General features: G+C 37.1%; 48 protein-coding genes, 1 tRNA gene, 2 pseudogenes and 1 riboswitch. Of the genes and pseudogenes, 30 read left to right on the top strand and 21 right to left on the bottom strand.

The window, feature by feature from the left end:
• Nucleotides 1–65: 65 nt before the first annotated feature.
• Nucleotides 66–494, top strand: coding sequence for a hypothetical protein (locus tag WIW52_RS01060; protein WP_337699916.1), 429 nt, complete (start codon nt 66–68; stop codon nt 492–494).
• Nucleotides 495–500: 6 nt separating this feature from the next.
• Here the strand turns inward: WIW52_RS01060 and WIW52_RS01055 are convergent, their stop codons facing one another.
• Entirely contained in the window at nt 501–848 is a 348-nt protein-coding gene (locus tag WIW52_RS01055; RefSeq protein WP_337699914.1) for a hypothetical protein, read from the bottom strand.
• Nucleotides 849–888: 40 nt separating this feature from the next.
• Between WIW52_RS01055 and WIW52_RS01050 the strand changes: the two genes are divergently transcribed.
• Nucleotides 889–1,602 (top strand): sugar nucleotide-binding protein, encoded by a 714-nt coding sequence (locus tag WIW52_RS01050; protein ID WP_337708043.1) that lies wholly within the window; start codon nt 889–891, stop codon nt 1,600–1,602.
• On the opposite strand, the gene WIW52_RS01045 is transcribed toward WIW52_RS01050, so the two are convergent.
• Nucleotides 1,570–1,947 (bottom strand): hypothetical protein, encoded by a 378-nt coding sequence (locus tag WIW52_RS01045; protein ID WP_337708042.1) that lies wholly within the window; start codon nt 1,945–1,947, stop codon nt 1,570–1,572. The genes WIW52_RS01050 and WIW52_RS01045 overlap by 33 nt on opposite strands.
• Before the next feature lie 50 nt (nt 1,948–1,997).
• Here WIW52_RS01045 and WIW52_RS01040 point away from each other — a divergent pair, with 50 nt between their 5' ends.
• On the top strand, nt 1,998–3,020 hold the full coding sequence (locus tag WIW52_RS01040; RefSeq protein ID WP_337708041.1) for an RsmB/NOP family class I SAM-dependent RNA methyltransferase: 1,023 nt from the start codon (nt 1,998–2,000) through the stop codon (nt 3,018–3,020).
• A gap of 394 nt (nt 3,021–3,414) precedes the next feature.
• Here WIW52_RS01040 and WIW52_RS01035 read toward each other — a convergent pair whose 3' ends face one another.
• Complete coding sequence (locus tag WIW52_RS01035) at nt 3,415–3,555, bottom strand: hypothetical protein (RefSeq protein ID WP_337708040.1); 141 nt, start codon at nt 3,553–3,555, stop codon at nt 3,415–3,417.
• Between the two features lie 103 nt (nt 3,556–3,658).
• Nucleotides 3,659–4,696, bottom strand: a complete 1,038-nt coding sequence (locus tag WIW52_RS01030) for an MFS transporter (protein WP_337708039.1) — start codon at nt 4,694–4,696, stop codon at nt 3,659–3,661.
• 320 nt (nt 4,697–5,016) lie between these two features.
• Here WIW52_RS01030 and WIW52_RS01025 point away from each other — a divergent pair, with 320 nt between their 5' ends.
• Nucleotides 5,017–5,880: an NAD(P)-dependent oxidoreductase gene (locus WIW52_RS01025; protein ID WP_337708037.1), complete on the top strand. Its 864-nt coding sequence runs from the start codon at nt 5,017–5,019 to the stop codon at nt 5,878–5,880.
• A 102-nt stretch (nt 5,881–5,982) separates the two neighbouring features.
• On the opposite strand, the gene WIW52_RS01020 is transcribed toward WIW52_RS01025, so the two are convergent.
• Complete coding sequence (locus WIW52_RS01020) at nt 5,983–6,948, bottom strand: hypothetical protein (RefSeq protein WP_337708035.1); 966 nt, start codon at nt 6,946–6,948, stop codon at nt 5,983–5,985.
• A gap of 55 nt (nt 6,949–7,003) precedes the next feature.
• Here WIW52_RS01020 and WIW52_RS01015 point away from each other — a divergent pair, with 55 nt between their 5' ends.
• Entirely contained in the window at nt 7,004–8,200 is a 1,197-nt protein-coding gene (locus WIW52_RS01015) for a cation:proton antiporter (protein WP_337708033.1), read from the top strand.
• Between the two features lie 48 nt (nt 8,201–8,248).
• Nucleotides 8,249–8,578 (top strand): sulredoxin, encoded by a 330-nt coding sequence (gene sdx, locus WIW52_RS01010; RefSeq protein ID WP_337699897.1) that lies wholly within the window; start codon nt 8,249–8,251, stop codon nt 8,576–8,578.
• 475 nt (nt 8,579–9,053) lie between these two features.
• Here the strand turns inward: sdx and WIW52_RS01005 are convergent, their stop codons facing one another.
• Nucleotides 9,054–9,914, bottom strand: a complete 861-nt coding sequence (locus WIW52_RS01005) for a zinc-ribbon domain-containing protein (protein WP_337708032.1) — start codon at nt 9,912–9,914, stop codon at nt 9,054–9,056.
• A gap of 530 nt (nt 9,915–10,444) precedes the next feature.
• Here WIW52_RS01005 and WIW52_RS01000 point away from each other — a divergent pair.
• Complete coding sequence (locus WIW52_RS01000; protein ID WP_337708030.1) at nt 10,445–11,521, top strand: HoxN/HupN/NixA family nickel/cobalt transporter; 1,077 nt, start codon at nt 10,445–10,447, stop codon at nt 11,519–11,521.
• 213 nt (nt 11,522–11,734) lie between these two features.
• Here the strand turns inward: WIW52_RS01000 and WIW52_RS00995 are convergent, their stop codons facing one another.
• Entirely contained in the window at nt 11,735–12,178 is a 444-nt protein-coding gene (locus WIW52_RS00995) for an ArsR family transcriptional regulator (protein ID WP_337699891.1), read from the bottom strand.
• Between the two features lie 88 nt (nt 12,179–12,266).
• Here WIW52_RS00995 and WIW52_RS00990 point away from each other — a divergent pair, with 88 nt between their 5' ends.
• Nucleotides 12,267–12,920 (top strand): hypothetical protein, encoded by a 654-nt coding sequence (locus tag WIW52_RS00990; protein WP_337708028.1) that lies wholly within the window; start codon nt 12,267–12,269, stop codon nt 12,918–12,920.
• A gap of 119 nt (nt 12,921–13,039) precedes the next feature.
• Here the strand turns inward: WIW52_RS00990 and WIW52_RS00985 are convergent, their stop codons facing one another.
• Nucleotides 13,040–13,360: a hypothetical protein gene (locus WIW52_RS00985; RefSeq protein WP_337699889.1), complete on the bottom strand. Its 321-nt coding sequence runs from the start codon at nt 13,358–13,360 to the stop codon at nt 13,040–13,042.
• Nucleotides 13,361–13,392: 32 nt separating this feature from the next.
• Between WIW52_RS00985 and WIW52_RS00980 the strand changes: the two genes are divergently transcribed.
• The 4 genes from WIW52_RS00980 to WIW52_RS00965 are packed head-to-tail and all read left to right on the top strand — an operon-like array spanning nt 13,393 to nt 19,286.
• Entirely contained in the window at nt 13,393–14,664 is a 1,272-nt protein-coding gene (locus tag WIW52_RS00980; protein WP_337708026.1) for a M20/M25/M40 family metallo-hydrolase, read from the top strand.
• Nucleotides 14,665–15,717, top strand: a complete 1,053-nt coding sequence (locus tag WIW52_RS00975) for a radical SAM/SPASM domain-containing protein (protein WP_337708024.1) — start codon at nt 14,665–14,667, stop codon at nt 15,715–15,717.
• Between the two features lie 26 nt (nt 15,718–15,743).
• Nucleotides 15,744–18,566, top strand: a complete 2,823-nt coding sequence (gene leuS, locus WIW52_RS00970; RefSeq protein ID WP_337708022.1) for a leucine--tRNA ligase — start codon at nt 15,744–15,746, stop codon at nt 18,564–18,566.
• Nucleotides 18,567–18,578: 12 nt separating this feature from the next.
• Complete coding sequence (locus tag WIW52_RS00965; protein WP_337708020.1) at nt 18,579–19,286, top strand: hypothetical protein; 708 nt, start codon at nt 18,579–18,581, stop codon at nt 19,284–19,286.
• Here the strand turns inward: WIW52_RS00965 and WIW52_RS00960 are convergent.
• Complete coding sequence (locus WIW52_RS00960) at nt 19,269–21,617, bottom strand: M1 family metallopeptidase (protein ID WP_337708018.1); 2,349 nt, start codon at nt 21,615–21,617, stop codon at nt 19,269–19,271. The genes WIW52_RS00965 and WIW52_RS00960 overlap by 18 nt on opposite strands.
• Before the next feature lie 43 nt (nt 21,618–21,660).
• Between WIW52_RS00960 and WIW52_RS00955 the strand changes: the two genes are divergently transcribed.
• The 6 genes from WIW52_RS00955 to WIW52_RS00930 all read left to right on the top strand — a co-directional run bounded on the left by WIW52_RS00955 (nt 21,661) and on the right by WIW52_RS00930 (nt 26,283).
• Nucleotides 21,661–22,500, top strand: a complete 840-nt coding sequence (locus WIW52_RS00955; RefSeq protein ID WP_337708016.1) for a hypothetical protein — start codon at nt 21,661–21,663, stop codon at nt 22,498–22,500.
• A 152-nt stretch (nt 22,501–22,652) separates the two neighbouring features.
• The gene (locus tag WIW52_RS00950; RefSeq protein WP_337708015.1) at nt 22,653–22,955 is read left to right on the top strand and encodes a hypothetical protein; all 303 of its coding nucleotides are present in this window, start codon (nt 22,653–22,655) and stop codon (nt 22,953–22,955) included.
• Nucleotides 22,956–22,992: 37 nt separating this feature from the next.
• Entirely contained in the window at nt 22,993–23,664 is a 672-nt protein-coding gene (gene udg / locus WIW52_RS00945) for a type-4 uracil-DNA glycosylase (RefSeq protein WP_337708013.1), read from the top strand.
• The gene (locus tag WIW52_RS00940) at nt 23,615–24,394 is read left to right on the top strand and encodes an SDR family oxidoreductase (protein ID WP_337708045.1); all 780 of its coding nucleotides are present in this window, start codon (nt 23,615–23,617) and stop codon (nt 24,392–24,394) included. Before udg ends, WIW52_RS00940 begins: the two co-directional genes overlap by 50 nt.
• 112 nt (nt 24,395–24,506) lie before the next feature.
• Nucleotides 24,507–25,988 (top strand): ATP-dependent nuclease, encoded by a 1,482-nt coding sequence (locus WIW52_RS00935; protein WP_337708011.1) that lies wholly within the window; start codon nt 24,507–24,509, stop codon nt 25,986–25,988.
• 10 nt (nt 25,989–25,998) lie between these two features.
• Complete coding sequence (locus WIW52_RS00930) at nt 25,999–26,283, top strand: TIGR00304 family membrane protein (protein WP_337708009.1); 285 nt, start codon at nt 25,999–26,001, stop codon at nt 26,281–26,283.
• Here the strand turns inward: WIW52_RS00930 and WIW52_RS00925 are convergent.
• The gene (locus WIW52_RS00925; protein ID WP_337699870.1) at nt 26,276–26,641 is read right to left on the bottom strand and encodes a DUF2203 domain-containing protein; all 366 of its coding nucleotides are present in this window, start codon (nt 26,639–26,641) and stop codon (nt 26,276–26,278) included. The two genes, WIW52_RS00930 and WIW52_RS00925, sit on opposite strands and share 8 nt — an antisense overlap.
• A gap of 282 nt (nt 26,642–26,923) precedes the next feature.
• On the opposite strand from WIW52_RS00925, the gene WIW52_RS00920 reads away from it, so the two are divergent.
• The 3 genes from WIW52_RS00920 to WIW52_RS00910 all read left to right on the top strand — a co-directional run bounded on the left by WIW52_RS00920 (nt 26,924) and on the right by WIW52_RS00910 (nt 28,854).
• On the top strand, nt 26,924–27,244 hold the full coding sequence (locus WIW52_RS00920) for a hypothetical protein (protein ID WP_337708008.1): 321 nt from the start codon (nt 26,924–26,926) through the stop codon (nt 27,242–27,244).
• Between the two features lie 478 nt (nt 27,245–27,722).
• Nucleotides 27,723–28,115 (top strand): hypothetical protein, encoded by a 393-nt coding sequence (locus WIW52_RS00915; RefSeq protein WP_337708007.1) that lies wholly within the window; start codon nt 27,723–27,725, stop codon nt 28,113–28,115.
• Nucleotides 28,116–28,335: 220 nt separating this feature from the next.
• Entirely contained in the window at nt 28,336–28,854 is a 519-nt protein-coding gene (locus tag WIW52_RS00910; protein ID WP_337708006.1) for a nitroreductase family protein, read from the top strand.
• Here WIW52_RS00910 and WIW52_RS00905 read toward each other — a convergent pair.
• Together WIW52_RS00905 and WIW52_RS00900 are read right to left on the bottom strand one after the other, a co-directional pair.
• A complete protein-coding gene (locus WIW52_RS00905; protein WP_337708004.1) occupies nt 28,840–29,760 on the bottom strand; it encodes a tetratricopeptide repeat protein in 921 nt (306 codons plus the stop codon). The genes WIW52_RS00910 and WIW52_RS00905 overlap by 15 nt on opposite strands.
• Complete coding sequence (locus WIW52_RS00900; RefSeq protein WP_337708002.1) at nt 29,739–30,794, bottom strand: glycosyltransferase family 4 protein; 1,056 nt, start codon at nt 30,792–30,794, stop codon at nt 29,739–29,741. Before WIW52_RS00900 ends, WIW52_RS00905 begins: the two co-directional genes overlap by 22 nt.
• Nucleotides 30,795–30,977: 183 nt before the next feature.
• On the opposite strand from WIW52_RS00900, the gene WIW52_RS00895 reads away from it, so the two are divergent.
• Nucleotides 30,978–32,645 carry an MFS transporter gene (locus WIW52_RS00895; protein ID WP_337708000.1) on the top strand — a complete coding sequence of 556 codons (1,668 nt, stop codon included), beginning with the start codon at nt 30,978–30,980 and terminating at the stop codon, nt 32,643–32,645.
• The gene (locus tag WIW52_RS00890; RefSeq protein WP_337707999.1) at nt 32,584–33,021 is read left to right on the top strand and encodes a MarR family winged helix-turn-helix transcriptional regulator; all 438 of its coding nucleotides are present in this window, start codon (nt 32,584–32,586) and stop codon (nt 33,019–33,021) included. The genes WIW52_RS00895 and WIW52_RS00890 overlap by 62 nt, the downstream gene beginning before the upstream one ends.
• A gap of 55 nt (nt 33,022–33,076) precedes the next feature.
• On the opposite strand, the gene WIW52_RS00885 is transcribed toward WIW52_RS00890, so the two are convergent.
• Nucleotides 33,077–33,490, bottom strand: a complete 414-nt coding sequence (locus tag WIW52_RS00885) for a hypothetical protein (protein ID WP_337707996.1) — start codon at nt 33,488–33,490, stop codon at nt 33,077–33,079.
• Nucleotides 33,491–33,615: 125 nt separating this feature from the next.
• Here WIW52_RS00885 and WIW52_RS00880 point away from each other — a divergent pair.
• Nucleotides 33,616–34,185: pseudogene (locus tag WIW52_RS00880) on the top strand (IS6 family transposase); the annotation flags it as partial.
• A 109-nt stretch (nt 34,186–34,294) separates the two neighbouring features.
• Here the strand turns inward: WIW52_RS00880 and WIW52_RS00875 are convergent.
• The 8 genes from WIW52_RS00875 to WIW52_RS00840 form a co-directional block, all read right to left on the bottom strand.
• A complete protein-coding gene (locus WIW52_RS00875) occupies nt 34,295–34,654 on the bottom strand; it encodes a hypothetical protein (protein WP_337707995.1) in 360 nt (119 codons plus the stop codon).
• A 19-nt stretch (nt 34,655–34,673) separates the two neighbouring features.
• The gene (locus WIW52_RS00870; protein WP_337707994.1) at nt 34,674–36,434 is read right to left on the bottom strand and encodes a proton-conducting transporter transmembrane domain-containing protein; all 1,761 of its coding nucleotides are present in this window, start codon (nt 36,432–36,434) and stop codon (nt 34,674–34,676) included.
• Complete coding sequence (locus tag WIW52_RS00865) at nt 36,431–37,042, bottom strand: NADH-quinone oxidoreductase subunit B family protein (protein WP_337707993.1); 612 nt, start codon at nt 37,040–37,042, stop codon at nt 36,431–36,433. The genes WIW52_RS00870 and WIW52_RS00865 overlap by 4 nt, the downstream gene beginning before the upstream one ends.
• Nucleotides 37,039–38,217, bottom strand: a complete 1,179-nt coding sequence (locus WIW52_RS00860) for a formate hydrogenlyase (protein ID WP_337707992.1) — start codon at nt 38,215–38,217, stop codon at nt 37,039–37,041. Before WIW52_RS00860 ends, WIW52_RS00865 begins: the two co-directional genes overlap by 4 nt.
• Nucleotides 38,214–39,548, bottom strand: coding sequence for a proton-conducting transporter transmembrane domain-containing protein (locus WIW52_RS00855; protein ID WP_337707990.1), 1,335 nt, complete (start codon nt 39,546–39,548; stop codon nt 38,214–38,216). The genes WIW52_RS00860 and WIW52_RS00855 overlap by 4 nt, the downstream gene beginning before the upstream one ends.
• Nucleotides 39,549–39,553: 5 nt before the next feature.
• The gene (locus WIW52_RS00850; protein WP_337707988.1) at nt 39,554–40,192 is read right to left on the bottom strand and encodes a hydrogenase; all 639 of its coding nucleotides are present in this window, start codon (nt 40,190–40,192) and stop codon (nt 39,554–39,556) included.
• 6 nt (nt 40,193–40,198) lie between these two features.
• On the bottom strand, nt 40,199–41,149 hold the full coding sequence (locus WIW52_RS00845) for a respiratory chain complex I subunit 1 family protein (protein WP_337707987.1): 951 nt from the start codon (nt 41,147–41,149) through the stop codon (nt 40,199–40,201).
• 14 nt (nt 41,150–41,163) lie between these two features.
• Nucleotides 41,164–41,246, bottom strand: a riboswitch (Fluoride riboswitch).
• A gap of 186 nt (nt 41,247–41,432) precedes the next feature.
• Complete coding sequence (locus WIW52_RS00840; protein ID WP_337707985.1) at nt 41,433–42,290, bottom strand: DMT family transporter; 858 nt, start codon at nt 42,288–42,290, stop codon at nt 41,433–41,435.
• A 243-nt stretch (nt 42,291–42,533) separates the two neighbouring features.
• Between WIW52_RS00840 and WIW52_RS00835 the strand changes: the two genes are divergently transcribed.
• The 6 genes and pseudogenes from WIW52_RS00835 to WIW52_RS00810 all read left to right on the top strand — a co-directional run.
• Nucleotides 42,534–42,606, top strand: a tRNA-Asp gene (locus WIW52_RS00835).
• Nucleotides 42,607–42,635: 29 nt separating this feature from the next.
• Nucleotides 42,636–42,920: a hypothetical protein gene (locus tag WIW52_RS00830; protein ID WP_337707983.1), complete on the top strand. Its 285-nt coding sequence runs from the start codon at nt 42,636–42,638 to the stop codon at nt 42,918–42,920.
• Between the two features lie 200 nt (nt 42,921–43,120).
• On the top strand, nt 43,121–43,285 hold the full coding sequence (locus WIW52_RS00825) for a hypothetical protein (protein ID WP_337707981.1): 165 nt from the start codon (nt 43,121–43,123) through the stop codon (nt 43,283–43,285).
• Nucleotides 43,275–43,538: pseudogene (locus tag WIW52_RS00820) on the top strand (hypothetical protein); the annotation flags it as partial. The gene WIW52_RS00825 and the pseudogene WIW52_RS00820, both read left to right, overlap by 11 nt.
• Nucleotides 43,539–43,842: 304 nt before the next feature.
• The gene (locus tag WIW52_RS00815) at nt 43,843–44,898 is read left to right on the top strand and encodes an AAA family ATPase (RefSeq protein ID WP_337707979.1); all 1,056 of its coding nucleotides are present in this window, start codon (nt 43,843–43,845) and stop codon (nt 44,896–44,898) included.
• A gap of 107 nt (nt 44,899–45,005) precedes the next feature.
• On the top strand, nt 45,006–46,199 hold a 1,194-nt coding region (locus tag WIW52_RS00810), incomplete at its 3' end, for an MFS transporter (protein WP_337707977.1).

Genomic DNA, 46,199 nt, shown 5'->3' with positions numbered 1-46,199 from the left:
GCCTATATAGTTATTTATAACTTATCGGGAAAAACTATATATTACCGCCTATTGATCTACTCTCAATGGAATACAAGCTAAGGGACATAGTGAACGATAACGGAGAAGTAGTTAATGTACCTAAAGGATTTTCAGCGATAATGCTCGATAAAAGACTAATGCTTATAAGAGGAAGAAACTCTATAATACTCGTTAAGGTTTTCAAAAACCTCTATGCAATGAGGGCTGTAATAAACGGAAAGACGTATTATCGATTTGTGACATATGACAGTAAAATAATAGAGAACGGAAGTATAGTTTTACCGAGAAGGTATAAGGACAATAATATCATGAAAGCTCTGGATTTAGTAATAAGAAAATTGGAAGAAGTAGAAGACATTGACAAGATAAAGGACGCAATATTTTACCTTTACTTAGCAAAAAACTGCCTTAAAGGAGACAAACAGTCGTGTACCGAGCTTGAAGAACAGTTGTTCTTTGAAGCAGAACCTTGAATACATTCAGATCTTACCCAAACGTCCTTTTTCTTTAACATTCAAATATTCGTAAACTAGTGAGATAAATTGATGATCTTGTTCCTTTTCTTTAGTTACAATGTATCTGAGTGTTTCTAGCTCTAAAGAATTTACATTGTAGATTAGAATGAAAAGACCTGTAGGTTTGTGAATTACGGCCACAATACCGTTCCTGAAAACCAGTAGTTTTAGCGTATCTCCTTCTACGGTTTCAATGGGCTTCAGTTCTAACGGGTTCAGCCTAGTTATCTTATTTTCCCATAATACTCTAAGCATTCTCTCTTCAGCTTCTCCTATCCCTTCAAGCTTTGAAAACTCTTTAATTATATCCATTCACAAATTTTTAAGGACACAAGGTTATTAACTATTTACTTTGTTAGTCGGAGTAACTGATGAAGGTGAACTTGCTAGAAGCATTGCCAAGTATCTCAAGCAAGTGATTATCATCGACTCACCACAGAGGGTAATAAAGGAAAGGCCTAACGTTGTAATCCACACATTTGAGGTGCCTTACGATGAGGCTAATAGAAACCCCTCGGTTGCGTGGAATATTAACACATGGTATTCCATTAACGTGGCTAGGAGCGCTCACAAAGTCAACTCCACTAACGTTTTTCTCTCGACTTTCATGGTATTTGATGGCAAGAAAGGTTATTACACCGAGACTTCCACACCCAACCCACTCAACTATTACGGGCTTAGCAAGCTTGCAGGAGAATCTGGAATTATGGCTCTCGGTAATTACTTAGTGGTGAGATTTGGGGCATTATATTCCACAACTTATAGAGGAATACTTCACCCTTTTGTTAAGGGTATCTTGAGAGGAAGGAGAGTAATAAAATGTAATTCTAACTTTTACGTATCACCGATAACAGTTGAGGAGGCTTCAGAGATAGTCTCCAGCTTGATAAAGAGAGGGATTAAGGGAGTCGTCAATGTAGGAGGGAAAAGGAAGAGTGCAGTTGAGGTTTGTGAACAACTAGGCGATATGTTTAACGCTAAAGTAGTTCCATTTGAAGGAAAATATTACGATTTTTCCTTAGATGATTGGCTCCTAAGAAGTCTTGGATTCACCGTTAGAAGTTAAGAAGAAGTTATATCCCTTCTTAATCATCAATCTGTCCATCTCGCTTACGAAGTTCTGCATGTAAAAGTCAATATAAGGAAACTTAGTCGTTATCGCTTCTTCCCTTAATAAACTAACTATTTTACCGAGCCTCTCAAGTTTCTTTTCACCGCTCTCCTCTAAGTATAGAAACCTCATTATCTCCCTACCCGTAGTCCTCGATAGATCTCCATGACGCAGGTATACTAATTTTAACAGTAAATAGAGTGAACGTGAAACCCTGCGTAAGAGTTCATCAATATTTTCCGCATTTTCTATCGAGTAAACATTTTCAAAGTATAATTTTTCAACTGTCTCGATCTTCATAAGAGAAATATCTCATTACACATTTAAATTTTTATGCCAGATACAGTCTTATGTCACTGGAACTTCTACTCAGTAGATTTCTTTATTACGTCGAGAAAGGAGATCCGTTACCTGTAGCCTTCAAAAAAGCTCGTGAAATGGGGAGATATAAGATCGATAGTAATGATGCTTACGAAAAAGCAAAATTGTTGGTACTCCGATACCTTTCTTTGAAAGGGAGAAGTAGGAGGAAAAAAGTCAAGGAATTCTTGCAAGGAAAAGGAGCGATAGTTTTCCCTGATTGGATGGAAAAAAGGTTGTCAACACTTTACGACATAGGAGAGCTAAAAAAGTCGTTGATAAGAAAAACCACGTGGTTTTGGGTTAACACTCTCAAAGCCGACGAAGACAAAGTGATTAAGAGTTTAGAGAATAAAGGTGTAGTATTGGAGAGAGATAAAGATTATCCTTTTTTGTATAAATTAATAAATGGTAATCTCTCTAAAACGGAAGAGTTCAGAGAATACAAAGTTGTAATTCAGGATAAAGCGAGTGTAAGCGTGGTTGCGACACTTTCCCCTAAAAAAGGTGAGAGTATATACGATATGACCTCAGCACCAGGTGTAAAAGCAACACTAATTATGGTGCTCACTGAAAACGGAGCTAAACTTACTCTTAGTGAGGTAGAGTATAAGAGATTAATAAGGGAGGTCAACTTCATGAAAAACGTCGGAGTAAATTTGGACAGAGTTAATATCATACACGGTGATGCCACCCATTTAACTTTCTCTAAAAAATTCGACAAAGTTTTACTAGACGCCCCGTGTAGCTCTTCAGGTATGATTTCAAACGAGCCAACGGTACTCCTTAGGTTAACGGAGCGTAAGGTTTTAGAGTTGTCAAAGTTGCAGATGCGGCTCCTGGATAAAGCCCTATTTTTATCAAATACTGTAGTATACTCTACATGTTCCATATTCCCAGAGGAGGGAGAAGAAGTTATTAAGAACGTTAGCCATAAAGTAGTCTTTTCCAAACGCTTCATACCTTATATTCACGGCACAGAGGGCTTTTTTGTGTCAAAGCTTGAGGGATAACTTAAATATGCTTTACTAATTAATTTTCTTATTCTCCTTGACTTTAGGTAGTCCCTAATGTTCATATAGTATTACCTTAACGAACAAGATTTATAAGAGAGAAGGCAAATAAAAAGGCAAATAAAACAATAATAATAATCCAAGACATCAGAGAAACTTGTAAATTTGAAGCGGTATAATGATGTAGAGTACTATTCCAAGTATGAAAATAACGATATTACTCCCCTTTTTCTTTACCCTTAAATAGTTCCTTATCCTTAAACTTTTTATGCTACTCTTAGAATTGATCAAAGATGATAGAAGACCTATCTAAACTATTAAATGAAGTAAAAGCGAAAATATATAAAGAAAAGGAGGAGTTGATAAAAGATATCACAAAGGTCACTTCCTAAATTCATGATAATATAGCTTCAGAAATCGCAAAAGCTAAGAAGGAAGGGAGAAAAGTAGATGAACTAGAGAAGGAGTTCAAAGAGTTACTAAGTAAGCTCGATAAGTTAAAGGAAAACCAAGGTAAGATGAGCATAAAGGACATAAAGAGTGCTTTAGATACTTACATTAAAAAAGCTGAAGATATAGTAGAAAAATTAAAGAAAAAATAACGAATTAATTACCTTTTTATCCTATTTCTTTTACGCCTATTCTATCAATATTACATGACCCTTGCTCTTAGGCCACGTTATTATACTCACGAAGACTACTGCTATAGAGAACAAACCCATTATATCAATTCCCTTCGCTAATCCTTCGACACCAAAGTACTCACCTATAAACCCCAGAATTATATTACCTATTCCGCCTACCATGCCTCCTATATTATATGCGAATCCTGATAGGAATCCTCTTAGCTCTGTGGGGACAGCATCAGCTAATAGAAGAGGCATCAGAGGCCAGAAACCAGTAGAAAATGCGTATAATATTACCCCTATTATAGGTATAATAATAGGCACATATAGGAAAGGCACTGCTAATGGTAGGGATATTAAGAGACCAATTACACCATTATAAATTAGTTTCTTCTTATCAAACCTATCCGCTAACCTACTGAACAGTATAAAAGATATTGCAAGCCCTATGTTTGCCACTGTCATTAAAATTCCTAAAGTGTCAGGGTTCAAGTGTAGATACTCGTCTGCAATTACGGTGTAATAGCCGAATACGGCAAAATAGGCTAAGAACATTCCTATCATTCCAGCCGTAGCTCTAATAAGAACAGGGAGATAGTCCTTAATCCTTATACTAAAATGGGCCGCGTGAGAAGATACACGCTCTTCCGCAATAAATTTCATATAGGGAACTAGGATGAGGGGTAAACTACCCGTTAGTAACAATAGCCGAGGGTCTCCTCCCAGAAATATATACGAAACCCCAGTCAGTGCATAACCTATACCATATCCAGCCTGGACTATACCAGTTACTATCCCTTTCATATTATACGGGGCGTTCTCGTAAGCTAACACGGTCCCTGCAGTCCACTGTGCACCCATAAATATCCCTTCAAGTAGCCTGGAAACATAAAGTACTTCTACGTCAGGAGCAAAGGCTAATAATAACTGAAAGAGAGAGTAACCGGCTGTTCCGATAATTAAAACCGGTTTCCTACCTATTCTGTCAGCCACATTTCCGAAGTACGCTCCGCCTATCACCCTTCCTATTAGCCCTAAGGCGAAGAGCACTGTGTAGCCAAAGAAATTTAGCCCGTAAACTCTCTAGGTAGGAATAGACGTATGTCAACAATAATAAGTCATAAATGTTACCTGCCCAAGCATAGGTTGACGCAATGGTCGAGTGGATGTAATTTTAAAAATTGAAAGTAGATTTAAAATAAAAGGTTGTTTGTATTATACCTTTACAAATTAATATAAATCAAAGAGTTGGAATAAAATCCTTTCAGCTTAAGTTCGAAATTTTACATTACAGTTCCCAAAACCGTTTTTCATGAGATTAGAGACAAGTTAGGTAAATTTTTTATTAATAGTTGGTGTTTCGAATTACTATGAAAATAGGACTAGCTGGATTAGGTATAATGGGCTACAGGATAGGGGGAAATTTAGCAAAGGCTGGAAAACTACATTTAGTTTACAACAGAACGGAAAGAAAAGCAGAACAGTTCAGTAAAGAATACGGTGTTAAGTACATCAAAGATCCCATTGAATTACTGAAAGAGGTCGACGTGTTGATAACAATGCTAGCTGACGACGATGCTGTTAGCAATTTCTTAACACCTTTGATACCTTATAGCAAGGGTAAAATTATAGTAGATATGTCTACTATATCACCCTCAGTATCAATTGAAATTGCAAAGAAAGTTGCAGAGAACGGAGGTTTCATGTATGATGCACCAGTTATAGGTACTTCAGTTTTCGCTGAACAAAAGAAGTTGACAGTATTATTGGGAGGCCCCGAGGAGAAATTAGATGTGGTTAAGGAGATACTTTCTGAAACTGCGTCAACGATCCTCTATATGGGAGGAAACGGAATGGGATTATATGCTAAGCTTGTAAACAATTTGACGGTAGGTGTTTATGTAGCCACATTAGCCGAAGCGTATAACTTCGGTGTAAAGTCTGGATTAAAGCCAGAGGACGTATACAAAGTCCTAGCCTTATACGGTAGTGCTAAGTCTCCAACCTCCGAACTGAAGGTACCTAAAATGATCAACAATGATTATTCAACTCAGTTTGCAATAAAACATATGAGAAAAGACCTAGAAATAATAACAAAAGAGACACAGAATATTAAGGTAATTAACCCATTGTCGTCACTAGCTTTACAGTTGTACAGGTTGGCAGAGGCTATGGGTCATGGAGAGAACGATTATGTTGCTGTTTTAGAAGTATATCGTAAAGGTAACAGATAGAATCTTAATCTTAAAAAATCTCGGCTAAATAAGTAATCTCTTTTTATCCTTTCTCAAAAACCTCTACGATATGCTACAGAAAGAGATAGAAAACTATTTTACTTATTTCGTTAGTAATAAATATCTATCTCCTCGTTCCTTAACTTTTAATTCTTTTAGCTCATCTGGGACTGTAGCTTTCCTTTCAAAGAGAAGTAATATCTCATCAAAGTTATTTAGCACCTGCTTAAAGAGCTTACCCACGAAATCTTTATTATATATAGATGGAATGGCCTCTACTTTATAGTAGTTTCCTTGGTCGATATAGTCAGCAAATTCTATCTCCATTATTTCCTTAACTCTACCGTCTCTCTTAGCCCTACTTTCAATCATAGGTATAACGACTCTTTTACCTTTTAGATTTTCTATCACTTCAACTTTTTTCTTTAACTCGTCAACAACTTTAAAGAATTTCACCATATAGTATGTAGCAATATCCGTTAAGAAGACCTTGTCTTTAGTGTCATACTTTGCGTGAAACTCAGTGTAAAGCCAGTTATATGCTTCAATTATTTCATCGCGTCTATTGGCAATTATGTCAAAGAACTTTATCTTTAGACCCTTTGTTAGAGCTACGTTTAGTAATTGCATTCCTACTACTACATCACCGTCCAAGACTTTGTCTACTGGATAAGAGGAGTTCGGTGTCACTGCTAAAGGCTCCGCTCCAATTCCATAAAGTACACCATCCTCTAAGTCTGTATAAGAGTAAAAGACTATTCTATAGTGATTAAGGAATTGCGAATTGGGGTACCATTCTAAATACTTTTTTAATCCGTCCTCCTTTACTTTTTCGATTTCATCGTAAATCTTTTCAAAAGCATCCTCGAATTTCTTGAAGTTACCGTCAAGTCTACCGTAAGGTACAAATATAGGCTCTCCGAATTTAGGAGATAAATACCTCAGCCCATAATACTTAGCTACATCATTAAGGTTTACGTCCATAACTGTCTTTATAACCTCTCTCATATGTTGGTTGAGTGAATCTATATGGAAGATCTTCTTTTCTCCTCTCTTTAGTAATGCCATAGTGTTTATTTGAGAGCGTTAAAAATAAATCTAGTGATCGTAATATAGTGAGCTTATGACATCTAGTAACGATATCGTCTATTTAACATTACTTGAACTGTTTACGTTATTAACTTTCGCTCAGTTAGGAAGACTCATAACCCAAAGATTCTACCTTCCTATTATCATAGCTGAAATAATAGTAGGTATAACGCTAAGCCCTTACGCTATAGGCGGATATATTGACAGTTTGATCGGGTTGCCTATCTTTGAAGTTAATTCCTATCTTATTCTTTTTGCGGATTTCTCTGTGGTCTTACTGATATTCGCCGCTGGTCTCTCTCACGGATTCAAAGGTTTAAAAGAGTCTGGATTACCAGGCTTTATAGCAGCTACAGCCGGTGCTGTAATTCCCACATACTTAGTTTACGCCACTTTCACCCTCATTTACAATACAACAGTCTCCGCTATTATGGGAGCCGCAAGTGCAGCGACAAGTCTGGCTGCAACTACTTCGATTATTGAAGAGTACAAACTTTACAAACATGATTTCACGCGACTGGTTATATCTGCAGCAGCTTTAGATGATGTTGTATCACTTATCATTTTGTCCGTAATTCTTGAGCTAGTCACACTAAAAGCTCTTTCAGTTAGTCAGATAGTAGTTAGCGTGATAGAAACGGTCTTAGCGTGGTTAATAATTTTGTTCTCAGCAGTATTCATAATTCCTAGAATAATTTCTAGAATAAAAGATGATTTAATTAACAATGTTTCATTGGTAATACTTTTCATTTTAGTCCTGATAATGTTACTCTTAGGCTTTTCTCCCGTAATTGCGTCCTTCGTAGCCGGTGTGGCGATCGCTGAGAGCGTAAAGTCAGAAAAAATAGTTCAGTTCACTTCAACATTACTTTCTATCTTTGGGCCTGTTTTCTTCATATACGTCGGGATGGAGACCCCATACACCACGTTCCTTAACTTGTACGATTTATCCCTAGGTCTTCTATTAAGTTTTCTCGCTATCCTAGGGAAAATAGCCGGAATATTTCCGGTAGCATTTTTCATTACAAAGAGTGTAAGAAGGTCGATCATTGCTTCAATAGGTATGATACCGAGGGGTGAAGTAGGGCTGGTAGTAGCTACTCTAGGTCTTACCTCGGGTATTATAGATACTAATCAGTACTCTCAGATTATTATTATGGCTATAGTAACAACCATTATAGGCGGATTTCTGTTCTCCTATCTTGTAAGAAAGTGGATTCTAACTACTTAAACAACCTTTAATTTAACTTTTAAAAGCCATAAGTACAAAATGATGTCTATGGTTTGGAAACGCACTATAAGTGCTAAAGCCCTAGAAAAAGCTAAATTCGCATCAGTTAAAATAGACGATAAAGTAATTTTCATTGCAAACGTTAACGGGACCCTATACGGAATGGATGCAGTTTGCAGTCACGCCAGGTGTATACTAACATTATTAGATGAACAAAAGCTCACAGTGAAATGCCCATGTCACCATGCTGTTTTCGACCTTAAGACTGGAACAATGTTAGAACCTCCTTTCGTTGCACCAGATGCGCCTAAAGAAAAACTGGGACTAAAAACATATCAAGTAAGAGACAACGGAGGATGGATAGAAGTAGATATTTAAAATAAATTTTATCCCTACTAAAACCGATTAGCTCATTAAAGGTCTTATTAAGTAGGTAATTTTCAGTAGAGATTTCTTAAGCTCCCGAAAAATTCTTTATATGGGTAATTAAGCTCTCATTTTTATCTTAACCTAATTAGATATAACCTCTTGGTTGATTGACATATTCTTCTTGATTTTCTAACGTATTAACCGCCTTATGAGCTCCTCAACCGTATTCTTTCTTTCCTCATCAGCTAGTCCAGTCTAATCTGAGGCACTTAAAATTCCATTGTTAAATCGAAAGTGGTGAGTATATATTAAAGTGAGTCCAAAAGCTAAATGCGGTGAATGACAAAGACACAATCTTTAATTGACTATATGAAACTCCCTTATGAATATAGCTTCATGAATATAGCTTCTTGATTTCATATTCTGCTACTCTATGAAAAATACTAACTTGTCTTAAGAAGAATAAAAACTAAATAAGAAAGTGTTAAGTAGTTTGTTTAACTTGCGTTAATTGAGCTCCACAATTCCCACAATATTTTGCACTAGGCGGATTAATGTAGCCGCATTTGGGGCACTTGATCGGCATTAAAGAAGCTCCACAATTAGGACAGAACTTAGCCGCAGCAGGGATAATCGCTCCACAATTCCAACACTTCTGCGTATTTTGTTGGGTCTGTGAGTATTGGCTACTTTGTTGGTATTGTGGTTGAGTATATCCTTGCTGGTATGTTTGTCCCTGCTGGTATGGCTGAGAATACGGTTGACTGTATTGACCATAGTTAGGCTGGGGATATTGCGGTTGAACTGGATATAAGGGCGGAGCACTCATAACAGCCATCATAACTATATTCATGATCTGGTCTTCCTGCATCAGATCCCTGGCTATATTATATGCGTCGTATGCAGCTCCTGCACCTCCTAGTAATGTAAGCAACTTGTTGTGTAAATCCTCGTCCGAAAGTACTGCAATACCACCGGAAGCTAGTAATGGTAACATATCTTGCAATAAGTCGGTCATTCCAGTCTCTACCATAACATAATTAGGACCTTGACAAATCCTTATAGTATAAGCTTTATTTGAACCGGTTAAATAACCCAAAAGGCTCGTATGTTGTGCTTGTATTATTGCAACGTTCTGTCCAGACATAGGATAAACTTGAAATCCTTGACTCATCAGATACATCGTAACCTGCTGGACTACATATTGGAGGTTTACGGGATATTGAGTAGGAATCATTTGTTGCTTACCGCCTAACCCTACAGGTTGCATACAGATCATCATGTTTGACATTCCTGAGGAGTTACTCATAGGGAAGTTAGGATAGCCGAAGGGTTGAAAACTCATTCTAACCATTCTTAAGAAGACCTAATTATAAAAACATTATGTTAGTGAAAACAATAGAGTAAACATTAGACTCCTTCCCTGATTTCTTATGAAAATGAGAGTAAGTATCATGGTCAATATATTAGAAATAAGAGCAAACTAGGGTATTATAGTTTATTGGACGTGATAAGGCCTTGTTGATATGACAACCGTGTCGATACCAAGTACTAGAAAAGGTCTCTCTCCAAGAGCTCAACTTATCCATGATAATTTGGTCGCTATCATTAGTGGATTATTACGTGAACATAAGAAGCAAGCGTTTCAAGCTCTTTCGATATTAAATTTAAAGTAAGCTGATAAAATGTATGAGAACCGATATTACGAAGACGAACTTATTGTTATTACAAGATAAGTTCGACTTTATTAAAACTTTTCATTATTAATTCTAAAATTTTCAACGAATTTTTCTAGCTATGACCTATTAAAGTTGGTGGTAAGAGGAAAGCTAAGAGGTAGTAAAATTTATAATATGGATAGGCTATCCATATGTTATGAGAAAGAATCCGGTTCCCAGAGCGTGGAAGATGATATTATTTTATAGTGTAGAAATTATTTTAACGATAATACTTTTTTTCTGGTTAACAGACATTTCGCAACAGTTGGGAAATATTGAAATAAAAGTGAAAGGGGTCGGGGCGAGTTTCTTCACTCTAGGAGTCCTTGCATATATATTCGGTTTAAGACATGCAGTTGACGCTGATCATCTAGCTGCAATAGATAATTCTACAAGAAAGCTTGTTCAGGAAGGTAAACCATCAATGTTCACAGGTTTATTTTTCTCTCTGGGTCATTCTTCCGTTGTTATTATCCTTTCTATAACGTTAATGGTTTCAACAAGGTTAGTAGAGTCAGATATTCCCCAACTAGAAAATTTAGGTTCTATAGTAGGTACGTTAATAAGTGGAGTTTTTCTTTACATAATAGGTTTTCTGAATCTTTTAGTTTTATTCGAGATTTACGAATTGTTTAAACAAGCTAAAAGAAAGGAGTTAGACGAGAATAAGCTAAACGAAGCCTTGCTTAAAAGAGGGTTTATGAACAAGTTCTTCAAAAGCTTGTTCAGGATTGTTAGTAACCAGTATTACCTTTATCCAATAGGTTTTCTCTTCGGCTTGGGTTTTGATACAGCTTCTGAAACTGCTCTATTAGCAATAAGTGCAGGTACAGCAGGAGCTTTCACTAAGATCCCGATTTGGACATTATTAGTTTTCCCCTTCTTATTTACTGTCGGTATGTCACTTATCGACACTACAGACGGCTTTTTCATGAACGGAGCTTATAGATGGGCTTTCATAGGCAACCCTTTGAGAAAAGTGTGGTACAACTTAACAATGACGACTGTATCTATTCTTGTTGCATTCTTGGTCGGTAGTTTAGAATTATTAGGTTTATTACAATCCGAGTTTAATTTGACCGGAGGCATCTGGGACGTAATTGCGCTAATCAACGGTGATGTCTGGTGGGGAAATATTGGCATCTTGATTATTCTGACTTTTGCCATTGTATGGGGAATATCAGCCGTACTTTATAACATAAAAATAAAAAGGTATGAGATACAGTCAAACTAATATCAGTTCCCACATAGGTCAAGCAAAATTTCAAAAGGAGACCTTTACAATGCTAGACGTATAGTTTATTTGTATTTAACGTGGATTTTTGTTTTTAGTTCTAGATTCTTTTAATCCCAAGGATTTTTAAGATAAATTGGACGTATTACCAAGTAAAATTTTAATTTAATTATAAAATAAGATTGTTGTGTATATGTATAATTTTTTCTTTATCTACTCCTCTTCTAAATTCACCTTTCCTCTCATTTCATTAATGAATCTGGTGTACCTCTTTATAGTGTCCAGCACGAAAATAATTCCAGCTATAAATACTATTATTAAGGAGAATACCTCTGCGCCTAAAGAGTCTAATTTAATCAAGTAAAGGGATAAGATAAAAGATGTAAGGAAAAATGAGGCAAAGAACACGCTCTTAGGTAAGACATAGTTAAAGAGAAGCACGTAATCATCATCTAATATGACCTTCTTAACTATGTATTTACCGTCATAAGTCTCTTGAACGAGACCGGCGCTCTTTAGTTTGTTCACATGATATCTGGCCGCACTTACCGAGGAAAAACCAAGGTCTTCTTGTATCTGTTTCAAGGTAACACCATTTCTATTCGTCAGTATATAATAATAGACTTTCTTCGTAGATTGTCGTAGATCTAATTGCATATTAACAATTACTACTAATGTTAAATAAACTTTTCCAACGTTCACATTGGAATAGATATATAAAGTATTTCGAATGATCTATTCATTCGTGAATAAAGTATTAGTAGCAACTATTGCAGGCGTATTATTTTCACTAGGTATTGCGTTTGCGGTGATCTATGTAACTACTTACCTAATGATTTCTCCTCACTCTGTTAAGCCTTCCCAAGTACAGACTTATGCGAGAAATATTACCGAGATAAAACCTTACGTATTCAACGTTAACGTTAGCCAACCGAATTTTGAAGTAGAACAAGCTATAATAGGGGATATAAGAAATAATTTAACTTTTGTTCAAGTCCCCTCGTCTATAAAGAACTATACTTCTGAAATTAACAATGAAATTGCCACATTAAACGCATCAGTCGACTTCGCTTCTGTAGAATCTCGGTACCTCACCGTATTTTATGTAGTACCTAATTTTATCGAGGGAAGCCCTAACTCCACTGTACACTTTTATCTTTACCTGAACACGTCTTACTATAACGACCCAGTTTATACAGATTATATTTTTGGTATCACTACGAATGTTTCCGTATCCTTCGTGAAAAACGTATCCGGTTTTGGGGAATACGAGGTTAACATAATTCTCGGTAACGTAAAGCCTGGAACCGTAATATTCCTGCCAGTATGGGACTATGACGGATATGAAATAGAATATGTAATTATATGGGTTGTCCCCTCCCACTCGCATCACATATAAAGCTCAGCGCATGAATGGCTCCTCATCACTCGGGTGTCCCAGTTTTCTCTTCATTGCTTTTATTCACTCACTGTTCGTTCCCGATAGCCTACATCACATCTCAGTTAGGAGGACTGAGATCACTCACTTTGTTGTAACTTATTAAATTCTTCCAAGAAGTCATCCACGAATTTTTTCTCACCTAAGACAGTTATATCGTCAACTTTAGGATCGTAATATTTCTCTACAACCCTCATTATTGAAGTTATCGAGTTAGGAAGTATTTCAACTACCTCGCCTCCCTCTAGCCTATCCGTCTCATAAATCGCGAACGACTGATTTCTATATACAACGACTTTAAGGATAGCTATAACCTTTCCGTCCTCTACTTTCTTATAAACATTAACGTTTCCTAGAGGTTCACCTAGCCCATGGCGAATGTATTCGGCATACTTAAGCATAACTTAATTTACCTCAGAGAAGATTAAATACTGTGGACTATCTCAAGGACTTGTTTGAATTTCTCAAGATAGACACCACATCAGCCAAAGGAAAAGGAGAAGAAGGGGCGAGATTTCTCGTAGATTACATGAAGGAAAACGGTATTGAGGCTGAGTTAATAAGACATAAGTCCAAGAACCCTTACGTTTACGGAGAAATAAACGTTGGCGGCTCAAAAACACTCCTAATTTATAACCACTACGACGTTCAACCAGTAGAGCCGTTAGACAAGTGGAACACAGATCCATTCAATCCCGTTATTAGAGATAACAAAATCTATGCTAGAGGTGTCGGTGACGATAAAGGATCACTGTTCGCAAGGTTACAGGCCATAATAGACCTGATGAAAGAGAATAAACTAAAAATAAACATTAAGTTCTTGTACGAGGGAGAGGAAGAGATCGGAAGCCCTAATATGGAGGATTTCCTAAAAGACTACCACGAGAAGTTTAAGGCTGACTACATACTATGGGAAGGTTCAGGTAGGGCTCCTAACAACGCTCCCCAAATAGTCTTAGGCGTTAAAGGCCTATTATATGTGGAGTTGAGAAAAAAGACTCCTAAAGACCTCCATTCTATGTATGCACCGATCGCGGAGAACCCCGCATGGGATCTAGTCTACGCGCTGAGGTCATTGAGAGACGAGAGCGGAAGAGTTTTAATTCCCCACTTTTACGATAAAGTCAAGAAGTTAACCGAGGAAGAGAAACAGTATTTAAACATAGACGAGCAGTATCTAGAACAAGCAATAGAACAGATAGTTCAGAAGGGAGGAATGGTGAAACTAGTAGAGGAACCGACGTGCAACATAGCGGGGATTTATGGAGGGTATACTGGAGAGGGTTCAAAAACGGTAATACCATCTTACTCCTTCGTGAAGATAGACTTCAGGTTGGTCCCAGATCAAGACCCTGAGGAAGTACTGAAACTGCTGAAAGAGTATTTAGCTCCTTACGGAGTCGAAATCGTAAAGTATGGCTCCGTAAGACCTTACAGAACGTCGATAAACAGTGAGATAGCAAGAGCTTTAATAAACTCAGCTAAGAGAGTCTATAATGTTGAACCCATCGTGTTACCTAACAGTCCCGGCACTGGACCTATGGAAATGATCAGTAGGCACTTGAACATTAAACAAATAGCTGATGGGGTCGGAGTAGATAACTACGGTTCTAATATACACTCCTTTAACGAGAACATATTCGTAGACGATTATAAACTGGGAATGATGTGGATGAAAGAGTTATTAGCGGAGTTGGGTCGTTAAATGCTCTGGTTAGTACTTACCACGGGAAAATGTAATCTCGCATGTGACTACTGTGGTGGCTCATTCCCTAAGGAGATTGTACCGTGGGGCGTTAAGTACGATATAAATAAGCTTAAGGTAAACATTGAAAGAGATCCGAACGCGACTGTGATATTCTACGGTGGAGAACCATTAATGAACCCTAAGTTTATAATTCAGGTAATGGACACTGTTAGGGCTAAAAGGTGGGGGATACAAACTAACGGGATAGCCGTAAGACTACTCCCTGAAATTTACTGGAAGAGAATGGACGTAGCCCTGCTTTCTATAGATGGAAGGGAAGAAATAACAGACAAGCACAGAGGGAAGGGAATATATAAAGTAGTGGTTAAGAACGCCTCTTATCTCAAAAATTTAGGAGTTGAAACAATCGCTAGGATGGCAGTAACTCAAGATGCCGACATCTATGAAGAAGTGATCCACTTGTTGTCACTAGGGGTTTTTGACAAAGTCCACTGGCAACTGAATGTTATATGGAGCGAGAGGTGGGATTTCGAGAGTTGGGCTTACTCTTCATACTTACCCGGAATAAGGAGGTTAGTAGATTATTTCATGAGTGAGTTGGGAAGAGGGAAGATCGTTAAGATCATTCCTTTTTTGGGAGTGATAAGTGCTCATTTCTTTAAGAGATATAGGGGTGTAGCTTGTGGTGCTGGCTATGATAGTGTTTCTATTTCAACTGACGGTAGAGTGCTGTCCTGCCCTATAGCTGTCAGAGAGAAGTGGGCAGAATTAGGAACACTAGACTCCTTTAAGTTACTCGAAGAACCATTACCTAAAGAATGTAGGAACTGTGAATTTAAGGACTATTGCGGAGGGAGGTGTCTCTACACTATTCATGAGCGGTATTGGGGTGAAGAAGGGTTTAAGATAGTTGATGATGTTACGAAGGAATATCTAAGGATAGTTTTGTCCCGCGTTGACGAAATAAAGGAGCTTATAAAGGAAGGAGTAATAAGGTTGGAGGACCTGAGATATGACCCTACAGAGGACTCTACGGAAGTCATACCTTAATATATTCCTTTATCGTTTTTCTTATTGTGAGTGTTTCTACATTCCTAAACGAAATAGCGTCAAAGTGGCAAAAGGCATGGGAGGAAAACAAATTATACGAAGTAGACGCTAAAGAAGGAAAGCCTAAGAAGTTCATAACAGTAGCCTTTCCTTATACTAATAGTCCTTTGCACATAGGTCACGGTAGAACTTACATCACTGGAGACATCTACGCTAGGTACTTGAGAATGAAAGGTTATAACGTACTGTTTCCCTTTGCGTTCCAGTACACTGGTACTCCGATTCTGTCCATAGCTGAAGCGGTGAGAAGGAAAGATGAAGATATCATCTCAACTTTCGTCAAGATATACGGGATACCTGAGAGTGAAGTTGAGAAGTTCTCCGACCCACAGTACTTAGCGGAATACTTTACAAGAGACATGGAAAGAACTGCTAAGACCCTCGGCTTAAGCGTTGACTGGAGAAGGAAATTTACCACAGTAGATCCTTATTTCGAGAAGTTTGTCCAATGGCAGTACAAAAAGCTAATGGAGATGGGATTCTTAAAAAAGGAAAAATCTGCAGTAGCCTATTGTCCAAACGACCAATTCCCCGTAGGAATGCACGACACTAGAGGAGACATAGAACCAGAAATAATAGACGTTGACGTAATTTACTTTCCGTCAGAGGAGGGTCTTTTTTTCCCCGCTGCTACATCAAGACCTGAAACTGTTTTCGGAGCGATAGCCTTGTTAATTAACCCAAACACGGAGTACGTAATAAGTGTAGATAAAAAGAGAGGTAGAAAGGTCGTCTTATCTAGATACGCTTACGAGAAGTTAAAATATCAGATAGAGTTAGAGGTAGAAAGGTCAGTAAAGTCAGACGAATTTCTCACTTTCAGAGTGAAGAACCCATTAACCAATAAGGACATGAAAATTATAAAGAGTAAGTACGTTGAGCCGAAGCAAGGTACAGGTATAGTAATGGCGGTTCCTGCACATGAGCCGATCCATTACTTAGCTCTAACCGAACTGGGTGAAAGCTTTGAGATTATACCGGTGATCTATACCGATGATTACGGAGACATACCAGCATCAGAAGTTCTTGCGTTAGCACAGACGACAAATCCTCAGGAGTTAAAGGACTACATAGATACGCTTTATAGAACAGAGTATCATAAAGGTGTAATAAGAGAGGATATACTAGATTACGTTCCCAGTTTCCTCAAGGACGTGGTTAAGGAAAGGGTATTAAACAAGAGTGTTAGGGAAGCTAGAAAAGCAGTAGTTGAAATATTAAAAAACTTAGACTCACATTTTACAATTTATGAAATAACGAACGGCCCCATATATTGTAGATGCGGAGCAGAAATAGTCGTAAAATTAGTTGATGAACAGTGGTTCGTAAACTATTCTAATAGTATTTGGAAGGCATCAACGCTGAAAGCATTGGAAAAAATAAAGTTCGTACCTGAAGACACTAGAAGAGAAATGGAGAAAGTCGTCTTCAATATGCAACCCAGAGCATTTACTAGGTCAAGAGGACTAGGAGTGAGATTACCCTGGGACGATAAGGAAATAATAGATAGTCTCAGTGACTCTACTATTTATACTGCTTTCTACACAATATCTCATAAGATAAGGAATTTAGACTTAAATAAACTAGATGATAAGTTCTGGGACTACGTGATGTTAGGTAGAGGAAGCCAACCAGAGTTGGGAGCTGAAGTAAACGACATAAGGAAAGAGTTCACTTACTGGTATCCAGTAGATTCTAGGCACAGTGGAAGGGATCTGATTCAGAACCATTTAGCATACTACATCTATCATCATGTCGCTATATTCGGTGAAAACTTACTACCGAAGCAAATAGTCACTAACGGCTTTATCAGAGTAGGAGGAAAGAAGATGAGCAAAAGTTTCGGAAACATATACCCTCTATCAAAAGCAATTAGCGAATACGGTGTTGATACGGTCAGGTTAGCTTTAACTTCTACATCTTCCATAGGCGACGACATTGAGTTCAATGCGTCGATAGCCAAAAGTATAGCAGATCAGCTTAAACATATCCACGACTACATTGCTGCTTTGTTAAAAGCTCCTTCAACCCAAGAAATCAGGAAGCCGGATTTGTGGCTTTCATCAATAGTGTCTGATTTCGTGAAGAAAGTAGATGAGTATATAGATAAGTTAGATTTAAGGTCAGCGTACATTATCGTTTACTACACCATGTATGAGACAGTGAAAGATTACGTAGAATTAACTAATGGAATTGTCAATAGGGACATTTTGGTAAGCGTTTTATCCGCATGGATAAGGATGATGGCTCCGTTCACCCCACATATAGCTGAAGAGCTTTGGCATTACTTCAACGATAGTTTTGTAGTCACTCAAAAGTTTCCTGAGCCTTCTGATTTAAAATATGAAGGTAGTTCGTTGTTAGAAATTGAATATTTGAGGTTATTAGTTGATAAAATAAATCAACTATCCGCCAGTATGAATAAGGAACCTGAAAAGCTAGTAATTTATGTAAATAGTGATCAAGAGCTAAAGAAGATATTAAGAAGGGCGATAAGAGCTATACAAGAAAGAAAAACGTTAAGAGACTTCATAAGTGAGGTAGGAGAGGACTCCGTGTCAAAGAAATTATACGAGGTAGCGTCCGAATTACCATATCTGGTTAGAGAATTATATCTACAGAACGACCTTGATGAGGAAAAAGTGCTAGTATCAAATCTGAAGTTCATCATGAATAAACTGAACTTGACCGAGATAGTAATATACGATGCTAAAGACCAGTTGAGTCCGGATATTAAAGGAAAGAAAGAGTTAGCGTTACCTTTGAGCCCCGGGATTGTTATAATATAAAGGTGAAAAAGTTTGGATTTTTTACTTTCAACCAAAATCCTAGAGAGAGCTAGACAAGTTATTTTAAATGCTGATAAGGAGATAACCGTTATATCCCCTAACTTCGATTATGATTTTGCGTCCTTACTGTTGGACAGAGCTTCGAGGGGTATTAATACTACAGTAATAACCGGTAATCCCGATTGGGCAAGCTGGTTAGAAAATAAAAAGAAATCCTACGGAATGGACGAAATAAACGAACTAATGAAGGAAAGAGAGAAGCATAAGCGAGAACAAGTTAGATTAATGAGACTCAGAATTGTTACACCAGCTATTTTAACAGCAGTAGGTGTTTCAGCCTTCTTGCTGATTCATAAAGTGCTAAATACCTCCGTTTATGTAGCTGTTCTTCCACTCGTTATATTAGTTATCATTTCTGTTTATGCAGTTATGAAGTTCCAAAAGAGAATAGTTGAACTTAACTCCACAATATCAATACAACAACAAAGCCTCGATCAAAGATTACAAGAGATTAGTAACATTAGGCAAGAGATACAAAAAAACCTTAAGTGCTTTCTTAACCCAGGTGTGTACTTTACATTAGTATACAACGGTGACGAAGGATTCGTGACTTCACTACCGTTGTCTGATGACTCAAAAAATGAAAAAGTCTCATTCTATGAAAAGGTTAAAAAAGAGGAAGTAGACTACGTAGTAAGGTTATTAAGCAAGTCTTCTTAAAACTCTGAGTATTTCTAATGCGGTGTCTATTTCTACTTGTATATCACTAAACTTCCTACTTGAGAAATACTCTTCTACCTCTTTCACACTTACGCCTAAATAAGGTATTGCTCCTCTAAGAGACCTACCCAGAATTGCTGTCCCTTCATAAACACTTCTCAAATAGTCCATGTAAGTCTCTAGCCACTTCCACACTGCAAACCTCGTGTACGGATTTCTTGCAACCAACGGTAATATCCTCGCCGTATCTTGCCGTTTAATTTCACCGGTGAGACCTAAACTTAAAGTGTTTACTACGAGATAAGGCTCTCTGAAGCTCAACATCGCATTTAGTAGTCTAATCTTCTCCTCATCGAACTTTTCACTTCTATACTTCTTCAATAATTCATCGTATGCCTCTTCACCATATGCTATTGCATACGCAGTAGCTACGGCTTCCTTAATGTTGGGGTCAAGTCTATCGTAGCCCTCAAAGGCAACGGCTAAACCTAGAGCGAACTTGTTATCTACGTAAGCATATGTCTTTAGCAAATTACCGTAAATCCTTCTTGAGTTCTCGTCCTTTTTACTCGCCCAATGGGGAGTCTGCAACTCTAAGAGCTCATGTATCAACGTATATTTAGACGTGTTTACACTCCACAGTCCGAATAGTTCTCCTCTGATCTCATCGACTACTAAGTAGTTATCGTCACTCATTAAACTCCTCACTACATTTTCATATGTCTTATAGTCAACTTTTCCAGCCATTAACATGTTATAATAGTCATCTAACAATCCCCATCTCTCCAGATGGTTGGGGTTCGACTCGAAGAACAAACTCACATCGCCATACATTACACGGTAAAAACCAGTTCTGTCAATGTTTAACTTTAACGATTTCACGTCTTCTCCGATATCAATAGTTGCAGTCTGATCCTTCATCAAGAAGGTAGACTTTTTACCGTTAACTTCAAGAGTTATGGGTATCGTGTAAACTCTGGGTGTCCCATTAGTTAGGGCGAACCTCTCTTGCGTAAGCTTAATTCTTTTATCCTCTACTGTAACTTGAATTAACGGGTACCCGTCTTTTGTAATCCAGTCCTTTACTATTTCACTCACAGGTTGCCCAGAGCCTACCTCTAAGCTAGTCCAGAAATCACTACCGGTAGCATTTGAGAACTTATACTTCTGAAGGTAGTACTGAATACCCTTTTGGAAAGCCTCTTTACCAATATAAGCCTCTATCATCCTGAGTATACTTGCTCCCTTTCCGTAACTTATATCATCGAAAATCTGTTCCGCCTCTTCAGGCGTCTCAACATGAGTCTCTATGGGATGAGTCGTGAAGAGGGAGTCCCTGAACATAGCTCCGCTAGTCTCATCCATTAAGAACTTAGCCCAGAAGTCCCAGTTAGGGAATAGTGCATCTACAGCTTTATAGCTCATGAATGTTGCAAAACTCTCGTTCAACCATAAGTCGTCCCACCACTTCATGGTCACTAAGTTCCCGAACCACTGGTGAGCTAGTTCATGAGCAACAACACTGGCAACTCCTCTCTTCTGTGCAAAAGAGGAATTCTCGTCTGCTAATAGTGCTGTTTCTCTGAAAGTTATCGCACCCCAATTTTCCATAGCTCCGAAGGCGAACTCGGGTACTGCTATCAAATGTTCTTTTGGTAACTGATACTTTATCCCAAAATAATTATTGTAGAAGTCGATTGTCCTCTTAGCTACATCGAGTGCAAACTTACCCTTGCTTATCTTACCTGGTACCGTAGCTACTATGATGTCTATATCATCTAGTTTATCTCTTATCTCCTCAAACTTACCTATTCCTAAGTACAGCAAGTAAGTTGACATTCTGGGTGTCTCTTTAAATTCTACAACTTTCTTACCGTTCTCCGCGTCGTATATCCTCTCAACGGGCATGTTTGATATAACGTCTAGGTCTTTGTCAACTTTCACAGAAATCTTAAAATTCGCTTTATATGCTGGGTGATCTACACAAGGTATAAACTCTCTAGCGTGACTCGATTCAAACTGAGTCGATATTATGTAATTGCCATCATAAGGGGCTTTGTATATGCCAACGAGACCCCTCTCCTTTACCTTCCCTTCAAACTCTACCTCAACTACATCTTCCACATCGTGTGTGTCAATTAAGACCTTACCCTTTTCATGAGTAAAAGAAACATTTTTTCCGTCAACCTTGACAGATTTTATCATTAAACCTACAGCATCGAGCTGGAGCTTTTCTCCTTGAGCTAACTTGCAGTAAATCTTCTCGTTACCCTTATAAGTTAGCTCTTTAAAGTTAAAATCTAAAAATACTTCGTACTTATTTATCTCCATAAAGCACACTTGTATATAAATACCTAAAAATCTATCTTCACTCATGTTAGTCCGAATAAAAGTAGGTGGCGAATTGGTTGAGGTAAATACTAGTTCGAAGAGAAGCTACATATCTTCACTTGGTGAAAGTAAGTATTACGCTGGAAGGCTCACATACTATTTACTAAAGACAATTAACAACATACCTAGACTTTACGGTCATATAAAAGGAGATCCGATAAACGGGTGGAGAGAAACATTCGAAAGGACGTTTTTGAATTTAATTACATCAGATCTAGACGTTGCTAAGAATTGGTTTAAGGCGTTTTATGAAGTTGAGTTAACCCCACTCAGTATAAAGGGGGAAGTTAACGAAGGTGGTGTAGAAGCTAAGGTAGAGCTTAAGGAAGTCCCTCAACTGAAAGAGCAAGGTATAAGGGGCACATTTGAAGTAGACTCCTTTTACTTTTCTAAGATAGAGAAAGTGAAGCCTTCAATAATACCCGCTGGAAGAGTAGGGTACTTGTCGGCTTTCAGTAGGTTCCTTGTTATTCAATACGAAAAGGCCCCCGGGATCCCAAAGGCTTTCGGTATTGCTGCGGAGTTCATAAATTCCATGATACTTCCTCAAGGTTTCAGTGACGAAATTAACGGTCACAAGATCTACGTAAACCAAGAGGAGAACGCGGTGTATATGGATAAGACTCCATTACAGAACGCTCCTCCAAATGTCTTGTCAATTTTAGCCTTAAGGACATTTTTGAGAAGAGCTACTGAGAACGAACTGATAATCGTGGAAGACCCTGAGATTCATCTTGACGAGAGCGAAATTAACGAGGTTAAAGAGCTCTTAGAAAAAACGAGAGCTAGAGTAGTACTTGTGACTTCTAATAAAATAATTTAATTCAGGCTATCGACCCCTCTTCATCTTTCCGTTTATGTCGACCTCATCACAATGTCCCCCACCCGGCTGAGGATCTTCATTGTCCGTCAGAATCTCAGACCCTGGTGGAGGGTGGGGTAATTTTAATTATTTCCTTCAAGTTAATAACGATAGTGTCGCAAGCAAAAAAGTTTCTCGAAATCCAAGATCTGATATTAGCAAGGACTGCTATGGAAAAAGTCTCACTTCATCTCTCTAACAGAAAAGAAGCAGTGTTCCCTTGGGTTGAGAGGGAATTGAAGGAGTTTATCAGAAAATATTCAAACCACAAGGAGCTGTCCACCTATGCAATCAGTATCAAAGATGCGATAGAAAAAAAGGACACTGAAGCGTTAAGGAAAAGTGTTAATGAGGCTAAGGAGAAATTGAGTAAGATCATTGAAGACGCGTATAAGTCTCTCTCACAAGGGCGGTAAATCAACATAAATATTTTAAATTGTAGTGTATAATATTGTGGATTTACAAGAGATCGCTGAACAAGTTAGAAACTGTAGAAAGTGCGACTTATGGAAGACTAGGAAGAATGCTGTACCAGGAGAGGGAAATCCACACGCCGAAATAATGTTCGTAGGTGAAGCCCCAGGTGAAAATGAGGATATTGAAGGTAAGCCCTTCGTTGGTGCAGCTGGTAAATTGCTGACTAAATTAATCACAGAAGTTTTGGGATTAAAGAGAGAGGACGTTTTCATTACGAACGTAGTGAAATGTAGACCTCCTCAGAACAGAGATCCTACAGAAGAGGAAATGACTGCTTGCAGTCCTTATCTAAGAATGCAAATCGATATTATAAAACCTAAACTGATCGTTACTTTAGGGAGACATTCTACTTCTTATCTGTTCTCTCTCATGGGTAAGTCTTTCAGCTCCATAACTAGAGTTAGAGGTAAAGAATTCGAGTGGAAAAAAGATGATAATACTGTAGTCAAGGTTTTCCCTACATATCACCCTGCCGCTGCCCTTTACAATCCTAACTTGAGGAAGACTCTTGAGGATGACTTCAGAAAGATTAAGAGTATTCTGACTACCACAACAAGCTCAAAAAGGGTTACACTGGAATATTTCGTGGGTGGAGAAAATAGACCTAGGGATAAAGGGGAAGAAAGTAATAGTCACGGCGTCCAGTAAAGGTATAGGTTTTGCTATTGCAAAGAGGTTTTTAGAGGAGGGGGCAGAAGTAATCATCTCCTCACACGATGAGTACAATCTGATCAAAGCTTATGAAAAACTGAAACCCTTAGGCAAAATAGATTATATTAAGGCTGACCTCACAAAAGCAGAGAACGTAGAGAAATTGATTGACGAGGGCTATAAGCGACTGTCCGGCTTAGACGTTTTGGCTTACGTTACTGGAAGTCCAAGACCTGGAAACCTAATTGAATTAGGAAATGAAGACTGGCTCAACGCGTTCAATCTACTTCTCATGAGTGCGGTAGTTGCTGTTAGAGAGGCAGGAAAAAGAATGAAAGAAGGAGGTCGTATAATACTATCAACCTCGATGACGTTAAAACAACCTATTGATAACTTAGACTTGTCCAACGTAGTTAGATTATCTTTAGCTGGTCTTATCAGGGTCGCGTCAAGAGAATTAGGGCCTAAAGGAATCACAGTTAACGGCGTAATGCCAGGTTGGACTTTAACAGACCGCGTAGACCAACTAGTCAAGGACAGAGCTAGGAGAGAGGGGAGGAGTGAACAAGATGTACTAAATGAGATCGTTAAAGACGTGCCGTTAAAGCGTATTGGAAAGCCTGAGGAAGTGGCAAACGTAGTCCTATTCCTTGCGTCCAATCTAGCTACTTATGTTAACGGTGCCCTTATACCCGTCGACGGAGGAATTCTAAGGTGTATCCTTTAAAATCCTTAGCACTAATAATACTCACTTTTTTCTCTTTATAGGAAACATCCTAAAATTTAGCGTTTAACGATTATATGTATGCCTTCAAATTAGATCGTAGTGTGGTTTAGGTATGAAAGTTATCGACTTTTACGTCAACAACTTTCGAAGTCTTTCCTCAGTAAGACTTGAGGAATTAGGAGGATTAAACATAATAGTAGGTTACAACGGATATGGTAAGACTAACTTGTTGACAGCTTTATATCTATTTATAAAGAACATGGGGGCAGGATTGGAAAAGAGAAGTGTTGAAGATAGAGAAGGAGAGTATTTACTTCTTTGGAAAGATTACGACGTCTCAAAGCCTATCATCATAGGTGGAGTAGTGGAGTTTAGTGAAGATGAAACAGCAATGGCTATAGGAAAACCAATGAGGATGAGAGTAGAAGTCTCCAATAAGATCAAGTATAATAACAAATACGTTGAGTGGACTTTAGACACCTTAAACGTAAATAACTCTCCTCCGACCAGCGATAATTTGGAAACAGTTAGAAATTTGTTCGCATTTGCCTCCCAACGCGTCGAATATGTGCCAATTTTTGATCAGGCTTACTTTGATTCTGTGATGAAGAAAATGATAGAGATGAACAGAAGTCCAATAAACATGAAGAGAAAGTGGTACGACTTCATCAATCTAATTAGTGATACAATCCCCGAGATTAAAGGAGTGGAGTTTTGGGACAGTAATAAGTTAGTTTTAAACATCCAGAACCTGCCGATCTATATAGATTTAGCTGCTAGTGGTTTCCAAAGAGTAGTCTTAATGCTTTTTATACTTTGGTTAAGCGGAAGTAAGATCTTACTATTGGAAGAGCCAGAAGTGAATATGTATCCTACATTACAGTCCAGAATTATGAAGCTGATTAAGGAGTGGACGAACAAAAACGTGTTTCAAGTGTTTATCACAACTCATTCACCTTATGTTATTAGCGCGAATGTAGACTCCTATATTATAATGAGGAAAAATAACGGAGTGTCAACAGCAATAATGGTAAGACCTGATGAACAATTAAAGTCTGTATTAGGCATTTTAAGAGCTAATATGAGTGACCTATTGTTTAGCAAGTTCGTCATATTAACGAGTGAGCTTGCCGAGCCCTCAGTAATTCTGAACTGGCTTAAAAGAATCGGGATATCTAACGACGAGTTAGGAATAACCGTTTACAAAGTAACTAACGATATAGAGTTACAGTTGTGGACTAGGCTCAAAGACTTGTTAGGTCTGAATGTTATCTTCTTAGGTTTGTGTGATCGCGTAGATCCATCGTTAAAAGATTACTGTGTGCCTCTAGGGAAGGAAGTTGAAAACTATTACACTAAATCCAGACTAATAGAGGTGATAAGAAAGTTCGGAATAAATCCTGACGATAAGGAGCTTAGGGATCTAACTAAAGGTGATACATACAGTTGGCTGGTCAGTATATTCAAGAAGAGGGGGTTCGATTACGATAAATTCAGAAACAGTATAGGGGAGCTAGTTACAATGAATGATGGTATTGATATGCCTAAGGAATTGGAAATTTTAGCAAATAAGATTAAATCTTTTGAAACCTAAAATATATCCTGTGATAAGTCAACAGTTACTATTAGCAATAGGACTTTCCTTCGTATTCTTAGGCATATTGACAATTATAGTGGGTATTCTAGTTGAAATTCTCAGGGGGACTAATGAGAGAAAAGAACATCGTCAAGAGGAGAAAAGTAAAACCGAATACGGTGGAGTCATATTCATAGGTCCCATACCTATAGTTTTCGGTAGTAATAAAGACATGGCTAAACTAGCGCTTATTATAGGAGTTATAATGTTCGTATTCGTAGTTTTGATTATCATACTAAGCACGATTATGTAAGGCTTAAGATTTCTTCTTCTCCAGTAATCCTTTTTCTCCCTTTATACCCCTCCTCAGCATAGTGCCAATACATTATATCTTTCTCACCCATTTTCCAACACAAATAAGCAGGTCTGTTATTTATCACAGCCGGAAAGTCGACTAAACCTATGTCAGGGTCTCTCAGTATTATACCCTTCTCTGTGATCTCTTTTACAATCCTGTCAATTTGTATCGTGTATTGTAAAATTGCGGACTTATCACCTTTCATCAGGCTCTCCTCTGCCATGTATTTGACTCTCTTAATCTCAGTAAGCTTCTGCCTGAGCCACGGTAATAGGTCACGAGCACTTTTAAGATCGAAATAAGGGTACTCCACAAATATAGTTTCTCATCATCATTTATATTTACTTGTTAGTACCCGAAGAGAATCTACCGATGCTTTATAAATTGGTTATCCGATCACATGTATTTACATTATCCCAGAAAGACGTAATGCAATTCCACATAATATAACAAAATCCATAGACAAATGCCTATTACACACTCTGGCTTAGGTTAATAAAGCTATACGAGTAGAATATAGTAGTGATTGTGATATGATTTATAGGTATATAGATTTAGATGAGTATTTAACCTTAGTAGCATTAGGATATTATTAATGAGACTAGCGGAGCAGTTTATAAAGGACGCTTTATTTTTATCGCTTAAAATGATAAATGAAAACGACCCTTCTTTGGTAGGGAAAATTTGGGAAAATGTAATAAAGGCAATAGTAGCCTTTGCTCAAGAGAAAAGCGGCAAAGACGTTTTAGCACTTGCCCTAGGTATGGCAAGTATAAACGTCGAGGGGTTCCGATCAAATAACTATAAAAGTATAGTAAAGGAGACGTTAAAAGTAGCTGACAAGATAGGCATTCAAGATGAAGAAGTTAAGAAACTATACCAAGAGGTTAAGGATAATTTAGAAGAATCGGAATAATGAAAATCCTTTTTGCTTGTAAAATCAAATACGATAAGAAAGGCTTTAACTACTTATTAAATTATTATATTACTACTTCCTCTAGAAGTAGTATCGTCGTTATAATATCGTGTTAAAAATGACTCGAGAGTGAAGATTGTAGAATATTTACACATATTATGATCATAACATTACGAGATACCTGAAAAACGTTAGCGGTAATTTAGATTTTCCTATAAAAGATATGGAAGATCTCACCCTTTAGAGCGAATAGCAAATTAGAACCCTGAAAAACCTTAAAAATAGTATTTACAAGGCATTTTTTAATACAGTATAGCACTATGAAGATTAACTACAAGGCACCTAGAATTGAATAAACTTATGCTCATCGTCTATCTCTACTTTATAGACGCCCATCCTGACATGTATTCAGCATTTTTAAAGTTTTTTCCGAAAGGTTGGGTAAAGATAGATATAAAGATTAGATGAATAGGTTACTATGCAAAGAGGAACACCGATAGCTGTTACTGCAACTAGATGGATAGGTCTACTAGGAGCATCTCTATGGGCAGGAGTACACTTAGTTGTAGCGGCTCATGCAACATTCCCGGGGTATCCTACAGCCACGGAGATATATAGTATATTCTTCGGCTTTACTTCGGCTTTAGCGATAGTTACTTCAGTAGTATTCCTATTGGCAATAAGAGGCTTATATCTGCCTACGTTAATTTTCTATATAATCGACTTCGCATTATTAACTGAGACGAGAACTGCGCCTGCATTATTTATAGGTAAGGTTCTTCCGGTAAATATTTACGTAGAAATAAGTTGGGTGCTTGACGTTTTACTGATCATAGTTAGTGCATTGTTGTGGAAAATTGATAGAGCATGAAAGAAGGTAACCTTTTTATATCTTTTTCTTTGTTACTTTTACACTAAAAAAGAAATAATTTATAGACTGTAAAATTGTACTATAAAATAAGATTTTTAAAGTATAGTAAATTTTTAATTACGTCCAGCGGGGGGATTGAGTGCTCATTAGAGCTCTATGAAATCCCCTTGTCCCCATTTCGTTCAGTAAACTTTTTTGCTTATACGTAATGAATTCTCAAGTGAACGAAATAATAGATTTCCTCATAAGGAGAAGAAGTATAAGAAAGTTTCAGAATAAACCAGTAGACATGAATTTAATTAAAGAACTAATAAGTGTCGCAAACCACTCCCCTAATTCCAACAATAGAGAACCATGGAAGTTCATAATTATTACGGATGAATCGATTAAGAAGGAACTCTCAACACTACATAAAGGAGCTTCTCACATTGCATATGCCCCGATAGGTATTGCCGTAGTAGCAGAACCTGATATAAGCCCAGAGACGTGGATGATAGATACCGCAAACGCTACACTGTATTTTGTCTTAGCTGCTTACTCAGTAGGATTGGGAGTAGGATGGATAGCTGCTTATGAAAATAGGAAGGCTAAGGAGCTCTTAGGGATTCCAGAGGGAAAAATATTAATGACTCTTCTCTCCGTAGGATATCCTGATCCAGAGTACCAACCCAAGCCTAAGGAGGTTAAGAAACCTGAAGATGTAATGTTCACAAACAAATGGGGATTAAAAGTACTTTGATATGAACTCTTCATAATACTTCACTGCTTTCCTTAAATTTTCCACTTCGTTCTCATGCTTAGATAATTCAACGTAAGCCCTAGCTAAGAAGAGTGTCTCATTAGCTTTCTCGGCATAAGATATTGCCTTTTTAAGAAAGTCCACTAAATTAGTCCTTTTATAAAGCTCGTTCAATAGCCTGACTTTATCGCTGTCGGTTCCTTCACCGTACTCCTCTAATTTCTGAAGTGCCTCATATAACAACTCTTTATTGTAAAAAGAAAGCTTGTATAGAGCCCTTGCCTCTCCTTTTACGTCTTTTAACTCCCTAAATAACACCAATGCCTTTTCGAGATCCTCTTCTGCTTCTGAAGAGAGGAGTGCTTCCGCTAATAACCTCTTGTTGCCCAAAAGTTGGGCCAACTCAATTGCTTTCTTCAAATACTCCCTTCTGCCATTCCTAGCCAGATAGATGTAAGAGACTATTAGGTCTTCTGTAGGCTCATCAAAGTTCTCTAGAATAGCCCTTGCTTCGTCCACATGTTTGATGTCACCCATTGCAAGGCAGACCTTAGCCAAGAGCCTTTGAGAGTGAACTTTCATTACATTTTTTGTAACCGATAGTTCCTTCAGTATTTCATATGCTGACGTTAAGTCTTTCTTTTTAAAGAGACATATGGCTAAATTAAATTTAATTATAGCTAAATCCTCTTCGTTCTTTGTTTTTCTTAGTGCTTTTCTGAAAACTTCTTCGGCCTCCTGATACCTCTCTAATTCGGTATAAATAAGTCCTAATTGGTTCAGTGACGCAACACTGTCATCCCCTTGTAAAAGCTTTACTGCTTCATCTAAAAGACTCTTATCTTTTTTCCTCTTGTACTCTTCATAAAGGACTTTAGCCTTCTCTAGTCTAATACTGTCTCCCATATATATTTATAATATTCTTCAGAGGTTTTATTCCAATCGTACTTTAAAGAGGACTCGTAGCTTAGCTTTGACAAATATCTCATAGAGTTCTCGTCTTCTATCAAGTAGCTAATAGCTTCTGCTGCCTTGTTATAGTCCTTATAGTTTACTAAGAAGCCGTTAACACCTTCCCTTATAATCTCAGGCATAGCGCCTGTGGAATAAGCTACTGCTGGGGTACCGCAAGAATTAGCCTCAACTATAGTCATTCCCCATCCCTCGATAAAAGAGGTCGAAAGCACTACCCACGCTCTTTGGTAAAGCTCTATCTTCTTTTTTTCGTCTACTTTTCCGAGAAAGAATATGTTCTTCTCACCGGCTATAGCATCTTTAATCTCTTTCTCCATTTCGCCAGAACCTACCATAATAAGAACAGCCTTTCTATTGTTCAGTTTCTTGAAGATCTTTATAGCATCTAACGGGTTCTTGTACTTCTTCAACCTACCTATCCATAAGATGAGTGGGTATTCGGACTTCTCACCAGGTCTAAATTTTTCATGATCTATACCGTTATAAATAACCTTAATTATGTTCTCATTAATTCCGAACCTTTTTACTAACTCCTCTTTAGTAGTGTTAGAAACAGAAATAAGTCTAGGGTAGTTCTTTACTCTTTTCTCAAGAAACTTTACAACACGTGATAAGAACGGGTTAAGTTCGAAGTCAACGACATCCTGATGGACGTGATGAATCAAACCTACACTCTTCCTATTAACCTTATAAGAAAAAAATGGTATTGCATGAGCAACACTATCTATGACTACATCGTATTTCTTAACTTCCTTTAACGAGTAATAATGCAAAGTAAGAGAATTCCCTTTCCTAATCAACTTTATCCCATCTATCTCTTCCCCTGCTATACCCTTATTCTCACTCATCCAGTATACTTCTACACCCTTCTTAACAAGCCTTTTCCCTACTTCATATATTACCTGCTCCGCACCTCCAGCTTGAGGGTGAAAAACATCTCTGTGATTAACGAAAAGTAATTTCAAGTCGTAATTACCTACTACTGAAATACGTATAAAACTATTTTTATAATGTTACGTTTTAATTCCAGCGATATTATACCAAAATTATTGTTTAGAGAATTAGTCATTATAGATTGGCTTTTGTATAAGTCCATTCGTTAGAAACGAATTTATATTTAGAAACTAATAGTTCTATCCCGAACAAACATGAAGAGTAAATGGATTGCTTTGTCCAACACCAGCATTGCAATATTCATAGCCTTTGCAAATTACAACATGATAATTATCGCCTTGCCCCAAATATTCAACAGTCTTAGGTTTAATCCAACAGCTCCTGATGCACTAGGTTACTTAATTTGGCTAATTTTAGGATACATGATAGTTACGTCTTCTTTAGTAGTCACATTCGGCAGAATATCAGACCTCAAAGGCAGAGCAAAGTTATACTCCTTTGGATTTCTGATTTTTGCAATATCTTCAGGTATCTTATCTACGGTAAACGGCTACGGTGACAGCGCAGTTCTCGAAATGATAATTTTAAGACTTTTCCAAGGTGTAGGCGGAGGCTTATTGATGGTAAACAGTGCAGCAATCCTTACTGACTATTTCCCGAAGAACGAATTGGGCAAGGCTCTCGGTCTGAATCAAGTGTCGGGACTGGTCGGTGGAGTCGCTGGGTTAATTATAGGCGGTGTTCTTTCTGTGATAAACTGGAGATACATATTCCTTTTGGACTTCGTAGTTGGGATCATAGGAACTCTTTGGAGTTTCAAGTCCTTGAGAGATGTTCAGAAGCCGATCAAACAACCGTTAGACATAATCGGCAATGTCCTATTTGCACTTGGAATAACTCTACTCTTGATCTCAGTTACTTACGGTCTTTTACCTTACGGTAACCAACAACTGGGTTGGGGAAATCCCTTTGTAATCACGGGTTTAACTATCTCCTTCTTGGCAATAGGTATCTTCGTGTTAGTGGAAAGCAAGGTTAAGAACCCTATGTTCGACTTATCCTTGTTTAAAGTCAGGGATTTCTCTGTAGCTAACTTCACTAATTTTATCGCCTCTATGGCGAGACAAGGAATACTTCTAATGATGCTCGTCTTATTACAAGGAATCTGGTTACCGCTTCACGGAGTGCCTTATTCCCAGACACCTTTCTGGGCGGGGCTTTACTTAATACCTAACATGCTCGGATTTGCAGCGTTAGGACCGATAAGCGGTATCCTCTCGGACAGATACGGGTCGAAAGTATTGACTTCGTTGGGCATCTTCGTAAGCGCATTAGGGTTCTTCCTACTCTCCTTATTGCCGTATGATTTCCAGCTCTGGCAGTTCTTCGCAATATCTTTCCTTATGGGGGCGGGGATGGGATTGTTCTCTTCACCGAACATGGCTGATATAATGGCTTCAGTACCGGTACAAAAGAGGGGAGCTGCTTCAGGTATGAGGGCTTCGCTGCAGAACACGGCATCGGCATTAAGTGTGGTCCTTTATTTTAGTGTAGTAATTACCGGTATGGCTGTCACACTAAACTCCTCAATAGAATCTGCTTTGTCCTCATACGGTATTCATTTAAATGTAAACTTACCTGCAGCAGTTGCTATATTCTCCGCTTTATTAGGCTATGATCCCCTTTCTAGCCTGACTTCTTCGTTACCCACGTCTGTAGCTTCACATATAGATACGCCAGCCTTCTTCGTTACAGCAATAGCCCCTTCTTTCATGTCCGGATTTAGGTTAATGCTAAATATATCAGCTGCGTTATTAGTATTGTCTGGAATATTATCACTAGCAAGAAAAGGTGTTAGGGTTGGAGAAATGGGAAATCGTGTTGAAAGGACACAAAAAGCTGAAAAAGCTCCTGCAGATTGAGGCTGAAAAACTCGGGCTTACGTATACTGAAGTCCAGGTCTTATATCACCTCACTCAGGGAGAGAAGAACGTAACTTCCTTGGCTAAACTGGTAGACGTAAACAAGTCCACTATGGTAGAAGTACTTGACAAACTGGACAGATTGGGTTATATAAGTAGGGAGAGAGACGCAGAGGACAGAAGAGTTGTAAGAGTTAAGATCACAGAAAGTGGTGAGAAAATTCTTGAACAAGTTAGAGCGAGATACAAGGATTTGATTAACTCACTACTTGAAAAAGTAAAAGACAACGATAAGGTAGTAGAGTTCTTTAAAGTCGTCATGGAAGAAGAGTGTAAAAAAAGACCTCAAGTAAATGTAAAGGGAGAAGCGGAGTAAGAAATTTAGTTGATTTTTTACTAGAAAATTTCTCACTATTTTATACAGGTTCTCGTTATAGTGACAATAAAATTATTAATGCTATTAACGTCAGGACCATGTAAAGTATATACCGTTGTATTGAACTATTGACGAAACTTCTTCCAAACACTTTTCCTACTTTTCTAAGATTTCTTCCTAACCTCAGTATTAGTGTCCAAAATATATCAGTAGAATCTGTGTTTACGTAAACGCTCTCGTGCTTCAGAATCTTTCTCAGCATTAATCTCACGTTATTAGATAACGCAAAAGCGGTGTAGTCCTCTTGGTCTCTTACACCGTTATTCCAAACGTTCACTCTCTTCACTTTAGGTTTTCCAAATACAACATAAGTTATTCCAGATAAAACTACTATTAACATGAATACGTATAAGGGCGATATACCTCCGAAAACTCTCCCTTGATATTGGGTTACTATTAGACAAAACATGCCTAGAGAAGTCAAAGAGGTCTCGTAAGGGTAAATAAGATGAGGCATTATAATTCCGAGCAGTAAAACCGTTAACCCCGGAACGAATATTAACGAACTGAATCTTTTCTCACACTTTCCGTTATTCCAGATTATCCTCTTGGAGGGCAGTTTTACCCCATTCCACTCTGCTTTACTATCATAGGAGGTTGAGTTATGTTAAGTACGCTGTACCATTGAGTATTGTTTACGCTATTGATGAGACTAAGGTGAGGTTTGTGAGGTGATTATTACGTGTGGATTGTTAGGGATGTAAAAACTAAGGGAATACCCTTCTTCATAATAGTGTTAGGAGCGGGGTACATGTCTTGGTAGTTCTTGTGAACATGAGTAGGGTTGAGGAAATAGCAATGAGGGTGTTTAGGAGAAGGATTGATAAGGTAATTTACTTGCACGATGGGGCAACTGCATACAACGCCTTCACATGGTTAAACGTAGAACACGAGAAGGTAACGTTCAACGAGAGGGATTACGCAGAACAAGGGTTCAGAAGCTTAAGACACTTGCATTAATGGACTTCCACTTCCCTTGGAATACTGACAATCACAATAACTAGGTGGTTATCAACATTCTTCATAATATATAACATCCTTTACACCCCAACGTACTTGTTAGATAAGGGGGTGATAATAAATGTAAATATTTCAAATGAATGAAATTGTTGTCCACACTCCGAAATTATCAAGTAATCTACAGATTGGACAACCATTTTGTTTTAATCCTTCATAAAATGATAGTAATAGTATATACCCTCACATGTCATTTTTACTCTCCCTTCTTTACATATTTAGAAAACATTTTCTCAAATTCTTTATATAATTCGCTCGCTAATTCTTTATCCTCTAATTTGCATGATGCTATTAGTCCAGACAGTCTTATTGTCTCTATTTTAGCCTCTTCTAGTAATTGAGATAACTCAAATATTAATGAGGCTTCTTTAGATGACAATTCCAGCAGTTCTTTCAGTAATTCTGTGCATTCTTCTTCGTACACGTTATGGCTATCTGTTGGAGTTCGTAAATCTTTTTCAAATCTTCTTTCGTTTCTTCTATTTTCCTTCTCAGTTCTTCTATTTTCTTTTTCGTTTCTTCTATTTGTTTCTTTATTTCTTCTTCTTTTGAACATGGAATAGTCTTACCCCATATCATATTGCAATTATTAATGAAATTATTATTAATACAATTATAATATATACAATATACCATGAGATTGAACTATTTATTAAAGCACGTCCAAATTTTTCTCCAAAGTTTCTAGCTTCTCTGGAAAATTTATAAATATATTCCCAGAATATGTCAATCCCATAACTAGGGAGATATCCGCTTTCCTCTGGTTTTAGAATCTTCCTTAACATAAGCCTTATATTATTGGACATGGCGAATGCAGTATATTCCTCTTGATCGTTAACACCATTATTCCAAATCTTAACTCTTCTTATTTTAGGCTTTCCAAAAACTAGATAAGTTACTAAAGAAAACATACTTATAAGAAGGGTAATGTATAAGGGGGATATTGCACCAAAGATTTTGTTACTGTATTCATTTACAATAAGCAAATTACCTAGAATTCCTAATTGAGGTAATGACGTATTATAGGGATATAGTAGATAGGGCAAAATATTGCCAAAAACTAATATTAACGTTCCAGAAATTAATACTGGTATTACTAGCAATTTATCTATTTTCTTACGATCAACTCTAAAGAGTGATAAGTATGTAATATATCTGACTAATAAAGCTGTGGCAAAACCGTCTCCCATTGCCATTATAGACCCGATAACAATAAATATAACAGAAATTAAACTATGTAATATATATGAAATTATGAATAAGTTTTCTAGGGTTAACCACGCTGCTATTCCTCCTAAATTCGGTAAAAGACCAGACATTGAGGATGTTAAGAGAACTAATCCTAAAACATAATACTTATCTCTTACTTTTTTAGAGAATGATATGGCTTGTGCTTCCTCTACTCCAGCACTCATGAATAATCCACCTTTGGCTATCGAATGTGCAAACGAGTATATTATAATAGTATAAAATGCTATATTCTCTGTAGAAGTAATTCCTAGTTGTTTTGCAAACATAAAGAGACCTATTGAAACTAACATTGCACTATTATTTTCTATTGTACTAAATGCTAATATCCCCTTTGTGTTCTCATTTACATAAGCGTATAATGACCCAAAGAATACGCTGAATGCACCTATGATAGATACAAGTAATGAAAACGCTATAGGTATGTTTTGAGTTAAATCGGACATTTTCAGAATACCATATATTCCCATTAACGTCATGGTAGAGCTTAATACTGAAGAGAGGTTGGAGGGTGCCGTGCCATGAGCTATCGGTAACCACTCTGATACCATAAATGGTGTTATTCCCATTTTTGTTAAGAATCCTAATGTGGCTAAAATTAACGGTAATGGGGATATTAGCTGAGTAAACGATATAGTATTAGTATCGGCTGAAGCTATTATAAAAGAAGCAAGCAGCAAAGCTGTACTCAGCTCTCCAAAAGCCATGAATATATATGCTGGTCTAAATTCCTTTCTTATAAGGCCAATTGCAATATAAGCTGGAATTGTCATTATCTCCCATCCTGATAAAAATTCAATATAGTTACTAGATTCTAATATTATCACAATTCCTAAAATTGTTATACCATATAAGGGAGATAGCCAATTTCCATAATCGTCATATTTTATAGAAAATATAGATGTTAAAATCCAAACTATTGTTGATATAGTAATAAATAGTGTATTTAACTCATAAGGGTATTTGTACAAAGAAAATATCAGAAGATATAGGGAAGCCAACATTATTGATAGATAACCTAACTTTCTATTTAAAATTGATATTACAGGAGGTATCAAAAATGGGGCTATTAAATATATTATGTTCATTTTTTCCCACCTTTCACCTTTATTAAGGCATCTAGTATTGTGTAAGGATTAGGCGGACAACCTGGAATTAAGACTTGTGCTTCTAATGGTATAGCTTCTCCTAGAATTCCTCCAGATATGGCACACGTTCCTAATAACACTACTAGCTTTGGTTCTGGCATAGCGTCATATGCTTCTTTTATTACTTCTTTCATTTTCTCTGTTAGAGTGCCCATTGCTATAATAGCGTCTGCATGTCTCGGTGTATTAGTAAAGAATATTCTAAATCTAGTCATATCATATTGCGGTGACGAAATTAATTTTAGTTCCATATTACATCCTCCACAAGAACCAGCGTCAATGGGATAAATAAAAAATGATTTCTTGAATAGTTTTTGTGTACCTTTTATAATTGAGATTTCGTAATTTAAGTTTGGTTTATAGTTAGGATAACATCTCCTGCAGAATATGCACCGTTCAGCTATCCATTTTCCATTTTCTATTGCTTTGGTTGGGCAATTAGCTACTCCTTTCCCTTCTATTTTAGTGCTCCATTCAGCAATATCCTTAGGAGTCTTTTCTGTAAGAATCCCTTTTCTTACTCCCCGTAAAAACCACCAGTTTTTCATTCTAAATTCACCCCTATTTCACTTATCCAAATTCCAAAACTTTCCCAATTAAATTGAAAATCTGTAAAAATCGTCCCTTTTACACTTTTCATAAAAGATTTAAGATTAACATAGGATGGTGATAGAAGCTGGGCAGATGTTACTCTTCCCTCCTTAATTTTTACGTAATATGCTAAATCACCTGAAGGGCTTTCAACTCTGGCTAATCCCTCTTCTTCATCGTTTATTGCTTTATATTCTTTTGTACTAGTATTGTCTTTTATAATATCAGTTAGTTCCATTAACATTTTTGAAGACTCTATAATTTCATAACCTCTAACTAGAAATCTTCCAAAGGCATCTGCATCTTCTGCTCTAACTATTTTAAACCCAATTTCTTTATATGGAAGTATATTTAACTCTAACCTTGCGTCATATCCTAATCCCGCAGCCCTAGCTGCTGGGCCTATGCTATCACTATCTCTTAATATACCATTTTGTTGCAATCTATCGATAAATATTCTACTTTCTAGGAGTCCTTCAAATATTAATCTAAACTCCTTAACTATGTCTAATATCTTAAATAATTTTTCAAAATTACAATTTACTTTATTAATATAGTTAGCTCCAAAGAAATACCTATGCCCACATAGCTTTCCTATTAATCTATTAGTTTCCTCTACTAAATAAAGTAAGTGAAATGTGGGAACATTCAAGGACGCAGTTTCTGTTAGTCTAGCAATGACAAATAAATGGTTTCTTATTCTCTCTAGCTCAAGTAAAGCTATTCTTTTCAATTGGGTTTGATAATCCTGCTCTATATTCATTGCGTCTTCTAAGGCAAGCAAGAACGCAATTGTGTGTGAGACGCTAAATGGAGCGTTTATTCTCTCTATTTTAAGTAGTGCATCTTCCCACGATAATCCAGCAACTTTAATTTTCCTAATTTTATAGGGGATGCTGTTTATATTTAGTATTCTTTCGCCATCTGTAGTTATATCAAATTTAATCGATTCTAATAACCCTCCAGCTGAAGGACCATATACGAATTTGAACGTTCCATAATTTTTAACATCTGGGCTTATGTTTATCTCTTCACAAGTCTCTTCCGTAATGACTTTATCATAAAGGCAATAATTTCCTATTTTCCCTATTTTTCTTCCCTCTCCCTTATCTGACCATTTATAATATTTCATCCTATAACACCCAATATGATCAAAATTATTCCTATTCCTAATGAAATAATTGATGAAATGAGGGAGACAAGCGACATTAATTGTGGTTCCTTGAGTGATCTATTATATTTTGGTTTAGAAAAAATCATCCTGCTCACGTTATAATTTATAGAAACGAAAATTAATGCTAAGAATATTAAAATAAATGAAAATTCTATTATGTATCCGGATTGAAATAGGGTTTTCAGTATTAAAAACTCTCCTATAAATGTCCCAAATGGAGGTGCCCCAGTAACAGCCATTGACGATAAAAGCAGTGAGCTAGAAGTTATTTTCATTTTATATAATCCGTTTATCTCGTCTATTTTCTTTTCATTAAACGTTTTAATTATTACGCCAGAGGAGTAAAAAGCAGCCGCTTTACCAAATGCATGTGCTAATAGGAGTATTATAGCCCCGAACACTTGGCCTGTTACTAACCCTATCAGTGCTAAGTTCATATTTTCTATAGTAGAATACGCGAACATTCTTTTTATATGCCATTGTTTGAACAATATTATAGACGCTGTAATAATTGACAAAGTAGGAAGCAGTACATATAGGTTAGTAAGAGGATAGATCTGGTAAATTCTATATAACACATACATTGCGACTGGCAAGAGTGAAGCCGAAAATAGGGCGCTTATCGGCGAAGGTGATTCACTATGTGCGTCTGGGAGCCATGTATACATTGGGAAAACCCCCACCTTTGTGCCGAACCCGATTAGGGCAAATGCTACTGCTAGCTTTATTATCAAATTGTCTTTAGGTTGTGAGCTAAGAATTGAAGTGACTGTTAGTGTGTGATATTCATAATAAATCAATATTACTGAGAATAATGCTATAGTAACCCCAGCAGATACTATAATTATATATCTCCATGCTGCTTCTAACGATATATCTGAATACTCAGTAGTTATCAAAAGTACCGAGGTAACAGTAGTAAGCTCAACTCCTACCCACATAAGACCGTAATTGTTTATTATCGTGGAAAATATCATTGAAGCTACAAAGAAATTCAATAGGATATAATACAATTTTTCGCTTACGATACCTCTACTCTCCTTGACTTCTATATATTTGAGTGAATACAACACAGATAACAAATATATTGAGCACACAATGAACAAGAAATATATTGTTACCTTATCTATGAAAAAGGTGCTTTCAACGGGGATTTTAAAGTAGAGCATCAGCGATATTATGAGATCTAAGGACGAGGATGCCAGAGAGAGTGTCTTAAGTAACCTAGTATTAAAGAAACCAATGTTCGCAATAATTGGGCTTGACAATAAGAGGAGCTCTAGGAACATTTTCCTCACCCTCTCAACTCTTCTAATTTAATATGCTCTAACTTTTCTAAGGTTAACAAAGAGGTTATTATGACTAGACCTAAGACGTCCAAGAAAATGCTTACCTCTATTAAAAACGGTATAGGTATAATTAAAATACCAAACAGTACGATCGAGTTCTCTTCTTCAATGAATCCGATAATTTGCGCTATCGTACTTCTTCTTGAAGCGATCAAGAAAAGACCTTGGAAAAACAGTATGAAAGAAAAGATTATTAACGTGTTTGTTCCCGCTTCAGTTGCTATGCCTATATTTCCTAAAACAAAGTAATAAATTATAAACACTGCAAGGAAGAAGAACGCTAGGTTTACAACTAATTCCGACGCTACTCCCCGAGTGTTTTCTCTAATTCCAGGTTTAGCTTTCAAACCTCTGATCAAGAAAAACGTAATGAGGAATGATCTCAGAATGATTATTGTAATACCTAGAATTATATAGTCAATTAGTTTTAACGCGAAACCTAAATAAAACGTTAGGATAGATATTAACGCAGACTGTATTGCCTGAACGTAAATAATAGGCTTAAAATACGCCTGACCTTGAATGTATAATGCAGATATTATAATTGATGTAGATATTAACTCTAACAACTGCGTGTTAATCACACTTCATCACCCTGTTAAAATTACTATAATTATAGAAAGAATGGAAAGAAGAAAAGACACTGCCAAGAAGTCCTGCACTTTGAAGAGCCTCAATTTAGCTAATGTAGTATTTATTATTACTGATATTGAAATTAGAAAAATCCACTTTAAGAACATTATAAAGATATCAAGTAAAGCTCCTAAAGGACCAGTTTGCAATAGCCAGGGAAAAAGGAATACATTAAGAAGTACGGAACCTAATAGATACTGTTTAATATATGAACTCCACTTTAATATACCTAAAAGCTTACCACTATATTCATAAAGTAAAGCGTCATCTATCATGCCCAATTCACTTAATCCCGAACTTTCTACGGGTAATTTCCCAGTTTCAAATAACCACAACATAAAAAATGATATTGTTATAAAGAGGTGATCCAATTGAAGATAATGTGATATATCTTGTGAGACGTATTTTAATGTAATGTATGGGTTATTTGTACCCGTTATCAAAGCTACTCCAAAAAATACCGTTATAAGTGTAGCTTCTGATAGAAAGGTAAAAGATAGAACACGACTTACTCCTAATGCAACAAAATTACTTCCGCTTTCAACGGAGCCTATTAGTTTTAGGAAAGAGGCCAAGGAAAATAATAAAGCACCTCCTAAGAAATCCACAGTAGGAGTAAGATAAATTGGACTTGGATATACTACGGGAATTACAAATGAAATCAGTAAATAGATCCCAAAAATTACATAAGGTGAGTAAATGAATAGAAATGAAGAATTCTCAGTTACTACTACCTCTTTTTTTATAAGTTTAAATATGTCATAATAAGGTTGAAGGAAACTAGGACCTAGTCTTCCTTCTACAAAAGCCTTAAATTTTTCATAAATTCCTTGATATAAAGGAGAAATTAAAATTACTGTAAATACCTGGATTATAGTTTCTATTACTAATGCCACATCTGACGCCATACTTCTCACCTTTTAGAGAAGTAGGCGTCATCAGCCTCCATTAAAGGAGGCGGTTTGGGGCATTCACCCACGGGGTGACGCCATACCCCACCTCACGGGTTAGCAAAAGTATCTTTATTTCACGTCTTAAATATGCTGTTTATGAACTCTAAAGACAACATTTATATTTGTCATTGAGATTTATTTACTGCTTCGCCTTGACGTGCATTCATCATTTATCAGTAAAGACCAATTCGCACATCTCCATAAATGTTCCTTTTCAAGACTAAAAAACTTCTAGTACTTATCTCCTCAGTCTATTCCCGCCTATACGAATCCCTTTCCTCTCGTTACTACCAATTTGCGAGATCACCAAACCACTAAACATGATCCCTATCCCTAGAATCACCAGAAAGTTGACCTCAATTACACCCCTAACATAGTCAACTAACGTGCTGAATATAGGTATCGAAAATATTAAGACTACTATCTTACTAACCTTTTCCACCTTAAGCATCATATTCCACAGCAAGAACATTAACAGTCCACCTAAAAAAGTACTGTAAGAGAACGAGACTAAAAACGACGGCGAAGGGTCGAACTTATAGTCGAAAGGTATTATGATTAGAAAGAATAAAGAACCCAAGAGAAATTGGGATGCGTTAACCATTAACGGGTTCAAGCCCCTCAACTTTCTGTAATAAACCGTAAACATCGCCCAAAATATAGCGTTAGTAATCGTCAGGACTGCACCTATCAATGAAACGTCCAGAGAACTGGCATATACTATGAGCCCAAAAAAGCCTATAATAATTCCGGTTACCTCATTAATTGAAGGTCTTTCGTTCAAAATGAAATAGGATATAGGAATAGCAAACAAAGGCATTGTATAGCTGAGTACTGCAGACTCCGAAGGGGGGACGTATAGCAACCCGTAACTCCACAAGGCTGTGCTAGTGGTCGTGAATAAGCTGAGTAGAAGTATGTCCTTATTGATCAACAGTTTGCGTGTTATAGAGAACAGTATAATCCCAGACATTAGGTACCTCATTTCCATGAACACGGGGGGAGAAGAATATTCCAACCCTTCCTTAGTGAAGGAATAAAGAAATGTACCTATTATAACGTAAGGTATTAAGTACATTAAGAGTAATTTATTCAACGTGAATTGCGGCTGAGACTGGATTAAAAGTTTACGTTTATAAAATTTACGTATTAGAGCACGTTACTCATTACTAGAGTAGAAGTTACTGGAGGTCAAGTTTCAAACGAATCTTCGTCGTAACCTCTTATTACTTACGGGACACCTTTCGCTTACCGGTTAAGAACGTGAAGCCTTATGATAGTTCGACCTTTACCAAGTAAATTTTAAATACGAACAAAATATGGATAAGAAATGAAGCATGCCGCGGTAGTCTAGCGGTCTAGGATGGGGGCCTGTCGAGCCCCTGACCCGGGTTCAAATCCCGGCCGCGGCGTAATTCTTTACGATGATTCTAATAATGAATTGAAAGGAGTTAGAATAATTGACTCTAATCTGACGTCTTCTAACAACCCTGAAATTTCCGCAAGTGATTTACTCAAATTCGAAATTGCTTTATGTAGTAAGAATATCAGTGAAGAGACAATAAAGAAATATATCTCGTGCGTTAAGCAAGGAAGAAAAGAATCGAATAATTGCATCAAAGCGTGGAGGAATTTCTACAAACTCGTGCTGAACAGAGACCCACCTAAAGACCTGAAACCGAAAAAGAGTTCGGCTTTCATCATGATTAATAGTCACTTTTCGTGACTATTGATCACTAGCCTCATCACTTCTTCTCCCTCCCCATGCCGTCTACGGGAGCGGTAGTTAAACCACTCCCTTCGAGGACATGGGGAGTTTCATAGGGTGCCTTCCTCCACCTCGCGACTGCTCATAGACTTTATAGTGGCACCCTCTGATTCAATGTTAACGGAAATATTTATAAATCTTTCCGTAACTAATAACGTATGGTTCAAGTTACATTTCACTCAAAGATCTCCTCAATGGGTCATGATAAGTACGGAGATCCAAAATACGCAATATACGTTCCTAAAAGCATTCATGAGAAGATTAAGGGTTTGCTGGAAAAGGAGGTGGTTGTAATTGTTATCCTACCAGATGATGAGGAGTAAATTAATTGGTTCTAAGGAAGCAATTGATAACTTCCAATTCGTGACTATAAATGGTAGGGTTGAGTTTAAAGACGTTGAAAGAATCTCAAGAATTGCTTATTATTACTCAAAGGCTGTAAAGGCAGGGGTTAACCTAGCTTTAAAAGGAGTTTCCCTAAACGATGCTATTAAGGAGTTGTATAATATCATCCCTTACGCTTTTTACGCTGAAACGGCTTATAAGCAGGCTTTAGCATTAGTTGAGAGTAAAGGGGTAAATAAAACAAACAGAAGCATCCAAAAGGGATAGAAAGATGATTCTTCGTAGCTACATCCTTAATTACGCTATTTAGAACTAGAATTTTAATCTCGTCATCCTGAGCAATACCAACAGCTATCCTTCTAACAAATTCCTTATACGCATTCTCATCCTTATCAAACTCTTCTAGCACTTACTTTGTTAAACTCACACTAATAACATATTATCCCAGAATTTAAAAACACTAGAGAGCATAATGAAGTGCAAATTCTCTTAAATTTATTACTTCTGGGGCAGAAGTTAAATTCTGGGGCAGAAGTTGTTATTTGATGAAAGACCAAAAGACAGGAGAGAAGACCTATTTGACAGAGAAAGAGAAGTTGAGGAAATAATAAACAATATAAAGAGACCCCTACTACTCATCTCAGGGGTTAGAAGGATAGGCAAAACCTCAGTACTCCTAGTTTCACTGAACGAAGCTAAAGAAAATTACATACTCATCGACTGCAGGAAACTAAAAGAAAACTACGGTAGAAAAGAACTATACTCACTATTCTCTGAAGCATTATCCTCAAAAATTTCCTATTTGAAAGACGTCCTAGAGAAAGTCAAAGGGATAAGTATAGCAGGAAATTACGTTGAAATAAAATGGGGAGGGAAAAACTACATATCATTATCAAGCCTCTTCGACGAGCTAAATAAAAAAAGATTAATCATAGCAATAGACGAAGCACAGAGACTAAGAGGGCCATTAAGTAAAGAAATAAAAGATGCCATAGCTCACGCTTACGACTATGACAGAAACTTAACTTTCATTCTTACCGGTTCAGAAGTAGGTTTATTGCACGAATTAATAGATGTGGAAAACGAAAACTCCCCGGTCTACGGAAGATATTACCTAGAAATAACTCTGGACAGATTTAACAAGGAAAGGAGCAGAGAATTCCTGCAGAGAGGATTCCAAGAGATTTCCACAAAGGTTGAGGATAAAATTGTAGAAGAAATAGTAAATTATTTCGACGGAATACCGGGCTGGCTAACATTTGCAGGTAACGAATACGCAACAAAGGGAAAAATTGAAGAAGTAAAGAAAACTGCAGTAAAAGTTGCAAAAGGAGAACTAGAAAACCTAATCGAAGAAAAAACAAAAAAGGTATCTTACATAACGGGGAAAAGATATAGGAATGCATTAAAATGTATTGCAAAAGGAGAAAACTCTTGGTCTAAACTACTCTCCTGCATTGAAAAAGAAGAAGGTTCAACAATCTCCACAAGCGTATTAGATAATATAATACAAAACTTGGAAAAAATGAGCATAATAAAAGATTACGAGTTCCTAGATCCAGTATATAAAGAAGCATCTAAATTATTATAATAATATTAGGATATTTTATTAGCTATATATTCTATATATTTTACACTTTATCTATTTTATCTATATTAGTTATACTTAAATTCTGTTTTTTCCTCGTTATTTCACAAATGAAATTAATAGATGCGTTCAAACCCTTGGACGACAAAAAATTCGACATGTTCCACGTAAATAGCTTACTAACTACGGGTATGGGAGTATTTACAGATGGCTATCTATTATCTTCAATAAGCTTAGTAATTCTAGACGTGATGTCAACATTCGGAATAACAAAATCAAATCCATCATACACTTTCTGGCTGGGAGTATTGAGCGGAACAGTATTCATAGGAGCAGCACTTGGAGCAATCATCTTCGGAATATTAGCTAACAAAGGAAGAAAAACCTTTTACGGAGTAGACGTTGCCCTAATGACGATAGGTGCACTACTGCAAGCATTCGTTACTTCACCCACAGAATTAGCAATAGTGAGATTCTTGGTTGGAATAGGCACGGGGGCAGACTACGTGTTGTCTCCGTTAATAATGGCAGAACACTCTAACGCAAAAGACAGAGGAAAATTAATTGCCTTGGGTTTCGGCCTAATGTGGTCATTAGGTGCAATAACTGCATCATTACTTTACTTAGGAATATCACCTTTTGTTACACCGTCGATGCACTGGAGAATAATATTAGGATTAGGAGCAATTCCGGCAGCATCAGTAATTTATTTAAGAAGAAAAATACCAGAAACAACTAGGTACCTACTAAGAATAAAGGGAGACGTAAAACAATTTGAAACTGTAGTAAAGCAAATAGCAGGAAAAACAGTAAACGTAAATGAAGATTTAAAGGACAAAAATCCCTTACTCATATACTTCAAAACCTCGGGAAAAATATTTGCAGTAGCTGCGATATTATGGTTCCTTTACAACGTAACGGGTTATGCTAACGGACTATTCGGGCCAACTTTAATAGCAAGGTCAATAGGAATTTACAACCCAGCAATATTCTCCCTCATAGTATCAGCAGTTTTCGGCTTTCCTGGTAAATTCACCGGAATTTCATTAATTGACAAAGTAGGAAGAAAACCATTACAAGCTTTGGGCTCATTGGGAGAAGGAATATTCTCAGTAGCTTTCGCTTTGCTACTGCCGAAGGAGGCATTTCTTCCCGCAGGATTACTACTAGTAATTTACGGACTCCATGAGTTCACGGGAAGTGTCGGACCCGGAATAATAAGCACTGCAGGTATGCTAGGAGTAGAATTGGCACCGACAAAAGTAAGGAGCATAGTACAGGCTATAACGGTAGCCTCAGGAAGA

It is taken from the genome of Stygiolobus sp. RP850M (assembly GCF_037389295.1).
In the GTDB taxonomy this organism is placed as follows: domain Archaea; phylum Thermoproteota; class Thermoprotei_A; order Sulfolobales; family Sulfolobaceae; genus Stygiolobus.
This window is presented reverse-complemented; position numbering and strand designations above follow the sequence as displayed.

What these genes read in the sequence shown, in the direction of transcription:
- WIW52_RS01060 (WP_337699916.1), top strand. Translation starts at nt 66, where the DNA reads ATGGAATACAAGCTAAGGGACATAGTGAACGATAACGGAGAAGTAGTT.
- WIW52_RS00845 (WP_337707987.1), bottom strand. Translation starts at nt 41,149, where the DNA reads ATGGCGTCAGATGTGGCATTAGTAATAGAAACTATAATCCAGGTATTT.
- WIW52_RS01045 (WP_337708042.1), bottom strand. Translation starts at nt 1,947, where the DNA reads ATGAAGATCGAGACAGTTGAAAAATTATACTTTGAAAATGTTTACTCG.
- WIW52_RS00955 (WP_337708016.1), top strand. Translation starts at nt 21,661, where the DNA reads ATGTTAGTCCGAATAAAAGTAGGTGGCGAATTGGTTGAGGTAAATACT.
- WIW52_RS00920 (WP_337708008.1), top strand. Translation starts at nt 26,924, where the DNA reads ATGAGACTAGCGGAGCAGTTTATAAAGGACGCTTTATTTTTATCGCTT.
- WIW52_RS01055 (WP_337699914.1), bottom strand. Translation starts at nt 848, where the DNA reads ATGGATATAATTAAAGAGTTTTCAAAGCTTGAAGGGATAGGAGAAGCT.
- WIW52_RS01005 (WP_337708032.1), bottom strand. Translation starts at nt 9,914, where the DNA reads ATGAGTTTTCAACCCTTCGGCTATCCTAACTTCCCTATGAGTAACTCC.
- WIW52_RS00855 (WP_337707990.1), bottom strand. Translation starts at nt 39,548, where the DNA reads ATGTTCCTAGAGCTCCTCTTATTGTCAAGCCCAATTATTGCGAACATT.
- WIW52_RS01020 (WP_337708035.1), bottom strand. Translation starts at nt 6,948, where the DNA reads ATGGCATTACTAAAGAGAGGAGAAAAGAAGATCTTCCATATAGATTCA.
- WIW52_RS00960 (WP_337708018.1), bottom strand. Translation starts at nt 21,617, where the DNA reads ATGGAGATAAATAAGTACGAAGTATTTTTAGATTTTAACTTTAAAGAG.
- WIW52_RS00915 (WP_337708007.1), top strand. Translation starts at nt 27,723, where the DNA reads ATGCAAAGAGGAACACCGATAGCTGTTACTGCAACTAGATGGATAGGT.
- WIW52_RS00875 (WP_337707995.1), bottom strand. Translation starts at nt 34,654, where the DNA reads ATGTTCAAAAGAAGAAGAAATAAAGAAACAAATAGAAGAAACGAAAAA.
- WIW52_RS01035 (WP_337708040.1), bottom strand. Translation starts at nt 3,555, where the DNA reads ATGTCCTTTATGCTCATCTTACCTTGGTTTTCCTTTAACTTATCGAGC.
- WIW52_RS00975 (WP_337708024.1), top strand. Translation starts at nt 14,665, where the DNA reads ATGCTCTGGTTAGTACTTACCACGGGAAAATGTAATCTCGCATGTGAC.
- WIW52_RS00860 (WP_337707992.1), bottom strand. Translation starts at nt 38,217, where the DNA reads ATGAAATATTATAAATGGTCAGATAAGGGAGAGGGAAGAAAAATAGGG.
- WIW52_RS01040 (WP_337708041.1), top strand. Translation starts at nt 1,998, where the DNA reads ATGTCACTGGAACTTCTACTCAGTAGATTTCTTTATTACGTCGAGAAA.
- WIW52_RS00895 (WP_337708000.1), top strand. Translation starts at nt 30,978, where the DNA reads ATGAAGAGTAAATGGATTGCTTTGTCCAACACCAGCATTGCAATATTC.
- WIW52_RS00935 (WP_337708011.1), top strand. Translation starts at nt 24,507, where the DNA reads ATGAAAGTTATCGACTTTTACGTCAACAACTTTCGAAGTCTTTCCTCA.
- WIW52_RS00865 (WP_337707993.1), bottom strand. Translation starts at nt 37,042, where the DNA reads ATGAAAAACTGGTGGTTTTTACGGGGAGTAAGAAAAGGGATTCTTACA.
- sdx (WP_337699897.1), top strand. Translation starts at nt 8,249, where the DNA reads ATGGTTTGGAAACGCACTATAAGTGCTAAAGCCCTAGAAAAAGCTAAA.
- WIW52_RS01015 (WP_337708033.1), top strand. Translation starts at nt 7,004, where the DNA reads ATGACATCTAGTAACGATATCGTCTATTTAACATTACTTGAACTGTTT.
- WIW52_RS00985 (WP_337699889.1), bottom strand. Translation starts at nt 13,360, where the DNA reads ATGCTTAAGTATGCCGAATACATTCGCCATGGGCTAGGTGAACCTCTA.
- WIW52_RS00885 (WP_337707996.1), bottom strand. Translation starts at nt 33,490, where the DNA reads ATGTTTTGTCTAATAGTAACCCAATATCAAGGGAGAGTTTTCGGAGGT.
- WIW52_RS00825 (WP_337707981.1), top strand. Translation starts at nt 43,121, where the DNA reads ATGGTTCAAGTTACATTTCACTCAAAGATCTCCTCAATGGGTCATGAT.
- WIW52_RS00995 (WP_337699891.1), bottom strand. Translation starts at nt 12,178, where the DNA reads ATGCAATTAGATCTACGACAATCTACGAAGAAAGTCTATTATTATATA.
- WIW52_RS00870 (WP_337707994.1), bottom strand. Translation starts at nt 36,434, where the DNA reads ATGAACATAATATATTTAATAGCCCCATTTTTGATACCTCCTGTAATA.
- WIW52_RS01000 (WP_337708030.1), top strand. Translation starts at nt 10,445, where the DNA reads ATGAGAAAGAATCCGGTTCCCAGAGCGTGGAAGATGATATTATTTTAT.
- WIW52_RS01025 (WP_337708037.1), top strand. Translation starts at nt 5,017, where the DNA reads ATGAAAATAGGACTAGCTGGATTAGGTATAATGGGCTACAGGATAGGG.
- WIW52_RS00905 (WP_337708004.1), bottom strand. Translation starts at nt 29,760, where the DNA reads ATGGGAGACAGTATTAGACTAGAGAAGGCTAAAGTCCTTTATGAAGAG.